39 protein-coding genes (1 of these 39 running past the window's edge) are annotated in these 57,671 nt (G+C 59.0%); 26 read left to right on the plus strand and 13 right to left on the minus strand.

Annotation, left to right across the window (positions count from 1 at the left end):
- Nucleotides 1-154: 154 nt before the first annotated feature.
- Both PW792_01665 and PW792_01670 read left to right on the plus strand, forming a co-directional pair.
- The gene (locus PW792_01665) at nucleotides 155-1,633 is read left to right on the plus strand and encodes a site-specific integrase (protein ID MDE1160632.1); all 1,479 of its coding nucleotides are present in this window, start codon (nucleotides 155-157) and stop codon (nucleotides 1,631-1,633) included.
- 980 nt (nucleotides 1,634-2,613) lie between these two features.
- Nucleotides 2,614-7,959, plus strand: a complete 5,346-nt coding sequence (locus PW792_01670) for a chitobiase/beta-hexosaminidase C-terminal domain-containing protein (GenBank protein ID MDE1160633.1) — start codon at nucleotides 2,614-2,616, stop codon at nucleotides 7,957-7,959.
- A 345-nt stretch (nucleotides 7,960-8,304) separates the two neighbouring features.
- On the opposite strand, the gene PW792_01675 is transcribed toward PW792_01670, so the two are convergent.
- The gene (locus PW792_01675) at nucleotides 8,305-9,867 is read right to left on the minus strand and encodes a hypothetical protein (protein ID MDE1160634.1); all 1,563 of its coding nucleotides are present in this window, start codon (nucleotides 9,865-9,867) and stop codon (nucleotides 8,305-8,307) included.
- A gap of 41 nt (nucleotides 9,868-9,908) precedes the next feature.
- Nucleotides 9,909-11,738, minus strand: a complete 1,830-nt coding sequence (locus tag PW792_01680; protein MDE1160635.1) for a hypothetical protein — start codon at nucleotides 11,736-11,738, stop codon at nucleotides 9,909-9,911.
- Between the two features lie 714 nt (nucleotides 11,739-12,452).
- Here PW792_01680 and PW792_01685 point away from each other — a divergent pair.
- Nucleotides 12,453-15,437 carry a serine/threonine-protein kinase gene (locus PW792_01685; protein ID MDE1160636.1) on the plus strand — a complete coding sequence of 995 codons (2,985 nt, stop codon included), beginning with the start codon at nucleotides 12,453-12,455 and terminating at the stop codon, nucleotides 15,435-15,437.
- Nucleotides 15,438-15,532: 95 nt separating this feature from the next.
- Entirely contained in the window at nucleotides 15,533-16,405 is an 873-nt protein-coding gene (locus PW792_01690) for a hypothetical protein (GenBank protein MDE1160637.1), read from the plus strand.
- 9 nt (nucleotides 16,406-16,414) lie between these two features.
- On the opposite strand, the gene PW792_01695 is transcribed toward PW792_01690, so the two are convergent.
- Entirely contained in the window at nucleotides 16,415-16,972 is a 558-nt protein-coding gene (locus PW792_01695; protein ID MDE1160638.1) for an ECF-type sigma factor, read from the minus strand.
- Nucleotides 16,973-17,675: 703 nt separating this feature from the next.
- On the opposite strand from PW792_01695, the gene PW792_01700 reads away from it, so the two are divergent.
- The 8 genes from PW792_01700 (at nucleotide 17,676) to PW792_01735 (ending at nucleotide 28,603) form a co-directional block, all read left to right on the plus strand.
- Nucleotides 17,676-18,101, plus strand: coding sequence for a hypothetical protein (locus PW792_01700; protein MDE1160639.1), 426 nt, complete (start codon nucleotides 17,676-17,678; stop codon nucleotides 18,099-18,101).
- Nucleotides 18,098-20,062: a type IV secretion system DNA-binding domain-containing protein gene (locus PW792_01705; GenBank protein MDE1160640.1), complete on the plus strand. Its 1,965-nt coding sequence runs from the start codon at nucleotides 18,098-18,100 to the stop codon at nucleotides 20,060-20,062. Before PW792_01700 ends, PW792_01705 begins: the two co-directional genes overlap by 4 nt.
- 6 nt (nucleotides 20,063-20,068) lie before the next feature.
- Nucleotides 20,069-22,846, plus strand: a complete 2,778-nt coding sequence (mobF, locus tag PW792_01710) for a MobF family relaxase (GenBank protein MDE1160641.1) — start codon at nucleotides 20,069-20,071, stop codon at nucleotides 22,844-22,846.
- 382 nt (nucleotides 22,847-23,228) lie between these two features.
- Nucleotides 23,229-24,122 carry an ArdC family protein gene (locus PW792_01715; GenBank protein MDE1160642.1) on the plus strand — a complete coding sequence of 298 codons (894 nt, stop codon included), beginning with the start codon at nucleotides 23,229-23,231 and terminating at the stop codon, nucleotides 24,120-24,122.
- A 110-nt stretch (nucleotides 24,123-24,232) separates the two neighbouring features.
- Entirely contained in the window at nucleotides 24,233-25,828 is a 1,596-nt protein-coding gene (locus tag PW792_01720) for a ParB/RepB/Spo0J family partition protein (GenBank protein ID MDE1160643.1), read from the plus strand.
- A 205-nt stretch (nucleotides 25,829-26,033) separates the two neighbouring features.
- Entirely contained in the window at nucleotides 26,034-27,161 is a 1,128-nt protein-coding gene (locus tag PW792_01725; GenBank protein ID MDE1160644.1) for an alginate lyase family protein, read from the plus strand.
- A 232-nt stretch (nucleotides 27,162-27,393) separates the two neighbouring features.
- Nucleotides 27,394-27,975, plus strand: a complete 582-nt coding sequence (locus PW792_01730) for a TetR/AcrR family transcriptional regulator (GenBank protein MDE1160645.1) — start codon at nucleotides 27,394-27,396, stop codon at nucleotides 27,973-27,975.
- Nucleotides 27,976-28,042: 67 nt separating this feature from the next.
- On the plus strand, nucleotides 28,043-28,603 hold the full coding sequence (locus PW792_01735) for a hypothetical protein (GenBank protein MDE1160646.1): 561 nt from the start codon (nucleotides 28,043-28,045) through the stop codon (nucleotides 28,601-28,603).
- 57 nt (nucleotides 28,604-28,660) lie between these two features.
- Here the strand turns inward: PW792_01735 and PW792_01740 are convergent, their stop codons facing one another.
- From PW792_01740 to PW792_01760, 5 genes are read right to left on the minus strand one after another with little or no spacing between them, the layout of a single operon-like run.
- Nucleotides 28,661-29,407 carry an ABC transporter permease subunit gene (locus tag PW792_01740; GenBank protein ID MDE1160647.1) on the minus strand — a complete coding sequence of 249 codons (747 nt, stop codon included), beginning with the start codon at nucleotides 29,405-29,407 and terminating at the stop codon, nucleotides 28,661-28,663.
- A complete protein-coding gene (locus PW792_01745) occupies nucleotides 29,404-30,195 on the minus strand; it encodes an ABC transporter permease subunit (protein ID MDE1160648.1) in 792 nt (263 codons plus the stop codon). The genes PW792_01740 and PW792_01745 overlap by 4 nt, the downstream gene beginning before the upstream one ends.
- Nucleotides 30,192-30,950: an ABC transporter ATP-binding protein gene (locus tag PW792_01750; GenBank protein ID MDE1160649.1), complete on the minus strand. Its 759-nt coding sequence runs from the start codon at nucleotides 30,948-30,950 to the stop codon at nucleotides 30,192-30,194. Before PW792_01750 ends, PW792_01745 begins: the two co-directional genes overlap by 4 nt.
- A 27-nt stretch (nucleotides 30,951-30,977) precedes the next feature.
- Complete coding sequence (locus tag PW792_01755; GenBank protein ID MDE1160650.1) at nucleotides 30,978-32,372, minus strand: amidohydrolase family protein; 1,395 nt, start codon at nucleotides 32,370-32,372, stop codon at nucleotides 30,978-30,980.
- Nucleotides 32,356-33,387 (minus strand): ABC transporter substrate-binding protein, encoded by a 1,032-nt coding sequence (locus tag PW792_01760; GenBank protein ID MDE1160651.1) that lies wholly within the window; start codon nucleotides 33,385-33,387, stop codon nucleotides 32,356-32,358. The genes PW792_01755 and PW792_01760 overlap by 17 nt, the downstream gene beginning before the upstream one ends.
- Nucleotides 33,388-33,785: 398 nt before the next feature.
- Here PW792_01760 and PW792_01765 point away from each other — a divergent pair, with 398 nt between their 5' ends.
- The 7 genes from PW792_01765 (at nucleotide 33,786) to PW792_01795 (ending at nucleotide 41,912) form a co-directional block, all read left to right on the plus strand.
- Nucleotides 33,786-36,533, plus strand: a complete 2,748-nt coding sequence (locus PW792_01765) for a PSD1 and planctomycete cytochrome C domain-containing protein (GenBank protein MDE1160652.1) — start codon at nucleotides 33,786-33,788, stop codon at nucleotides 36,531-36,533.
- A 24-nt stretch (nucleotides 36,534-36,557) separates the two neighbouring features.
- Nucleotides 36,558-37,952, plus strand: coding sequence for a DUF1501 domain-containing protein (locus tag PW792_01770; protein ID MDE1160653.1), 1,395 nt, complete (start codon nucleotides 36,558-36,560; stop codon nucleotides 37,950-37,952).
- Between the two features lie 28 nt (nucleotides 37,953-37,980).
- A complete protein-coding gene (locus PW792_01775) occupies nucleotides 37,981-38,886 on the plus strand; it encodes an alpha/beta hydrolase (GenBank protein MDE1160654.1) in 906 nt (301 codons plus the stop codon).
- Nucleotides 38,887-38,976: 90 nt separating this feature from the next.
- The gene (locus PW792_01780) at nucleotides 38,977-39,456 is read left to right on the plus strand and encodes a GNAT family N-acetyltransferase (protein ID MDE1160655.1); all 480 of its coding nucleotides are present in this window, start codon (nucleotides 38,977-38,979) and stop codon (nucleotides 39,454-39,456) included.
- Between the two features lie 104 nt (nucleotides 39,457-39,560).
- Nucleotides 39,561-40,106 carry a tail fiber protein gene (locus tag PW792_01785; protein MDE1160656.1) on the plus strand — a complete coding sequence of 182 codons (546 nt, stop codon included), beginning with the start codon at nucleotides 39,561-39,563 and terminating at the stop codon, nucleotides 40,104-40,106.
- 373 nt (nucleotides 40,107-40,479) lie between these two features.
- Nucleotides 40,480-40,956, plus strand: coding sequence for an aspartyl/asparaginyl beta-hydroxylase domain-containing protein (locus tag PW792_01790; GenBank protein ID MDE1160657.1), 477 nt, complete (start codon nucleotides 40,480-40,482; stop codon nucleotides 40,954-40,956).
- A 50-nt stretch (nucleotides 40,957-41,006) separates the two neighbouring features.
- Complete coding sequence (locus tag PW792_01795; protein MDE1160658.1) at nucleotides 41,007-41,912, plus strand: sulfotransferase; 906 nt, start codon at nucleotides 41,007-41,009, stop codon at nucleotides 41,910-41,912.
- Here PW792_01795 and cysC read toward each other — a convergent pair.
- The gene (cysC, locus tag PW792_01800) at nucleotides 41,909-42,460 is read right to left on the minus strand and encodes an adenylyl-sulfate kinase (protein MDE1160659.1); all 552 of its coding nucleotides are present in this window, start codon (nucleotides 42,458-42,460) and stop codon (nucleotides 41,909-41,911) included. The two genes, PW792_01795 and cysC, sit on opposite strands and share 4 nt — an antisense overlap.
- Before the next feature lie 52 nt (nucleotides 42,461-42,512).
- Between cysC and PW792_01805 the strand changes: the two genes are divergently transcribed.
- Nucleotides 42,513-43,043, plus strand: coding sequence for a hypothetical protein (locus PW792_01805; protein MDE1160660.1), 531 nt, complete (start codon nucleotides 42,513-42,515; stop codon nucleotides 43,041-43,043).
- 10 nt (nucleotides 43,044-43,053) lie between these two features.
- Here PW792_01805 and PW792_01810 read toward each other — a convergent pair whose 3' ends face one another.
- Both PW792_01810 and PW792_01815 read right to left on the minus strand, forming a co-directional pair.
- The gene (locus PW792_01810) at nucleotides 43,054-43,881 is read right to left on the minus strand and encodes a GNAT family N-acetyltransferase (protein MDE1160661.1); all 828 of its coding nucleotides are present in this window, start codon (nucleotides 43,879-43,881) and stop codon (nucleotides 43,054-43,056) included.
- Between the two features lie 16 nt (nucleotides 43,882-43,897).
- Nucleotides 43,898-46,204, minus strand: coding sequence for a tetratricopeptide repeat protein (locus PW792_01815; protein ID MDE1160662.1), 2,307 nt, complete (start codon nucleotides 46,202-46,204; stop codon nucleotides 43,898-43,900).
- A gap of 255 nt (nucleotides 46,205-46,459) precedes the next feature.
- On the opposite strand from PW792_01815, the gene PW792_01820 reads away from it, so the two are divergent.
- From PW792_01820 to PW792_01840, 5 genes are read left to right on the plus strand one after another with little or no spacing between them, the layout of a single operon-like run.
- Nucleotides 46,460-49,249, plus strand: a complete 2,790-nt coding sequence (locus PW792_01820) for a DNRLRE domain-containing protein (GenBank protein ID MDE1160663.1) — start codon at nucleotides 46,460-46,462, stop codon at nucleotides 49,247-49,249.
- A 32-nt stretch (nucleotides 49,250-49,281) separates the two neighbouring features.
- A complete protein-coding gene (locus PW792_01825) occupies nucleotides 49,282-49,818 on the plus strand; it encodes a hypothetical protein (GenBank protein MDE1160664.1) in 537 nt (178 codons plus the stop codon).
- A gap of 37 nt (nucleotides 49,819-49,855) precedes the next feature.
- Nucleotides 49,856-52,108, plus strand: coding sequence for an Ig-like domain repeat protein (locus PW792_01830; GenBank protein MDE1160665.1), 2,253 nt, complete (start codon nucleotides 49,856-49,858; stop codon nucleotides 52,106-52,108).
- 34 nt (nucleotides 52,109-52,142) lie between these two features.
- Nucleotides 52,143-52,712: an outer membrane beta-barrel protein gene (locus PW792_01835; protein MDE1160666.1), complete on the plus strand. Its 570-nt coding sequence runs from the start codon at nucleotides 52,143-52,145 to the stop codon at nucleotides 52,710-52,712.
- A 21-nt stretch (nucleotides 52,713-52,733) separates the two neighbouring features.
- On the plus strand, nucleotides 52,734-53,774 hold the full coding sequence (locus PW792_01840; GenBank protein ID MDE1160667.1) for a bifunctional glycosyltransferase family 2/GtrA family protein: 1,041 nt from the start codon (nucleotides 52,734-52,736) through the stop codon (nucleotides 53,772-53,774).
- 9 nt (nucleotides 53,775-53,783) lie between these two features.
- Here PW792_01840 and PW792_01845 read toward each other — a convergent pair whose 3' ends face one another.
- Nucleotides 53,784-54,818 carry a UDP-glucose--hexose-1-phosphate uridylyltransferase gene (locus PW792_01845; GenBank protein MDE1160668.1) on the minus strand — a complete coding sequence of 345 codons (1,035 nt, stop codon included), beginning with the start codon at nucleotides 54,816-54,818 and terminating at the stop codon, nucleotides 53,784-53,786.
- Nucleotides 54,815-55,966: a galactokinase gene (galK, locus tag PW792_01850; protein ID MDE1160669.1), complete on the minus strand. Its 1,152-nt coding sequence runs from the start codon at nucleotides 55,964-55,966 to the stop codon at nucleotides 54,815-54,817. Before galK ends, PW792_01845 begins: the two co-directional genes overlap by 4 nt.
- Before the next feature lie 229 nt (nucleotides 55,967-56,195).
- Between galK and PW792_01855 the strand changes: the two genes are divergently transcribed.
- On the plus strand, nucleotides 56,196-57,671 hold the 5' portion of the coding sequence (locus PW792_01855; protein ID MDE1160670.1) for a carboxylesterase family protein. It continues 42 nt past the right edge of the window; 1,476 of the gene's 1,518 nt are visible here — the first part of the coding sequence; the start codon lies at nucleotides 56,196-56,198; the stop codon falls past the right edge of the window.

Consider the following 57,671-nt stretch of genomic DNA (forward strand, 5'->3'; position numbering starts at 1 on the left):
AGGATGACAAATATATCTTAAATAATTCTTATAGTTGTAGTTATTACTCTCATATATCCTGTACGAGTCCTGCACAAAAACGAGGATTCAACGACTTGCAGTGAAAACCTGCACAGAATCTGCACAGAACGCGTCTGAATCAGTGGAGGCGATTATGGCATTCGTCACCGACAAAGCGGAACTCAAGCCGGGATTGGTGATCTTCCGGCGTGGCGACGTAGAGCATCGCATGTGGTACTGCCGCATGAAGATTCCGAAGGCAGACCGCTACAAGACCATTTCTCTCAAGACAACCGACGTTGAAGTGGCGCGGGAACGCGCCTTCGACCAGGATGCGGACATCCGGTTCCGCCTGAAGCATGATGTCCCGGTATTTAACCATCCCTTCCGCGAGGTTGGCCGAGAGTATCTGTTGACGCAAGAGGCGCGTGCGCAACGCGGGGAGATCAGTGCGGCGCGTCCAAAAAAGATTCGCGCCATCATCGAAGGAGCCTTGGACAGGTATGTGGGTTCCACCCAGGTTCATTTGATTGGGGATGAGCTATGGGGTGGTTATCCGGCGTGGCGAAGAGTCAACGGAGCGGGACGTCTGAAGCGGAACGGTGTCCGCGAAGTCAGCGATGAGATGGCGCAGGAATTTGCGGATAAGGAAGCGGAGCGCCGCACAAAGACTCAGAACTCTCTTGGTATTCGTGTTTTGAAGCCTATCAAGGTGGAACCGTCCGAGGATCGGACGGTTCCTTTCATCAGTGATTCTACAATCCGCTTCGAGATGTCGATCTTCGGCGCGGTGATGAACTTCGCGATCAAGAAACGGTACGTTCCTGCCAGCCAGCGATACGACGAGCGCCCGAAGCTCAAGACCATGCGGCGGGATGAGTTCACATTGGAGGAGTACCGCAAGCTCCATACGGTCGGCAGGAAATGGATCGCGGAAGCGGACAAGCCTGCGAGTACCTGGTACCGCACCGTCACGTACAACATGATCCTGATTGCCTGCAATACAGGGATGCGGCCAGCAGAGATGAAGAATCTCCGCTGGCGGGACATTATGCCCGCAAACGACCACGAGGGACGCGAGATTGTTGTGCTGTTCGTGCAGGGTAAAGGAAAATCAAGAAAGCTGGTGGCTCCGAAGAGTGTCGGCGATTATCTGGAACGCATCCGCTCGATCTCCAAAGCTACTGGGCTGGAAGATGGGGTATTTACCACTGTGAACGGCAAGCCTGCAAAGAGTCTTTATGTCTCTTTGATTGCCGACCTTTTGGACAAAGCAAACCTGCGCGAAGGCACGCAGGGCGTGCCGAGATCGACCTACTGCTTCCGACATACCTATGCCACGCTGCGATTGCAGGAAGGCGTTGACGTGTACTTCTTGGCTGAGCAGATGGGAACGTCCGTGCAGATGATCGAGCAGCACTATGGCCATGTGAACACGATCAAGCATGCGGACCGCGTGCTACAGGGGATGACAGGATGGGAGCTTCCGCATTCGGACGACACCAAAGCTAAAGCGTCGAAGGCAGCGGAGACCCACGATAAATCAAAGAAAAGAGAGGTCAGCGCCACAGGCCGCGCTGACCGTTCACTCCGTAGCCGTCTTTCGCCGGAGCCGTGGCGGAGGCGGGCGTAGGGAGGGTTCGATGCCAATGACTTTTTCGGATATGGGTTTGGATTTGCCGCTGCCCCGCCGGGGCGCTCTTTAGCGGCAAACCCCCGCGCACATGCCGCCGCTGGCGGCTGTCTTCGTGCAGTTCCTATCTCCTACTTGCCGCGAAGGATTGGTCGAGGCCCCGGAAACAATAATCTGCCGCTTGCAGACTAATCATGTTACAGCGAATCCCAGTGCATTTATCCTCTGCTACACCAGAAATTTAGGCGTTCCTGCAAGTCAGGTCTTTACGAGCGATTCTGACGAGATTGGTGACTGCCTTGTGAACGCGGGCGGGGACCGTTTTGCCGATTCGCAGGTTTCACAGGTCATTCGAAATGTGGATGAAGACACTAGAGAATTCTGCAACGAATGTCAGAATTCTCTGTCAGCTACGCATTAAGCGATAACACCTCATCTGTATCGCTCCTTGCGGAAGGAAAACCTCCATGAAGACTTGCGCGTATACGTTCCGTTGCCCTGCTTGGGCAGAGGCTGGTTATCGGCACAGTGGAGCAATCCATGGCACCGAGACCCTCTTTCCCGGCCCCCTCAACGCGCAATGCAGACGGTTGATTTGGTCTGCCTGTCTGTTCGTTGTCCTTTGTGGGATTGCTACAGTGCAAGCGCAGTCTTTCCAAAAGCCAGATATAACTTCAGCCGATCAGGAACTCACTGGCTATTCACTTGTTACGAAAGCCTACGGTCTCTTGCCGCTGAGCTTTGAGGCGAATAAAGGGCAGGAGGAGACTGCGGTAAAGTTCGTTTCTCATGGTGACGGGTATGGACTATACATGACCGACCATGGAGCCGTATTGACCCTACACAAGGGGGCACCTTGCATTGCGAATGGGGCACAAAAAAACGACAGTCCATCACGCACGGCTGCAAATGCATCTGAAGCATCCGTAATGATGGCGCGTTGTGGCGGGCAGAATGAGAAGACAACCGAAGTTATCCGGATGAATCTGGTCGGAGATCGCTCCGGTGTGCGACCGAGGGGAATCGAGCCACTGCCGGGAACCGCAAACTATCTGTTGGGCAACGACCCCACAGAGTGGCATACGAATGTGCCGACTTTCGCCAAAGTAGAGTATCCGGGGGTCTACCCGGGAGTCGACCTTCTGTACTACGGCAATCAGCGGCAGCTGGAGTACGACTTCGTTGTAGCTCCTGGCGCGAGTGCGCGACCTGTCCGCCTACATTTCACTGGAGCGGAAGACTTGCATATTGGCAACCAGGGTCAACTGAATATTCGCGTATACGCGGGTACGATCACCTTTCGCAAGCCTTCAATTTACCAGACGGTCAAAGGCCAGCGGCGCATTGTGGAAGGCGGTTTTCGGTTGCTTGCAGGCAACGCCGTGGGCTTTTTGCTTGGCAAATACGACCACACGCAGCCGCTTGTCATCGACCCGGTCCTCGCATACTCCACCTATCTGGGGGGGACTTCGTCGGACTATATCGAGGGGTTAGCTGTGGATGCTGCTGGTGCTGCGTATGTCACGGGCTACACAACATCTTCGAACTACCCGGTCACGAGCGGTGCGTTTGAGACCTCAGACAAGACGTCTGCGACGGCGTTTGTGAGCAAACTGAATGCTGCAGGGAGCGCACTTGTCTACTCCACCTATCTTGGAGGGGGCAGTGCGGGAGATTTGGACTATGGTATCAGCGTGGCTACTGATTCAAGCGGAGCTGCATATGTCACCGGGCATACTCGGTCGAAGGACTTTCCGATAACCGCCGGGGCGCTACAGCAGACAAATAATGCCTCTATTGACAACCAACAGGATACAGGCTTCGTAACCAAACTGAACGCCACCGGTACGGCGTTGGAGTATTCCACATTCCTGGGTGGCCGCGCACTGACGGAACCGAGCCAGATCGTCGTTGACTCAAATAACAACGCCTATCTGTGTGGTATTACGTTTGCGCCAGATTTCCCTGTGACATCCGGGGCCTTCCAAAGCGTCAATAAATCCGCAAGCCATGCCAGTTGGAATGGTTTTGTCTCCAAGCTCAATGCCAATGGTACGGCGCTGCTCTATTCAACCTATCTTGGCGGCAGCGGCGAAACAGATTCAGTGGGTTCTGGCACACCGGTAGACTTCGACTTTGGCATCGCAATCGATGCAAGCGGGAGTGCGTATGTAGAGGGATACTCTCATTCGACGGATTTTCCGATAACCACGGGGGCTTATCAAACGGTCAACAAGGGCTTTGTGTCCACCGGTGCGCCCTACAATCCAAGTATCACTCTTTCCAAACTGAACCCTGCGGGAACGTCACTGTTGTACTCCACCTATCTGGGGGGAGTGAACGCGTCTTACAGCGGCGGCATCGCAGTTGACAGCACGGGGGATGCCTATGTGACCGGTTACACCTATGCGACTGATTTTCCGGTGTCCTCTGGAGCGTTTCAGACAACAAATAAGGGTGAGACCTCTGGGAATGCCAGTCCCAACCTCTTTGTGACCAAGGTGAATTCGAGTGGGACGTCGTTGGTGTATTCGACATACTTGGGTGGCAGCGGTAGCTATGCCCATCTTGGTGATTTCGGTGCAGGCATCACGGTGGATGCATTCGGTAATGCTTACGTTACGGGATATAGCGTTTCGAGCGATTATCCGACTACGAGCAATGCTTATCAAAGTACAAATGCGGGAGCATCGGCTTTGAACGCCAATGCCATGCTCAGTGAACTGAATACAAGTGGATCGGCTTTAGTATATTCGACGCTTCTGGGAGGCAGCGGACAGAACAGCAATGCGGGGGACCGAGCACGTGGGGTCGCACTGGATTCCGCAGGCAACGCCTATATCGCGGGCTATACGAACTCGCTGAATTTTCCCGTCACCACGGGAGCGTATGAGACAGCCCTAAGCTCGAATTCGAGTGTGACTGGTTTTGTGACGAAATTTCCGTTGGCTCCAACGGTTGCAACCGCGACACCAACATTTTCTCCGTCCGCTGGTAGCTACGCCACGGCACAGTCGGTAACGATTTCCGATACAACGAGTGGCGCTACGATCTATTACACGATCGATGGGACGACACCTACGACATCCTCGACGCTCTACACTGGTTCCTTCTCCGTTTCGTCCACGGAGACCATCGAGGCCATCGCCGTGGCTAGCGGTTACTTGAACTCAGCGGTGGCAACGGCAAAGTACACCATAGAAACACTCGCAGCGACGCCGATATTCTCGCCTGTTCCTGGGACCTACACTACAGTGCAGACGGTGACGATCTCCGATGCGACGAGTGGCGCTACGATTTACTACACAACGAACGGTACAATGCCGACAACCTCGTCTGCGACGTATACCGGCACCCTCACAGTCTCCTCCACGGAGACCCTTGAGGCGATCGCTGTCGCAAGTGGTTATGCCAACTCTAAAGTGGCGATGGGGGCGTACACGATCAACCCTGGCACAACAGCAACGCCAGTATTTTCCCTCGCTCCCGGGACCTATACCTCAACGCAGAGTGTGACGATTTCCGACACGACTCCCGGTGCAACAATCTACTACACAACGAATGGCACAACGCCGACAACTTCTTCGACGCTGTATACGGGCGCCATCGCGGTTTCTTCCACGGAGACGCTTAAGGCAATCGCTGTTGCAAGCGGCTACGCCGACTCCGGAGTGGCAACTGCTGCCTACACGATCAATTTGGCTGCAGCAGCGATGCCGACATTTTCACCTGCCCCAGGAACTTATACGACAACGCAAAGTGTGACGATTTCCGACACGACTCCCGGCGCAACAATCTACTACACAACGAATGGCATAACGCCGACGACCACGTCCACAAAGTACACCGGAGCCTTCTCTGTTTCTTCGACCGAGACCATTGAAGCTATCGCCATGGCTTCCGGGTATACGGACTCCGCAGTGGCAACGGCGTTCTACACCATCGCTTCCGTGCCCGTGCCGGCGGCTACGCCAACGTTCTCTCCCGCAGGGGGAAACTATACGACGACTCAAACGGTGACGATCTCCGATTCGACGCCGGGGGCGACGATTTACTACACCCTCAATGGATTGACTCCAAGTACGGCATCGACTCTGTATACCGTACCTATCACCGTGTCTGCGACGGAAACCATCGAGGCCGTTGCTGTAACGAACGGATACCTCCAATCCGCTGTGGGGATGGCGGTATACACCATTACGCCCGTGACCACGGTGAAGCAGTCGACATCGACTAGCCTTGTCGCAACCGGAGGTGTCGGCAACTACACGCTAACGGCGACTGTAACGGCCAGCGGCAAGGCGCCGCCGACAGGGACCGTGAGCTTCAACGACACCAGCAACAGTGGCGTGGCGATTACCACCGCGCCTCTGAATCCTGCAACCCTTGCGTTGGGTTTTAGTGCCAGCGGCATTTTCAAAACCGGCAATCAACCGGGAGGAGTGGCCGTGGCCGATCTCAACGGAGACGGCAAGCAGGATATTGTGATCGCCAACAATGGTGATGAAACTATCAGCGTACTGCTCGGCAACGGCGACGGGACCTTCCAACCGGGTGTCACGTATTCCACCAACGATTTCTTTCCCGATGGCGTCGCCATCGCCGACCTGAACGGTGATGGCAGGCTCGACTTGGTGATCTCAAACTATGGTGGCACCGTCGCCGTGTTGCTTGGCAACGGCGATGGGACCTTCCAGGCAGCGAAGAACTACGCGGCCGGTGGGGGGCTCGACAATCCAGTGTTGGCAGACTTTAACCACGACGGCAAACTGGATATTGTCGTCTCGGTACCGGCTGGAAATGCAGTCAGCGTGCTGTTGGGTAACGGCGATGGCTCGTTCCAGAACGGTGTACTTTATCCGATGGGCAATTACGTCCGGCAGGTAGAAGTGGGTGATTTCAACGGCGATGGCAATGTGGACCTTGTTGCCACAAACAACAATGACAATACTGTTGGAATTCGGTTAGGCAACGGCGATGGAACCTTCGGGCCACAAACCACTTTTGCCGTAGGCAGTGGGCCACAGTATGCGCTAGTAGCGGACTTCAATGGCGATGGCAAACTCGATCTCGCGATCTCCAACGGCAATATCAATACCATAAGCATCCTTTTGGGGAATGGTGACGGCACGTTCAACCCGCAGGTGACCTATCCCGCCGCCAGCACGCCGGATCAGATCGCGCTGGCGGATATAAACGGTGATGGCAAAACAGATCTTGTGGTTGGCCAAGGATCCGGTTCCATCAGTGTGCTTCTGGGCAATGGAGACGGTACTTTTCAGCCGCCGATAACGATCACAACCACGCTGCCTGATCCGGAGGAGATCGCCGTGGCAGACTTTAATGGCGACGGACGACCCGATATTGTTGGGCTAGGGAACCTAGCATCAAGCGCTATTGTTGAGTTGAATGGACAAACGGAGACTGCGACCGCAACTGGTGTCTCAGTAACGGGCATAGGGACGCACTTGGTCGATGCCGTATACCCTGGCGACACCAATTATCTGGGCAGTACTTCCAATACTGTGCCTCTGGTTGGCGTTGTCTCCCCACAGACCGCCGCGCCAGTGTTTTCTCCGGCGGCTGGCGCCTATACGACCACGCAAAGCGTGACGATCTCCGATGCCACGCCGGGGTCAACAATCTACTACACCACCAATGGTGATACGCCGACCACTTCATCCACGCTTTATAGGGGCCCGATCACGGTGGCATCTACGGAAACCATCGAGGCCATCGCGGTCGCAACTGGCTACACGCAGTCTCCGATTGCCAGCGCGCTTTATACCTTCACCGTCGCTGGGGCCTCGGATTTCAGTTTCACGGACAATCTGAACGCGCTTAATCTGAGTCAAGGCCAATCAGGCACCACGAACCTTACGGTGATTCCAATCAATGGCTTCAACCAAACGGTTACATTCTCATGCTCCGGACTTCCCTCAGAATCGACATGCAGCTTCGCTCCTGTGAGCGTAATGCCGAACGGTTCAGCGACAAACTCCGTACTAACTATCACGACCACCGCTCCTAAATTTGCAATGTTGGATAGGCCGTCTTCGCGACAGGATAGGACAAGCATTGTGACTCTCGCCCTTCTTCTCGGTATGTTCGCAGGATGGCGATGCAGGCGGAAGGCTCCAGCGCTTTGCGCGCTTGTGCTCGGCGGCGCTCTTTTGTTCCTGCCCATGGGTTGTGGTTTGGGTAAGGTCCCTGTCACTGATCCAGGAACACCTGCGGGGACAAGCCAGATTACCGTAAAGGCCATCAGCGGAGGTACCACAGTGATCCAGCACACCGCTACTCTGACGCTCGTCGTCCATTCCTGATGGATGTGGAGTGGAGGAAATCATCTCGTGGCTCTACTTCAGGTAGCGCTCCCTGAAGTTCGAAGTAGAAGCCTCGATGTTGATGGGAGCGAGTTGAGTTGTCCGGTTTAGCTTCCGGAGTATTTGTTCAGCACACGGGTTCTTGGATGAGCGTTTGTGGGCGTGTAGAGGCGCACCAGCGCCTCGAAGCTCCTACGTCGGCCACACGCCCCGCAGTTCTGCCTAGTCGTTACAGAATTGCATTCATAATGACACAGTTCAAGCGCATGCCCACTCGTGAACAAACGTTTCTGTCAGATACACGCACTGAGCTCAGCAAGGACATTGTCTTGAGCGAATACACACTCAGAACGGCGCATCGGAGGACCTCGTGTCCTTGGCGGGTGCAGACTCCCGCAACTGCTTGGCCCATTCCAGTGCTTTCGCTTTAGCCTGAGCGTGCGCGGCGACTACGGTATTCACTAAGCCGAAGTCCGGGTCTCCGGTGGGGCCGGGATTAGGTGCGATCGCCTCCGTAGAGCCGCCATATGGCCGGTAGAAAAGCATGAGAGTATCGTCCACACTTTGCCACATTTCGAGGGATGGATATTTCGCATTCTTCAGCGGGGGATCATGCCTGCCGTACTTAGTCAGAATCTGATCGTGGAACTTTGCGCGGTCCTCTTCCGACTTAATATGCATGACGAACAGCACGCCTTGCGCCACGATGGCAGGCGACTCTGCATCCGGATTTTCGGCAAAGTCCACCATGGCTGTCCATTGCGAGCTTTCTATCTTGAGCCTTGAGGTGTGTTCGCCTGCATGCAGCTTGGACGGTTCCTTCGTCTCTGTGAAGGGCAGCTTCTGTTGCCGGAGAAGTGTGACAGTTTGATCGTAGGACAAGCCCGGTTTAATAGAGAGAATCGTGAAAGAGTGGGTATTGCCGGGTTCTACTTGGGCCGGAACAAACGTCGATCCATCTTCGCTGACGCCTCCGCCCACACGTGTTTTTACGTGATCGAAACGAAGATAGGTGCCCTGCGGCACGGAGAGATTCGCGCCACGCGTAATGACAAACCGGCCTGCATCGCCGGAGAGCTCTATTCCATTCTGTGTGACCACATGAATCTCGGTGGGGTCCGTTTCAATGATTCGCCCACCGGCAGTGATAGAACTCATGGTGATCTGCACGACCGGGTCACCGGTCATGATGTCCTGCGAACTTCCTTCGACCAGTGAGACCGGAGAGCCGGGAGGAACGGTTACGCCACCCATGGGAGTGGACTGGACAACGCTGCCGGCAAAGACATGGTTATAGGCGCGATGATTATCGACCGTTTCGTCCACGCGCACGATGAGGCTCTGTTCGCCGTCGCCCGGTGAGTAAATGATCTCAGGAGTATCTACAGGATGCACCCAAGCATAGACCCCTGTGTCCACTTTGACATCGTTGAAGCGTATCAGGGCACCTGTTGGTGCGGCTGCCTGCGACCCCACAATGATAAGCCCTGAGTGCGGGGCGTTTTCCGGAAGAGTAGCTCCCGAAGCGTCCACAGCGCTTACTTGCCCCGCATCACGGATGCCGGTGGACTTTCCGTTTCCCTGAATGGCGCACAGGCTGATGCGTTGCCGTGTGGCCGAAAGCTGTCGAACCACGATCTCCGCCAGCGAGCCGGCTGGATAGAGATTGCCGTCCAGAGTGACCGACTGGGTCAGTGCGCCGTAGTAGATGTGTGGGGCTTTCCGAGGCCCGCTCGGCCCTCCTGTGTTGGCGAGGGCCTTCATCGCTTCGCCAAAAGTAAGCTTCTTCGGCGGCGGAGGAATGATCGGCTCCAGCATCTTGACGGTGACCTGCTGCGCGGACGCAGCCGTGCTCAAAGGCAAAAGGGTAATGAAGAGAAAGGCCGCTCGGCGGAAAAAAGACTGCATGTCACGATACCTCAGTAGATTGTGGTGAATGTTGATGTAGTTCAAGGATGTTGGCCCAGCATGTGGGTTTGGAGCGCCTTGATATGCGGCGTTACAACAGGAGCTGCGACGCCGATAAATTGCCATAGGACGCCGTTGGTTCTTGTGGCCCACGCATTTCCTGAGCCGTCGAGTTGCAAGTCGCTTGTCCCGTAGCTGGTGCTCGGCCCAAAGCCGTTTCCTCCACTGAGGGCAGTACCGTCCGTCCCAAGAAGCAACACACCGTTTCCGCCGCCGAACCAGAGTCGTTTGGCTCCGTCAATCCCGGCTCCTGAAGCAGGTCCGTAGCGGGCAGGCCACGGGTACGATGTGTACTGCCCCGAGGTGGAAGCATGAACGACAGATGCCTGGTCGTAACAACTGAGCCACGCTCCGCTGTTTCCGTCCGGCACAAGCACGCCGAAGCCTGTGGTGTTGCACGTATAGGGAAGCTGGGAATAAACGGCTGCTGACGAAGGGTTCAGGACACCGAAATATGCGTTCGCTATGCCTGTGTAGAAGTTCGACGTGCTGTAGGCTGCTCCCCAAAGGGTCCCCGTATCGTCCACCATGATGAGTGCCGGTGCATGAGCACTCAACTGGTACGGAAGAAGCGCATTGCCGCTCGTATCGAACGCAAGCGCTCCGATACCATACGCACTTTGCGAATAAGAGGGGACCCAAATTTTATTGTCGGGTCCAATGGTAATGGAACCCATGGCACCTGGCACATACGTTGTAGCGGACACGCCGGTGCTGCCGTAAACGCCCGAGGCCGGGGAAGCCGTGCCCGTCGGCGAAAAGCTCACAAGGCCGTTGACGGCGTTTGCATACTGCGAATAAGCGCCGACCCAGATATTGCCAGTTTGGTCGAGAACAATGCCTTCGCAAAAGCGAAGGTTGCCGGTGTACCCCGGAGACGAGAACTGTGCCGTGAGCGGTGCACCCAGGGGGCTGAGTTGTTGTACATAGACGGAGCCAAACTGGCCAGCGCCGGTGCAGTACCAGACATTGCCTCCTCCATCGATGGTTGCATATGACACGGTAGCGCTATTCGTAGACGGCACTGGCGCGTAGGAAACCATAAGGGTCCAGTCATTTGGCGTGGAGGAATTGACCGTCGTCGGTTGAAACGGTGCGGTGGACGATACGAGCGTGTTGAGCGCGGAGACGTTGTTGCCTGGGTTCAGCGCGATGTCGAGGGCTGCACCCAGAGTGTCTGTCGGAGCGGATCCGCCCGGCGGTGTTGCATTCGCATATAGCGTTGAGCAGGCATTGCTTCCATTGGACGAGTTGATGCAGGTGGCGAGGATGTCTGCCAGCGAGTTGATGGTGGCCTGCGGAAGTGTGCCGACCCCGTTGACCGTGGTTCTACCTGCGATTCCGGTGGAGGGGGAAACGATGTTCATCGCTGTGGCGAAAGCGTTTTGCAAGCCGACGAGGTTGGTGCTGCTGGTGCCGATCGAGTCCGATTCCGGAGCCATGAACTGGGCTAAGGAATATACGCCGGCAATGGTTGTCTCTTCGTTCAGGATTACGAACGAATTTGGGTCAAGCGTGTAGCTGCTGCCGGTGAAGTAGCTGCAGCTGCCGAGAGCAACCATCATGGCGATGCTGTTGTTGTCTGTCCCGTCACTCAGCCCGGGGTTGCCGCCGCGAGCGATCAGATAGAGAAGGCTGTCAGCACTTGGGCAGGTGTACTGACCGCTGATGCTAAAGCGTCCGGCAGAGTCTGTGGTGACATAGCCGGGTGATGGAAGCAGGGATGTGGAGCCGGTGCCATAGCCGGATGTCCCCGCAGCGTAGAGGTAGAGCTTTGTGCCACTGACGGGCTGTTGTCCCCCATGAACCATGCCTGTGAATGATGAGCCTGGCACAGATTGGGGGCCTGGAGCAGGAGTGAAGCCGCAGCCCGTGAGGATTAGGAGGCTCAGGAAGAGCGTGAACAATGTAAAAGAAGAGGAATAGGAACGCACTTTGCACTGCGCGGTTTGTAAGCGAAATGGGGCAACCATACGAAAGCAGCAGATGCGCATCACTGAACTCCAGAGAAAGATCGTTATCTTCTCAATGCGGAAAGCAGACTGCTTTTTGACATAGCGGCATCAGGAAAATTTCGAGACGTTCGGAACCGCGCGATAACCGTGAAGGCGCTAGCTCCTTTCATTGGTTCTTATGTTGGAAAAACGCATATTCCACGCATAGAGAGGTAGTTCCCACTTTCAGCGGTGGCAGGATTGTAATGTCGTGGTTGGGGGCAAGGATCATCGGACGTGGGCTGCTGAGGTGCGAATCTGTTGTCGGAGCGGAGTGAGGGCGCAATGGGCAGGGCAGGTAAATGGGGACGTCGATTTCTGTGTCTCTGGATTGTTTGCGTTGTCACGTGGCCGCTCCTGACGTTAGCGCAGCATTACCCTGTTCTGCCTATCCCGGACGCGCCACATGGGATCAAAGTTTTCTTTCAGGACAGTCACTCACGGCTATGGGTCGGTACTGAAGAAGATCTTTTCCTTTTCGATGGTGCGCATTTCTACTCCATGCACGGTGCGGGCTTTCCGAGGGAGTCTGTGACCGCTATCGCTGAAGACAGTGAACAAGGATTATGGGTTGTTACCAGCACACTGACGTCAACGGTTGAGGGCAATAGCGTGAAGGCCTCTGGTGGAATTTATCGGGTCTTCAACGGACGAGTCGAAAAAATAATGAATGGGGGATTCGAGAGCGTAGTCCTTGCTGGCAAGGATGTGATGCTGGCTACCAGAACCTCTGATCATCGTTTGGAGTACAACGACCTCTTTCGATTCCACAAGCAAGGAACGCAATGGAATGCAGAGTTGCTGTTGCAACATCAAGCGGGTACTTTGACGGTCGATCATCAAGGCTCGATCCTTTTTCCCTGCCCTACAGGATGGTGTGAACTGTCGCGCGAACAGGTGGCCGGTTGGCTGACGTTCGGTACGAGTCCGCTGAAGCATCGGGTTGCTAGCGGCGGAGACGCTTTACATATCGTTCTCCGTGATCGCTTCGGCTGCGTTTGGGCTAGAAGCTTTTCTCGGGGCTTTGTCGGCTGTAATAAGGGTGATGTGGTCTCTTTGTGGGCTTCGGAGTTACTGGGGCCAGCAAGCACCTACCTCTTGCAGGAGGGGCCGGATGGTCGTGTGCTTGCTTTTACTTCTGGAGGCCTGTTTTATGGACGTCCGGATGCGTACCACGTGTTGCGCTCGGAGAACGGTTTGCCTGACGCCATCAGACTCGCCTTCGCGGCGCAGGATGGTACCCTCTGGATGGCTGGATGGGTAAACGGGTTTTACCGTGTTCCTTATCCATTTCAGATGGAGTATTGGACGCAGCGTGACGGAGTAAACGGCGGATCAGCGATCGAACGTGTAGGCGGCAAGATGTTCTATGCCAACGATGGAATATTCTCGCTGGATGCTTCACGCAAAAGTTGGCAGCGACTGCCTGGGACCCAGTCTCTTGGTACGGTTACGGCTTTGCATTCCATGCCCGATGGCACGATGTATGCTGCGGCATTCGGACATCCCATCAGCCGCATCAGCGCATCAGGAGTGATGGTTGCAACCTCTGTACGGGGGGAAATCGGGAGATCCCTCGAGGGGGATGATCACGGTCAAATCTGGATGGGCGGTCAAGGGCTCTTCAAAATACGACAGGCAGGCTCGTCGCTTAACCTGGTTAGCCAAAATGTCGGCCATGATCAAGTGAATGCAGTGGGGTTCGATCCGTCGCACAAGACACTCTGGGCCTATAACGATGAGAGGATTCTCAGCATTAGAGATGGCCGAAGGTCACAAATTAGTGCTGATGACGGTCTCCCTGGCGGATTTGGGGTAGGCATGGCTGTCATGTCGAATGGTGACCTCTGGCTGGCGCAGGCTGGCGCCCACTTTACATGGCTGGAAAACCCGAACCGTGATCCAGGTAAGCCTTTCAGAGTTCATCTTTTCAAAGAGACAGAGGATATTGGCCACGCTTACTTGAACTTTATCGGAATCGATCACCGGGGCTGGCTGTGGCGCGGAACAAATATCGAAGATACGTATGTTGCCGATGCTGCGCACGCTAAAGCGGGTCTCTGGATTCGTCTGGGTATTCAGGATGGGATTCCTGTACAGGGAACAGGACGAGGGTCCTTTTTCGCAGACAAAGATGACTCTGTCTGGTACTCCGCGGGAAACAACATAGTGCACTTCCATCCGAGGGATGGCTTTGCCACGGATTTCTCGTCGCCAAAGGTGTTCCTCGCTGGTATGAGTATCGGCAGTCGAGGGCCTATCCTTGCGGAGGCAAATCAACATATACCGCATGGTGAGAATCTTGTCGCACATATTGGTTCTCTGCAGTTCGACCGCCGCAGCGCGTTGCATCTCCGCTATCGCTTATTACCTGAACAGAAAGCATGGCAAAATACGCGGGGCCTCGATTTGCCTCTAGGCAAACCGAGCACGGGAAATCATACGCTGCAGGTACAAGCACAGTTCGCTACCAGCAGTTGGTCTGAAACGATAGAAGATAGCTTCGCCGTTGCGTCTCCAGTCTGGCTTTCCTGGCCTGTCCTCGCAGGCTTCTGTGCGACATTGAGCATCGCAGCTATACCGTTCGTGCATTGGCGCAGGAAACAGCGAGAACGTGCAGCTAAAATGCTGCCTGACCTGGCAGAGCTTCGCCTCGAAGCACTTTCACCTGAGGTACATCGGCTCAAAGGCCGTTTGCTCAACAGCCGGTATGAGGTTGGGCGAATCCTTGCGCGCGGAGGTTTTGCGGCAGTCGTTGAAGGCCGCGATTTGAATCAAAGCGGTTCGCCTTGCGCTATTAAAATCTTTCGCCAGGAACTGATAGAGAAAGAGTGGATGTTGCGGCGTTTTGAGCAGGAGGTCGCAGCGCTGCGACGCATCCATCATCCGAACGTCGTAGCAGTGCTCGACAGTGGTATTGCAGACGGAGGACTGTTCTATCTGGTGATGGAGCTCATTGACGGAGCAACGTTGCGCGAACGGCTCGACGCAGGAAGTGTCGCCCAGGGCGAAATCGCTTCGCTGCTCCGTCAGATCGGGAATGCTCTCGCGGTCATTCATGCGAATCACATTTGCCATCGCGATCTCAAGCCGGAAAACTTCATGCTGCGACGCGGGGTGGAACCAGGCCATGAACTCGTTCTGATAGATTTTTCGATTGCCATTGTTAAGGATCCCGATGAAACGATGTTCGGTCTCTCACGGGCCGCCGGAACTCTCAGCTACATGGCCCCCGAGCAGGCAATTGGCTATGCTGATACATCCACCGACATTTACAGTTTGGCGAAGATATTGATTGAGATGCTCACCGGCCAACGGCTCGCAACTCTTTTACCTGACGCTTCCATGGATCTCCCCGATTGCGTTCGCGAGCTGCTGCGAGGGTTGGGCATGAGGCTTTCACCAGCATCGATCGAGCGCATCGCTCAAGCTTTGGAATTCGATCCGGGGCGACGCCCCAAGGACGCAAACGTGTTCACGGCGAGCATTGCCGACGATCTGCAGGACAGCGTGTGAAAACTACCTTAGATGTCAAAATTCCCCCTCAATTACGCATAGAGAGATAGCTCCGTTTGGGCATTTTCACCACCAGCTAGCCGAAAGGATTTTCCATGCGCCCTTTGAGGTCTATTTACCTGTTCATCTTGTCTCTGACAATTGCCGTTGGGCCAACCACTTCAACACTCTACGCCCAGATGCCTCAGAAGAAGGCCGACACGGCGACTGCCATTCTCTCGAACAATGATGTCATCAGCCTCGTTAGCTCGGGACTCTCGGATGACGTGATTATTGCGAAGATACAGAAAGCTTCGGCGACCTCTTTTGATACCTCCATCGCCGGCCTGAGGGGCCTGAAGGCGGCGGGAGTCTCCAATGCTGTCATCAAAATGATGATTGATCCCAACGCACCACTTGCTCCATCGCCAACTCCGGGCATGGCGACCGCGCTTGTCCCACCCGATCCGGATGATCCCCACTCGCCACACACAGGTATTTATATCCAAGTGAAAGGAGATGATGGCAAATTGCACATGACCAAACTCCTAACGACCATGATGTCAGACATGAAAGGTCCCGGTTTTGGAAGCATGTTGGCTACCACGTATAGCTTCGGGATGCACAAATCCAAGTCGAAAACCGTCGTGGCAGGGGCGAAGTCCCAAACGGAAACGGTCGATCCCAACCCGGTGTTTTATGACTATACGGGAGATATGAGCATAAACAATCTATCGCTGGTCCATTTTGAGGTGAAAGGTGGCAGCCGAATGGTGACGAATATGTCTATGGGCAGCATATTTACGGGCCTGATGACAAAGGGACCGGGCGCAGACGAAAAGCAAGCATTTACAGCGGAGCTTATCCGGCCTGGGGTATACCGCTTGTCATTCACCAAGCCATTGGAGCCGGGTGCATATGCTTTTGGAGACATGATGAGTGGACAAATGATGGGGTTCCACGACTTCGATATTCTCCCTCCTCAGTGATTACAGAGATCACAACCTGTCCTTGAGCCAATTCTGTCCCTTCCTCCAGCGGCTGCGTACTTGCCGATCAGTCCAACCTGTGATCTCGACGACTTCCTGAATAGAGAAGCCCGTGAAGTAATGCATGTCTACGACCCGCGCTACTTCGGGATTGAACTTCTCCAAATTCTCCATGAGAGAACCGATCAAGAGCAGACTTTCTGCGGTGGGCTCTGTCGCGGGGATTGCGAGACCATGCGCGTCAAGGGAAAGTGCAGACACTCCAGACCCGTGACTGGCTGCGAGCCGACTCCGCGCCATATCAATCAGAACTCTTCGCATGGCCAACGCAGCAATCGCATAAAAATGGTTGCGATTGTTAACCTTCCAGTTGCCCTTGTGAAGATTCCGTATCCAGACTTCGTTGATGAGCTCGGTGGGTGAGAGCGGGACGATGAGATGCTCCCGGCGGAGAGCAGCGGTCGCGACCTGATGGAGCTTTGGCAGGACTTCCCGCAGCACCGCCTCCGCAATGTCTCTCTCTTGGCCGGTATAGCGGCGGAGTTGCTCCGTGAGATTAATCTCCATTCCATTCTTTCCTGCATTGCTCAATTGGGTGTTCAGCACATATTGTGTCGTTATATCCGATAGAGTGACACGGTCGAACTGGGATTCTATGGCTTCGTATTGAGCGGAGTTGAGAAGGCCGCCGCGATGTCAACAATCAATCGGACAATACGAATTCTAGAGTAGCGCTTCTCCGGATGCTGTTTCCCGCGTCGCGTCAACGCGTCGGCGTCCTGGATTTTTTGAGTATTTCGCGGCTCAATTCCTGGCACGCAGTTCTTCCTGTCAACGCTTCGTATCCAGCCTTGCGACCGTGCCCGCATGACTCGGAGTCGGTGTGGCTCGCTGAGCCTTCACCGTACGGCTCTTGCATCCGCTGCATCTTGCCGGCATGATGCTCTACATCGTGGCCTCCAATCTGGTTGCTACTGCGTTTGAAGAGCACGATGCTTGCGCATCGGGTTGGCGCTACGACACATCACCCCCATCAGGGAACTGTAGAGCGCTCTGGCGTTAGCGCCGGTGAACGTGTGTAAATTGAATGATTTAGCGATATGGCGTTTACGACGGTAAACGCCATATCACTTCTGTAGACCTGAGGCTTCGCTCCCGCATGATTTCCGTAAACACATTGGTGGAGCGAGAGTTACGGTTTGGTGGCGTGAAACAGCCGCTTGACCTGAAATCACCGTCAGGCGCATGTTGGTAGACAGGCGGGCTTTCGATGGAGACTCCGCACGGCCCCATTCCGGCGATGCCAGGCGCTCCGGAGAGTGCGCAGGAGAAGCCCGGCTTCCGCACCAAAACCATCGCTACGCGTATCACTCCAGAGGAGCTGCGGGAGGTCGAAGCCGCTGCCGATCGGAGTGGCAAGACGCTCGCGGTATGGCTGCGCGAGCTTGCCCTGAAGGCGGCGAGAGAGCGCCCCGCCGACCCCACGGAGTTGTTGCTGACGGAGATTTCGGCACTCCGTTTTATGCTTCTCAATTTCTTCCACGCGGCGGCCTCGGCGCAATCCGAAGGCACATATCTGCGCCCGGAATCGGTCATCAAAATCCGCGATACGGCGGAGGGGAGGAAGCTGGCCGACGCCCGCAAATTACTCGCCGCTTTTCTCGCCGGGGAGGATCAAACGGGAGGGGAAAAATGAGCGCCGGGGCGATGCGTTTCCCCAGCCGGGGCCGATGGCTTCTGTGGCTAATTTTGCTCTTCGTGCTGGGACCGTTTGTGGTGATCCTTCCGGCATCTCTGTGGCTTGGCTGGACGATGAATACCGTCCAGAACTTCTACCTCGGGACCTACGCCGCCTGTTCCATAGCCGCCGGAACACCCGACAGACTGATGGAGGTGAAGTGGGCCGAAAAGACGGCACCGAATCGGAAGCCGGAAGCGCTGTTGCCGGAGGATGCGGTAAGGGGTTCCGACCCCAGGCAGCCACTCGCGTTGAGTCCAAAAGCTCTGTCCGAGGGCTGGAGTGGGGTGACGATTGTGCCTGCGCAGGAGGTTCGTGCGAAGGAGTTGCAAGCGTACCTGCGGGACACGATCTACGACGGCGACAGCGCATGGCTGATCTTTCTTCGACCTATGCTCTACCTCGCGGCGATAGTCCTGTCCCTTTACCTTCTGTGGCTTTTCTTCGGCCATAAACTTCGCCTTGACCGGAAACATGAGCAGCGTCATGGACGCCGTACCAAGGGGCCTGAATTGATCGCCGCGTTGCGCAGTTCCAGCGATGGCGGTGTCCGTTTCCAGATGGAGCGTGAAGGCACTTTGGGTCGATTCTTTCCCCATAGCAGCTTCCAGATTCCACGGCGTCTGGAAGCCAGCCACATCCTGCTGATGGGCGACACAGGTTCCGGCAAATCCTCGGCCATCCGGCAGCTTCTGCGGCAGGTCGCAGACCGGGGTGAATCCGCCATCGTCTATGACCCGGCTATGGACTTCGTTGGCGAGTTCTATAACCCGGAGCGCGGCGACCTGCATCTAAATCCTCTGGACCGCCGCTGTCCGTGGTGGAACCTTTCGGATGAGGTCGATGAGCTAGAGACGGCTACAACCATCGCCGCTGCGATGCTGCCGGAGAAGGAGTACGAAAAGGACTTTTTCACGGCTGCGCCGCGTCGAGTTCTGACCCATCTTCTGCGGTATCGTCCGCACGTCCACCAGCTATTAAAGTCGATGAGCGATCCGGCGGAGATCATGCGCCGACTGGAAGGAACACCGCACGCCGCGCTGCTCGATCCCGGCGCACCGGCGCAGAGGGCAGGTGTTCTCTCCAGCCTGAATCTCATCGCCGACAGCTTGGAGTTAGTACCGCGCACGCACCAAGCCGCGCCCGGTTTTTCGACGGCTTCCTGGCGGTTCCAACGCACGCGCTGGGTCTTCCTGACTTCCTCTGCGGCCTACCGGGAGAAGGTGCTGCCGCTTCACGCTGCATGGCTCGACCTGTTCATCCTGCGCATGATGCAGCCATGCGCGAACCCCGCGAAGCCGGTATGGTTCGTGCTGGATGAATTGGCGAGTCTGAACAAACTGCCGCAGCTTCATACCGCCGTGACCGAGAACCGCAAGTACGGTAATCCCGTCGTGCTTAGCTTGCAGGGACGCAGCCAAATGGAGAAGCGCTACGGCAAGGACGCTGAGGCCATGCTTTCGCAGCCCGCGACGAAAATCTTCTTGAAAACATCTGAGCCTCGTGCAGCGAAGTGGATCTCCGACAGCATCGGGGAGATCGAGGTCGAGCGGCTGAAGGAGTCACGCAGCATGGGACTGTTGCGGGCGAAGAAGAGTTTTGCGATGGAGATTGCGACCAAGCCGCTCGTCATGGCTTCCGAAATCGCCGGGCTTGCGCCACTCACCGGGTTCATCAAACTGGAGAACCATGTCGTCCCTGCAAAATTCCGGCTGGCAAAAAAGGAGAGCAAGCAGCCGGAGTTTCTGGAGCGGACACTTGCGTCGTCCCAACCGCGCAAGGTGGATGCCGTAAAGACTTCCGCTCCTGCCAAAGCTCCCGAAACGAAGAAGCCTGTTCAGGCAGCTTTGCCGTTGGAGGAAAAGCCCGCTGTGAAGCGAGCAGGGTTTATCTGGGATGAGTCCAAGGGTATTGAGTGATTCTTTATGATGACGCTTTCCAAGCCGTTATCAGCGGGTCAGGTACGGACGTACCATGAGCGGGAGTTTGCGTCGGAGCGGCAGAACTATTGGAGCCGCGATCAGCAGGGGCATAGCGAGTGGCAGGGCCAGCTTGCAAAAGAGTGGGGACTGTCCGGTGCCGTGGGTGACGAACAGTTTGCTCGGCTGACCGAAGGCCAGCATCCTTTTACCGAACAGCAGATGGTGAAGCATCAGGTCTCGCGCACCTACGAAGGCAAGGGTGGCAAAGAAGTCACGAGCATGGAGCATCGTGCGGGATGGGATGCGACATTCTCCGCGCCGAAGTCTGTTTCGCTGACGGCACTCGTTGGTGGCGATGAGCGTGTACGGCTGGCGCACCGCGAGAGCGTGCGCGTGGCGCTCAGCGAGTTGGAGCACTATACGCAAGCGCGCATCGGCAATGTCCATGCACCAGAAACCACGGGCAAGTTTGCGGTCGCAACCTTCGAGCATGATACGGCGCGACCAGTGGAGGGCTACGCCGCTCCGCAGTTGCATACCCATTCTGTAATCTTCAATGTCACCGAACGCGATAACGGCCAGACACGTTCTCTCCAGCCGCGCGAACTGTATGCTTCGCAGCACTTCGTCACGGCCATCTACCGGTCGGAGTTGGCCGCGCGCTTGCAACAGTTGGGCTATGAGATCGAGCGTGGCAAGTACAGCCAGCCGGAGATCAAAGGCTACTCCCGCGAGTATCTGGAAGCATCCAGCCCACGCCGGGAACAGATCAAAGACCATCTTCGGGAGCAAGGTTTGGACGGCGCGGGAGCCGCGCAGGTCGCGGCTCACTCTACGCGCGACCGGAAGGAGTTGTTGTCTCCCGAAGAAGTCCAGCGGCAGCATCGTGAACTCGCCGCTTTGTTCGGCCATCAGGCAGACCATGTTGTGGCCGCAGCGCGTGAACGCAGCCAGCAACAGCATCAGGAGCGAGGGCCAGAGTTGATTGCGCAGCAGTCCGTTACATACGCGCGTGACCATCTTTTTGAGAAGTCCGCCGTGCAGGATCGACGCGCCCTTTATGAAACCGCGTTGCAGCGCGGCATGGGTGAAGTGACGTACAGCCAGGTGCGGCAGGAAGTGGACAGGCGCTTTGAATCTGGCGAATTTCGGCAAGCGTCCGCATCCGTGCGTGGACCGCAGATTACGACCGCTGCGATGCTGCGCACGGAGCGGGAGATCATCGATATCCTCCACAAGACCAACGAACAACCTCGCCCGATGTTGCTCAACAGTCAGAATCGCGTTGATACCTTGAGTCGCCATCCAGAGCTAACTCCTTCCCAGCATCGTGCTGTTGAGGAAGTTTCTGCTTCGTTCGAGAAGATCGTCGGCATGGACGGCGTAGCCGGTGCGGGCAAAACGACGACGTTAGCTGTGATCCGTGCAGGAGCCGAAAACGAGGGCTATGCCGTGGAGGGTTTTGCGCCGACATCCCGCGCAGCGCAAAAGCTGGGTGAGGCCGGGATTGAAACATCCACGCTCCAGATGCACCTTGCGCGGGGAGAAAAAACGGACACCGGCGAAAAGCGACTGTACGTTCTGGATGAGTCTTCTCTCGCCTCTACCAAACAGATGCACGAGTTCCTGACGCGCCTGCACCCGAATGACCGTGTGTTGCTGGTAGGTGACAAGCGCCAGCATGAGGCTGTGGAAGCGGGCAGACCATTTGCTCAGTTGCAGCAAGCGGGTATGAAGACTGTTTCTCTGGATCAGATCGTCCGTCAGAAAGACTCGGAGTTGCGGAACGTAGTCGAGCAGCTTGCGCGTGGCGAGGTAGGCGCAGCAGTAAAGAGCTTGGACGAGCAAGGGCGCGTGCATCAGTTTCCAGGCCGCGAGGAGCGTATCGACGCGATTGCGAAGGAGTATGCGAATGCTCCTCAGAGTACGTTGGTTGTGTCACCCGACAACCTCTCGCGTATGGAGATCAATAGCCGTATCCACGCTGAATTGCAGCAGCGTGGAGTCGTCGGCAAGGAGGAATATCCTGTGCAGACATTGGTACAGCGTCAGGAACTTACCGGCGCAGCACGTACATGGGCAGAAAAGTACGAAGTCGGGGATGTATTGCGCTATAGCCGAGGTTCAAAAGAGACCGGCATTCAGAAGGGTGAGTACGCCCGAGTAGTTGGAGTCGATGCTGCAGATAATCGGATCACAGTTGCGTTGTTGGATGGACGGCAGCAGAGTTACGATCCCCGCCGACAGCAGGGCGTGTCGGTCTACCGTGAAGAGCAGCGTGCGTTCTCTGTGGGCGACCGCGTTCAGTTCACCGCGCCCGACAATGAAATAAAAATCGCCAACCGTGAACTCGCGACCGTGGAACGAATCAGCGACGGCAAATTCAATCTGCGGATGGATGGTGGCCGTTCGGTTGAGATCGACCCGCTGCGGAATCCGCATCTCGATCACGGCTATGCCGTGACCAGCCATTCCAGTCAGGGACAGACCGCCGAGCGGGTCTTAGTTAATGTCGATACGGAGTTGGGAGCCAAAGACCTGCTCAACAATCGCATGGCGTATGTGTCCATCTCGCGGGGTGCACAAGATGCACAAATCTTTACTAACGACCGCGAGAAGTTGCCGATTGCTCTTGGGCACGAAGTTTCGCAGCAGAGTGCTCATACACCGAAGATGGATGTAGGAAAAGCCGTCTCTCCGCAACAAGACGTAAGCCAGAAGATAGGGCCGCAGTCTGTACCGCAACAGGAAATCTCGCAAGGCTTCTCCATCGGTCGATAGATCATCACGGTTCTCATTTCAATCCCATATCAAAAAGCGGTTTTTTGCGGAGGAAGTTTTCCTCCGCGCTTCAACCGCTTCGCGTTTTCCGCTACCACCTCTGCGGGAGGCTTCCTCCCGCAACGCCCTCCTTATAGTTCTTGTGCGCTGATGCGCACTGGATAAGGAAACCAAGCCTTTCTTGGGGGCGCTGCCCCCGCGCTCTCCAAGGCCATTCGCCCTTCGGGTTTTGGCTCCCCCACGCTTACGCGCGGTCCCCCCAAAAAGCTCCGCTCGAAGACCTTTCCGTTTGCTACCCCCGCCTTCGCCAGGAGGCGTTCGGCATGTACATGCCGCGTTTCAACGCGGACGTGCAAAAGCCAAACCAAAAGGAGCAAACACCATGAACACCGTCGCCAACAGCAAAAAACCCCTTACCAAGCAGGAAGTCATCGCCGCCAACGTAAAGCTCTTGATTGAGCAGTTGGAGGACGGACACTCCGAAGCCCTCACAAGCTACTTAACCGCCATGAGCCGTTTCCATAACTATTCCTTCGGGAACGTGTTGGAGATTGCGCGGCAGATGCCCACGGCAACCAGAGTGGCCGGATTCTATGCATGGAAGCAGTTAGGCCGTTTCGTCAAAGCGGGCTCGAAAGGCATCCGCATCCTTGCCCCCATCGTTGGCGTTCGCCGCAAGACGGACACAGAGGCCGCTAAGACCGACCCTGCTTATCCGAACAAGCCTGTATTGGTTGGCTTTCGTTCGGCCTATGTCTTCGATGTGTCGCAGACCGAAGGCGTAGACCTTCCGGAGATGCGCGAGGTATCGGGCGACCCCGGCGAAAACTTGGAGCGGCTGGCTGCATTCTTGCAGAGCAGAGGTATTCAGGTTGTTTACACGGAGAAGATTGCGCCAGCCCTCGGCATGAGTTACGGCGGACGCATCGCCATCCTGCCGGGTCAGTCGAAGGCCGAAACCTTTGCCACGCTTGTCCATGAAACCGCGCACGAGCTTTTGCATAAAGCAGAACGTCGCACGACCACCACGAAGACCGTACGCGAGATAGAGGCCGAAGCCGTTGCTTTCGTTGTCGGGAAGGCCGTTGGTTTGGTAACGGGCTCCGCGAGTGCCGACTACATCCACCTGTATCACGGCAACGCATCCTTGCTGGCCGAATCGCTCGAAGTCATTCAGCAGACCGCCAGCGTCATCCTTGCCGCGCTGGAGTCGCCTATCGCGGAAGAAGACAGTGCAGCCACCGAAGCCCCGGAGTTGGCGGAGATGGCAGCATGAACCTCTTCATCCGTTGCACTCTCCCTTAGTTCGCACCGTTGGAGCGATATGCCCAACGTGTGCCGCTCCGTGACTTTCATTCGCTAACCGCTCGAAAGGAGCACACCATCATGCAAACCCAAGTCAACAACGCCACCGAATACCGTAACGTCTCGCTGTCCCTTCTCAGTGAGTCGAAGACCAATCCCCGCCGCATCTTCGAGGACGCGACCTTGAAAGAACTCGCTGCTTCCATCCGCACGCAGGGCGTTCTCTCTCCGCTGCTTGTGCGGTCTATTACGGAGAACGGCTTTGAGATCGTCGCGGGAGCGCGGCGGTATCGTGCTGCGCAACTAGCAGAGCAGCCCACCGTTCCCGTCCGAATCGTCAACCTCTCCGACGCAGCAGCGTTGGAGGCTCAATTAGTGGAGAACCTGATTCGCGCCGAGATTCACCCGATGGAAGAGGCGCAGGGATTCCGCGCCTTGCTGGACTTGGAAGAACCCAAGTACAGCATTGAGCAGATTGCCGCAAAGGTGGGCAAGTCGCCCGTCTTCGTGACTTCGAGGTTGAAACTGGCCGACCTTGTACCTGCTGCCGTGGAAGCGTTCTATGCCGATGCCATCGGCGTAGGTCATGCGCTGCTGTTGGCGAAGCTGCCCGCCGACCAACAGGAACCCGCGCTCAAAGCGTGTTTCAAGGAGATTTACAACGGTGGCGAAAAGCCCACGCGCGTCCTGCTGCCTGTCCGCAACCTGCAACTCTGGATTGATACGAACATCGTTCTCGCGTTGAAGGATGCCCCGTTCGATAAGAAAGACGCGCAGCTTGTGCCAGCGGCGGGAAGCTGCATTGATTGCCCGAAACGGACAGGACACAACAGGCTCCTGTTCTCGGACATTGGCGGCAAGCTCGACTCTTGCACCGACCCGACCTGCTACCAAGCGAAGGTTGCCGCGCACGTTGCCAAGACCATCGCTGCGAAACCTAGCCTCGTGCAAATCAGCACGGCCTACGGCCAGCAGAAGGAAGGCAGCACCACGCTTCCACGCAACAAGTATACGGAGATTCGAGACGAGAAGCCGAGCAGCAAGGAGGCAGCCAAACGGCCTGAGTTCAAGTCGTGCAAGTTCACCACCGAAGCCATTGTGACCGATGGAAGCGAAGTCGGTACGTTGCGTAAGGTCTGCACGAATGGCGCTTGCCCCGTCCATCATCCGAAGCCGCAGCGCAACGACCGCGACGAGGAGCGTTGGAAGGCCGAACAAGAGAAGCGACGCCGCGACGAGGCCATCGCCAACACCACCGGGTTGCGCGTCCTCGCTGCTATCAGTGCCGCCGTTCCCGTGCGCCTGATGAAGCGTGACTTGCTCTTCATCAATACCCAACTCGCGGAGCTTGTCGGAGAAGGCCGTCTCGAAACTCTCGCGAAACAACACGGCATCAAGCGGTCGAAGGAGGCCGAGAACATCGGCAAACTCTTCGCCGCCTACTTGCGTCGCGCCGACGAAAGCACGTTGTCTCGCGTCACGGTGGAACTGACCATCGTTCTCGCGGCATCCCGCTCTAATGCACCAAGCATCCTGCGCGAGGCGGCCACGGTCTACAGAGTCGATACCGAGGCCATCGCGCAGAAGGTCAAAGCGGAGTTCGCTGCGAAGGCCAAGGCAAAGAAGGAAACAAAGCCAGCACCGCGACCCACTCCAAAGGCTCAGAAAGCCGCGTAGACACAATCCATATCCAAGAGGCCGCGAACCTGCGGCCTCTCTTTTTTGCGCACTCATCGCGCGGCAGGGAGAAACCCGCGCGGTTTCTCCCTGCACCTGTTTCCGGCAGTTCCGGCCTCCGCTCGCCGGCTGCGCGGCAGGACTCAAGTTCCTACTCCTGCACCTGCCCCCGGAGATTTATATTGGCCGAATGAGAGTCTCTCTCTTGATTGCCTTCGCGCTGGCACTACATTCTTGCGTCCCTGCTTCTCTCGCTGAGGAGCCCAAGCTAGCGCATGTCAATGACCATAAGGCTTCGTTCCTTGATGTGGAACAGAGGCGTGAAGAACTTCACGTAGCTTCGACACCGCGAGTGCGCGAAGCGCTGAATGCTACCCGGTCATGCTTGTCCACGTCGCCCGTCGAGCCGCCGAGCGGAAAGATTTATATACCGCGTCGTCACGTGAATGGCGGTCACGGAAAAACAAATCCACGCGAAAGCGAGCTGTCACAACCCTACTATCACATTCAGGCGCTGGCTGCGAACGGCGCGAATAGCTTTCTAATCACTGGCGATCACAAGGAATCGGAATGCGTCCTTGATGCGCTCGATCGCTGGGCTGCCGCAGACACCTTAATGAATTACGACGCCGCTGCCGATTCCGAAGCCTGGAATCAGGTGGGATGGACGATCGCATCCCTGTCGCTGTCCGTTTCCGTGATTGAGTCCGACGCGGAACTGGACGTCGGGAAGAGAAAGGATGTAGTTCACTGGTTGCACCGTGCGTGCGTACGGTTGATTTCTCAGAAGAAGATACACGGTGAACAGCTCGTCAATGAGAATAACCTCTCCTATTGGCGTGGGCTCGCAGCCACGGCAACCGGAATCATCACCTCGGACGACCAGCTATTCACCTATGGACTCGCCCAGTACGAGAGGGCCATCGGACAGATCGACAAGGACGGTTCTTGGCCGCTGGAAATGGAACGCAAGGAACTTGCGCTTCACTATCAGAGCTTTGCTCTGGAAGCACTTGTGATGATTGCCGAGCTTGCCAAGAGGCAGGGCATTGATCTTTATTCCTATTCAGTGCATGGCAGAACATTATCTTCAGCCGTCGCATTTCTCTCTTCAGCGATGACCAAACCAGAGATCGCGGCGAAGCGTGCGGGAACCGAACAGAAGATCGATATCGACGCGTCAGACTTTTTCTCGTGGCTTGAGTATTGGAATCGGCGCTTCGGCCCCAGCGGCCTGGAGCCATACCTGAATCATCCTTGGTTTGCCGCGCGACTCGCAGGGAGCGCCACCTTATACGCCGCTCCCGCTCAACCTAAAGGAGGGCTGGAGTGAAGGACAAAACTGTCATTCAAAGCGAAATCTGCACATTTGGCCTGCACGATTCCTACACAGCCAAAATTGACCGTTTTAGGTCACGTAGAATCAGAAGTTTCTAAAAGTTTTCTCACCCGCCCAGGATGACAGTTGTTGAGGGTGTGGATGTGTGGAGAGGCTGGGCCCGAGCCCGCGAGCATGTAGAGTTATTTTTTGCGACTTTGCCTACTAGTAGGTAGTCATATCCCCTATGCACGGTGAGACGGCGGGACGGATTCTGACGACGGCGAAGGAACTAATGATGGAACGCGGCTACTCCGCGTTCAGCTATGCCGATATTGCTGAGGCTGTTGAGATTCGGAAGGCAAGCATTCATCATCACTTTCCGACGAAAGCGGAGCTTGTGGTGGCGGTGCTGAAAGCCCACCGCGAGGGCCTTGTGGAAGCGACAGAGATGCTGGACCAGAAGGTCCGGGATCCTTTGGCTCGGATCCGTTCGTATGTGCAGCATTGGGAGGGTTGCATTCGCGACCAGACGGCTCCGTTCTGCATTGCGGCGCTGCTGGGGGCGGAGGTTCCTGCGTTGCCGGAAGAGGTGCAGGCGGAGGTACAGTTACACTTCACGACGCTGGCGGCGTGGTTGGAGAAGACGTTAAAGCAGGGAGTGAAGCTGCAGGCGCTCAAGCTACAGAGCTCAGCGGCAAGCGAAGCGCAAGTACTGATGGCGGTGGTGCATGGAGCGATGCTTTCTGCACGAGCGACGCAGAGTGGAGAAATCTTCAAGATAGTTACGGATGCAGCATTAAAGCGGATCAGTCTGCCCAAGCAGTAGGGCAGCAAAGCGAAGCGTAAGATTTTTGTTCTATAAACCTACCTACTAGTAGAAAGAGATATTGATAATGAGTACTTTTTTGAAGCAGTCTGGCCGTTCCCTGCGCAACCTTTACTTTGTTCGTACTGTTTTCCAGTTGGTGTGGGCTGCCGGGGTTCTTTTGACCGCGTTGACGCACCCGGTAGTCGCCGCGGTTTTGTTGATCGCGTATCCGCTGTGGGATGTTGCCTGCACGGTCTATGACCTGCAAACGGCAGGGCAGAGCGGGAGCGCGAAAAACTCGCAGGTGCTCAACGCGGTTCTGGGTGTGGCGACGTCGGTGGCCATTGCGCTGACGGTGTTCCGCCACCCGGCGTATGCCATTGCGGCGTTTGGAGCGTGGGCGATGGTGGCTGGGCTGTTGCAGCTAGTTGCCGGGATTGTGCGGCGGAAGCAACTGGGCGGGCAGTGGGCGATGATCCTCAGCGGAGCGCAGTCGACCGTGGCGGGCATTACGTTTGTGCTGGGCGGACTTGGCGGGAAGCTGCACGCGAAGGATATGGGCGGCTATGCGATCTTTGGTGCGGTGTACTTCTTGATTGGTGGGATTTTGCTGGCGCGGAAGGGGTCTGTTGAGGGGCAGGGTTAAAGCCCTGCCCTACCGTTCTTGCCGCGTCGAGGCGGGTTGCCAGGTGTGAGAGCGGGCTTAGCTGAAGCGGGTGCGGATCCAGCGTTCGAATATGCCGGCAAGTTCGTAGAGGATTGACGAGAGAACCATGGCGATGATGCTGGCGCCGAGGGCGCGGCGGAGGTTGAACTCCTGCATGGTGACGGCGAAGAGGTTGCCGAGGCCGCCGGTCTGCATCAGGTACTCGGCCGTGACCGTGACGAGGACGCTGTAGGCTGTGCCGACGCGTAGTGCGACGGCCATGCTGGGCATGGCGGCGGGCAGCGCGAGCAGGGTGAGGCGGGCGCGCGAGGAGGCGTGCAGTGTGGCGAAGAACTCGGCCGAGCGACGCGGAAGGCGGTTCATTCCTGCGGCTCCGTAGACGAAGGCGGGGAAGAACGTCATGAGCGCGACGGTGAGGATTTCTGTGCGGCTGGTGTAGCCGAAGATGCGCGCGAGGATGGGGATGAGGCAGACTACTGGAGTTGCGAGCAGGACGAGCGAACCTGCCTGCAGCGCACCGCCGAGGAGGCTAGAGCCCCAGCAGAGAATGGCGAGGCCGAGACCCGCGAGCATACCCAGAGCGAGTCCGCCAAGCGAGAAGCCGAGCGTCCAGGCAGTGGGAAGAAGGTAGAGGCGCGGGTTGCTGAGGAGGTCGTGCGCAACCTGCAGGGGCGAGACGACGACGATGCTGTTGAGTCCGCTGGACATGACCCAGACCTGCCAGAGGGCGAGCAGGAGAAGGACGGCCCAGCTTTGTTGCAGGATGCGGAGAAGGAGCTTCATGCGAACCTCCGCGCGAGCAGGCCTTCGAGTGCAGAGACGACCATGTAAGCCGTGAGCGAAAGCGCCGCAGTGACGAGGACAGCGGCCCACAGCAGAGGGATCTGGTAGTTCTGCATCGTGTTGAGGATGACGATGCCGAGGCCACGCGCTGCGCCAAACCACTCGCCGACGATGGCGCCGAGCATGGCGGTGGTGACGCAGACTTTGAGGCCGCTGAGCAGAGTTGGGATGGCGGAGGGAAGCTCGAGCATCGTCATCTGCTGCCAGCGGGAGGCTCCGGTGGCGCGGAGGTAGCTGCCGGTGGTGTGGTCGGCAGAGCGCAGGCCTGCGGTGCCTGCGACGTAGATCTGGAAGAAGACGGGAATGGCTGCGAGCAGAGCAGGTGTGGCTTCGCGGCCCGCAGTGATGATGAGTACCGGGCCAAGCGCGATGACGGGCATCGCGTTCACGACGACGGAGACGCGGTCGAGACCGGCTTCAAGCTTGGGCAGCAGGCGCGTGAGCATCGCCGTGGCCAGTCCAAGGAGGCTGCCGGCGAAAAGGCCGATGAGTGCGGAGAGTCCGGTACTGGCGGCAGAGCGGATGAGCAGGTCGCGACGCCAGGAGATGGTGAAGACGCTCAGGACGTCGGTGAGTGCGGGAAGGGTTTTTCCTGCGAGGGCGTGCTTGCCTGCGATCTGCCAGGCGACGAGCAGGACGGCGAGTCCGATGACCTGCGCGAGGGCGCGGCGTGGGGTTTCGCTGAGGCTGGGGCGCGTGAGAGCACGTAGTTGGGAGCGAGCGTTCATGCCGGCTCCAGCAGATGGGTGAGTTCGTCGGCGAGTGCGTGGAAGCTGGGGTCGCGCATGGTGTCGGCGGAGCGGGGGCGGTCGAAGGGGACGCGCACGTTGCGGAGAACGCGGCCGGGGCGACCGCTCATGACGAGGATGCGGTCGGCGAGGAAGATGGCTTCTTCGACGGTGTGGGTGACGAGGACGGTGGTGATTTGCTGCTCGCTCCAGATGCGTTGCAGCTCGAGGTTCATGCTGCGGCGAGTGACGGGATCGAGTGCGCCGAAGGGTTCGTCGAGCAAGAGGACGCGGGGTTGCAGAGCGAGCGCACGGGCGATGGAGACGCGCTGCTTCATGCCGCCGGAGAGTTGCGAGGGGCGTGCGGATTCGAAGCCGCTGAGGCCGACGAGCTTGATGAGCGAGGCGATGCGGTCGGGGTCGGGCTTTTGTCCGGCGATCTGAAAGGGCAGCGCGAGGTTGGCTTCGACGCTGCGCCAGGGGAGCAGAGCGTGCTCCTGGAAGGCGATGCCGAGTTCGTGCTTCTTCTGCAGCTCAGAGGGTGGTTCGTTGCCGACGAGGACGTTGCCGGAGCTGGGAGCGTCGAGCCCGGCGATCATGTGCAGCAGCGTGCTTTTGCCGCAGCCGGAGGGGCCGAGTAACGCGATGAACTCGCCGTCGGCGATGGTGAGGTCGACGGTTTCGATGGCGCGGACCTGCTTGCCGCGTGCGAGGCGGAACTCTTTGGTGACGTTCTGGAGTTCGATGGAGGCCATGGGGGCGTTCTCGATGTTCTCTGTTGGTTAGGCGATGGCGCTGTCAAAGCGCGACATGATGGTGGAGTACTGTTTGGCGACGCGTTCGCGCATGGGTCCGAGGTCCACGGTGAGCAGCTCGCGGTTCTTCATGACGACGCGACCATCGACGACGACGGTGTGGACGTCGCGGCCAACGGTGCTTTCGGCGAGCGTGATGACGGGATCGAGCAGCGGGAACTGGTCGTAGTCGTCGGTGGAGACGAGGACGATGTCGGCTTTTTTGCCGACTTCGAGCGAGCCGATCTGATCGCCGAGGCGTGCGGCGCGTGCGCCGCCGCGGAAGGCCTGCTTGAGCATCTGCTCGCAGGTGACGGGCGGGTCGACGTGGTAGGGCGTGCCGTTGACGGCCTGCTGGCCGAGGACGGCACCGTGCACGACCTGGAACATGTCGAGCGAGGAACGTGTGGCTGCTCCGTCCGTGCCGAGACCGAGGGCGATGCCACGACGCATCATCTCCAGCACGCGCGGGCGGCCCATGGTGTAGTTGTTCAGCGAGCAGTGGCAGGCGGAGACGTTGCGCTTGGCGTAGAGGTCGAGCTCGTTGAGGCTGAGCAGCACGGAGTGCGCGGCGTGGACGTAGTGGTCGAGGCAACCGGTCTGTTCGAGATACTCGGCGGAACGCATGTTCCAGGTGCGGATGGCGTAGTCGACTTCGTAGGTGCCTTCGGCGAGGTGCGTGTGGATGGGCGTGTCGAGGGCGTGAGAAAGGTCGCGCATGCCGAAGCGGAGGGCTTCGGAGTTGACGAGAAGCTGGCGGAGAGAGAGCCAGGCGTTGACGCGGGAGTGCGGCTTCCAGCGGTTGACGAGCTCTTCGCTGCGGCGGAGAGCGACGTCGGTGTCCATGCGGCACTGCGGAGGAATGTCGTCGGTCGCGTCGACGGTGGCCATGGCGATGCGTCCGCGGATACCGATGTCATCTGCGGCGCGACCCATCTCGTCGGGGAAGGGGCCACCGGCTTCGAGGAAGCAGGTGGTTCCGCTGGCGATCATGGAGGAGTACGCGGTGAGGCCGCTGGCGTAGACGTCTTCGGGTTCGAGGCCGGCTTCGAAGGGGATGAGGTAGCGCTGCCACATGGGGGCACGCAGCTCGCCTTTGCGGCGGATGCTGGTCAGCTTGCTGTGCAGGAACTGCTGCGCGGTGTGGACGTGGCAGTCGATGAAGCCGGGCATGGCGATCATGCCTTTGGCGTCGATGGTTTCGGCAGCGGTGTAACGGGCTTCGGCGTCTTCAAGCGAACCGAGGAAGAGGATGTCTGTGCCGTCTACGGCGATGGCACCTGAGCGCACGACGGTGTCGGCGTCGTCGAAGGTGACGATGTCGGCGTTGCGGATGAGAAGGCTGATCGACTGCTTTTCCTGAGAATTAGGCGCGGCGGACATCGGGCGTGGCGTTTCCTTTCATGCGTTGGAAGGCTTCGTGCAGAAGCGAAAGATCGAAGAGGCGTTCGGGCGGCGGCAGACCGATGCGACCGGTGGCTTCGGCGGCGGCGTAGAGCGGGCCGAAGGCGGCAGGGCTGAAGGAGAAAGGGACCTGCTGGCCCGGCTCGACCTCGAGTTCAAGCTGTCCGATGTTGAGGTCGAGCTGTTGCGCGTAGTCGAGGCCAAGGTCGCCGCCGTAGCGTTCGGCGGCGAGGCGAGGCGCGAGGGTCTTATCGGCGAGGTTGGTTTCGCGCGCGTGAAGAAGTCCCTGGAGGAAGCCGATGAGCTGCTCGCGATGGTCGCGGACCATGCGGCGAGGAACGAAGAGCAGCGAAGACGGAACGCGGTAGCCAAGCTCGTAGATCTTGGTGACGAAGAAGTCTTTGCCACGCTTGAGGCCCATCTTTTCCAGCGTGCGTGGCTGGTTGGTGATGTAGCAGAAGTACGCGTCGCCCTGGCCTTCGAGCAGCGCTTCCGGCGAGAAGCCGACGGGGACGAGCTTGTAGTCGAGCGGAAGCTTGTTGAGCTTGAAGGTGGCGAGAAGTTCGGAGCGCTCGCTGGGGCCTTGCACGAGAAAGCGCGCGCCGATCATGTCCTTCGGCTTATGGATGGGGCGCGACGGCAGCGTGATGAGGCCGGTGGGCAGCACGGGAAACTGTGCGGCGATGATGACGAAGTCATTGCCCTGCAGGACGGCGTCCGTGAAGGGAAGCCACTCGGCATCGCCGAGCGTTGCTTCCTCGGCTGCAACCATCACGACAGGCTGCGGAGCGTTGGGGCCGCCGGGGATATAGCTGACATGCGCGCCGGTTTTGGCAAAGTATTTTTGATCGAGCGCGGTCCAGAGATTGCCGTACTCGACGTCAGGAATCCAGCCCAGCGCCCAGATGACGCTGTTGGATTGCGCATGACGACAGCCCGCCAGCGAGGCGGCTGAGGACAACGCGGCCAGGTGTAGAAAAGTCCGCCGATTCAACGAAGTACGTTCCTCATTCAGGTGTGAAAAGAGAAAAGGGCACCTGCCGATGAACGCAGAGTTCGCGTTCTGTGCGGGCTTGAACGTGTACAGCGCAGAGAGCTCTGCGGAGATGATAGCGCGGTTGGGCGGCGAGACAGAATCATTCCTTCGAATCATGAATTCCGAACAAGTGATTGGACACGGCGTAAATTTTCGGTAATTCTATGCGTGGGGCTGAAGAAGCTCTTTCCTTTTCGCAACTGAATCCAGGCCTGGAACACCGCAGCAGAGAACTAGCGCGGCGTACTGGCACAACTGCAAGCAGCTTCTGCTTACCTAGGGAGACCCCTACCTTGGCAAGGCGCAGTAGTCGTGTATTTCAAGCCGTATGTTGTAGCCGAGTGCTTCGCGCACTGTTGGCTGTAGCGATTTTTGTGCCCGTTGCCGGGCACGCCCAGACCGATGCGCAATATACGCAGACGGTGAAACCGATCTTTGACCGTTCGTGCTCGGGCTGCCATATGAATGGCGGCCATGCTGGCGGTTTGAAGATGGACTCGATGGGTTCGTTGCTGGCTGGTGGCGACAGCGGGGCGCCGGTGAAGTTTGGCAAGCCGGAAGCGTCGATGCTTTCGCAGGCGATTCACTGGAAGGACGAATCGCTGCAGATGCCGCCGAAGGGCAAGCTGAGCGATGACGATATCGCTGCGGTGGACAAGTGGATTGCGGCAAGCTCCGCGCCGATCGCGCCTGCGGATGCTCCTGCTGAGACTGCGGCAGCAACTTCTGAGACGAAGAGCCTTCCTGCGGTGGAGGCTTCAAAGCAGCCACTGAACCCTGCGTTGACGGCGACGAATGTGGCTGAGGTTAAGCCCGCGAGTTCGCCCGCGCTGGCCGCGGAGCAGGAAGCGTACTTCGAGACATATGTTCGCCCGGTGCTGGTGAACAAGTGCTATTCGTGCCATGCGGGCGCGGCGAAGGGCGGCTTGCGGATGGATTCGCGCAAGGCGTTGCTGCAGGGTGGCAAGGACGGCGCGGTGGTTGTGCCGGGGCATCCTGAGCTGAGCATGTTGGCGACGGCGGTGCACTATGGCGATGGCCGTTTGCAGATGCCTCCGCGTGGCCCGTTGAAGCCGGAAGAAGTGACGGCGATCGATCAGTGGATCAAGGACGGCCTGCCGTGGCCAGGTGGCGATGTGTCCCCGGTGACGAAGGTGACGGCGGACGCGCGCAAGTTCTGGTCGTTCCAGCCGGTGGTTCGGCCTGAGGTTCCGAAGGTTGAGTCCACGTGGGTGGACAACGACATCGACCGCTTCATCCTGACGAAGCTGGAAGAGAAGAAGCTGAAGGTCGGCGAGGATGCGGACAAGCGCACGCTGTTGCGTCGCGTGACGTATGACCTCACTGGTCTGCCGCCGACGACGGCGGAGATGCAGGCGTTCCTCGCAGATAAATCGCCGAAGGCGTATGAGCGTGTTGTCGATCGCTTGCTGGCGTCGACCGCGTACGGCGAGCGTTGGGGCCGCATCTGGCTTGACGTGGTTCGCTATGCGGATACGACGGGCGCACTGGGCGACTTCCCGATTCCACAGGCGTTCAAGTATCGCGACTGGGTGATCGAGTCGTTCAACGAAGACAAGCCGTACGATCGATTCCTTAAGGAGCAGATTGCAGGTGATCTGCTGCCTGCGGCGAACGCCGACGAGCATTGGAAGCAGACAATTGCGACAGGCTATCTTGCCGAAGCGAACGTGGCGGACAACGCGCAGATCTATGACGCGGTCGATAATCTTGGCTCAGCGATGCTGGGCGTGACGGTGAGCTGCGCTCGCTGCCATGACCACAAGTTCGATCCGATTCCTACATCGGACTACTACGCGCTGGCGGGCATCTTCAAGAGCACGCACTTTCCGCGTGCGGGCAGCGATGGAATGCGCTACCAGAGCGAACTGGTGTATCGCGATCCAAAGGCTGCAGCAACGCCGGAGATGGTGGCGTTCCAGGCGCAGTTGAAGCCGATTGCGGATGCGATTGCAGCGGTGAACCGGTTGCCGGGAACGTACGACGACCTGATGCCTCAGCTTCAGCGCCGGCGCATGAACCTGTTTGAGCGCGCCCCTGCGATGCCGGAGTCCGCGTATGCGGTGACGGAGCAGAAGGTGCCGATGTCGGCGCAGATCATGCTGCACGGCGATCCGCTGAACCTGGGGGATGAGGTGCCGCGTGGCACGCTGCAGGTGCTGGGTGGCGGAGCGTTGCCCGCTGGCACGAAGGGCAGCGGACGGCTGGAGCTGGCGAACTGGGTTGCCAATGCGAACAATCCAACGACGACGCGGGTGATCGTAAACCGGTTGTGGCAGGGGCACTTCGGCCGTGGCATTGTGGCAACGCCGAACAACTTTGGTACGCGTGGTATGCCGCCGAGCAACCAGGCACTGCTGGACTTTCTAGCCAGCGAACTGGTGCGCAATGGATGGTCGATCAAGAGTATGCAGCGCATGATGGTGATGTCGCACGCGTATCGCTTGTCGGATAAGGACATCCCCGCTGACAGCGAGATCGATCCGGACAACGCGTACCTCTGGCGGCATTCGGTCCTGCGGCTGGATGCGGAGGAGATCCGCGACACGATGTTGGCGGACTCCGGTCAGCTTGACCGCACGCCGGGGGGGCAGCATCCGTTCCCGCCGATGGCGACGTGGAACTGGGAAGAACAGAACCCGTTCAAACCTGTGCTCTCGCGCTATGAAGACCACAAGCGCACCGTGTACATGATGATTCAGCGCACGGTGAAGCATCCGTATATGACGCTCTTCGACGGCGCAGATCCTGCGGTGAGCACGGATATTCGTACGTCGAGTCTGACGCCGTTGCAGGCGCTTTACTTCATGAACTCACCGTTCCCGCGTCAGTGCGCTGATGCGATGGCGGCTGAGTTGGAGAAGAAGGACGCAAAGCCTTCTGTGCGGATGGACGAGGCGTTCGAGGTGATCTTTAGTCGTCCGCCAGCGGCGGAGGAACGGAAGCGCAGCGAAGAGTTTATGGAGAAGGTGAGTACGAAGATGGTGGCTGAGGGAATGGCTCCCGAGGCTGCGCACGAAAAAGCGTTCTCGCATTTGATTCAGGCGATGTATTCCAGCAACGAGTTCATGTTTGTGCCGTAGCTGCAAGTAAGAGGAGAGTCGTGTATGTCGATCCGCAAGCCGCTTAATCGCCGCGTATTTCTACAGTCTCTGGCGGGTACTTCGTTTCTATTGCCTGGCATGTTGCACGAGATGATGGCCGAGACGTTGTCGCCTGCTGCAGCCGCAGCCGCGGCCGCGGCCAATCCGCTGGCTCCGCGTGCGCCAATGTTTCCGGCGAAGGCCAAGCGCGTGATCTTTCTTTACATGAGCGGTGGTGTTTCGCATGTGGACACGTTCGATCCCAAGCCGAAGCTCGCTGCGGATACGAGCAAGCAGTACAAGGGCGACTTTCTGCATGCGTCGCCGTGGAAGTTCAACCGCTATGCGAGCTGCGGAACGGAGGTCAGCGAACTCTTCCCGCACGTCGGCTCGATGATGGACGATATCTGCGTCATCCGGTCGATGAACAACGACATCCCGAACCACTCGCAGGCGGTGTTGCAGATTCACGGCGGCTCGACGGTGGAGCCGCGGCCGAGTATCGGCTCGTGGTCGAGCTACGCGCTGGGCACGGTGAACCAGGAGCTGCCGTCGTACATGGTGCTCGCGCCGGAGATTCCTTACGGCGGAGCGCAGTGTTGGGATTCGAGCTTCCTGCCGGCGTGCCATCAGGGCGTGCGCGTGATCCCGGGCCAGGAGGCGATTCCGAATATCAGCCGCGCGTCAAAGGTTGAGATTCAGGACATGGACCTTGGCCTGATCAACTTCTTCAACCAGCGCAACCTGGCTGAGCATGAAGGCGATAAGAACCTGGCGGCGCGCATCAAGACTTTTGAGACGGCAGCCGGTATGCAGATGGAAGCGCCGGAGGCGTTCGACATCACGAAGGAAAGCGATGCGACGCTGAAGATGTATGGCATCACGCGCGATACGAAGAAGGGCTTTGGCTGGCAGTGTCTTGTGGCCCGGCGTCTTGCGGAGCGCGGCGTACGCTTTGTCGAGCTGATCGATACGGGATCGGACAAGTACAACAACTGGGATTCGCACCTCGACATCAAGATGCATGCGACGCAGGCGCGCAAGGTGGATCAGCCGATCGCTGGTTTGCTGAAGGATTTGAAGTCGCGCGGGATGCTGGAAGACACGCTGGTGGTTTGGACGACGGAGTTCGGCCGCAAGCCGGGTGACTCTTCACCGGATGAGCAGGGGCGCACGCACTGGTCGAAGTCGTACTCCTCGTGGCTGGCGGGTGGTGGCATCAAGGGCGGCATCACGCATGGTCAGACGGATGACTACGGCTATGAAGTGGTCGATAAATCGGTGGACATTCACGACTTTCATGCGACGATTTTGAACCAGATGGGGCTCGACCATAAGAAGCTTACGTTCCGCCACGCGGGCCGCGATTATCGTCTGACGGACGTGGCCGGACATGTGGTGCGGGACATTATTGCGTAGGTTGCAGCAGATAGTTGAAGGGAAAAGAATGCGTCGGTTGATTCGTGTGATGGCTGGGGTTACAGCCCTGGCGTGTAGTTTTGCCGCAACCGCCCGGGCGCAGTCGCTGATGACGGAGCCGAGCGAGTTGCCGGTGCCAAAGTATGCGAAGGTCTTCGGGCAGAAAATCCGCTACTACGAGGTTGGCACGGGGCCGACGCTGGTGCTGGTGCATGGTTTCGCGAGTCAGGCGCGGTTCGACTGGGGCAAGGTGATTGTGCCGCTGTCGAAGACGCACCATGTGATTGCGCTCGACCAGATCGGCTTTGGCGGCAGTGATAAGCCCGCGGTTGATTACAGCATTCAGACGTTCGTGGACTTTCTGGGCGAGTTTCTGCGCGTGAAGCACGTCGATCACTTTGATCTGGCGGGCGAGTCGCTGGGCGGATGGGTCGTCGCGGATTACACGCTGCAGGCCCTGGAGCCGACGAATACGGGCATGTATGCGCTGCCGAAGCCGAGCAAGCTGATTATGGAAGATGCCGCCGGGCACAACGCGATTCATTCGCCGAGTGGGCTGACGAAGGTGACGGGTACGCTTGCCGAGTCGGCTGGCGTGGCGGTGATCTTCTTTCATAAAGACTGGGTGACGCCGGAGTTTGTTCGCGAGAACTTCACGATGAAGATGGAAGCCAACGATGGGCAGACCCAACGTCTGCTGCGAGCGAATCCGGCTCTGGATACGGAGACGGTTGGCGATAAGGTTCACGCCATTACGATTCCGACGCTGATTGTGTGGGGAGCGGAAGACCACGTGGTGCCGTTGGCTGATGGCAAAGATTACGCGGCGAAGATTCCTAACAGCAAACTGGTGATTATTCCTGAGTCAGGGCATGTACCTTCGACGGAGCAGCCGAAGGCGTTTTTGAAGGCTGTGAACGAATTTCTGAAGTAAGGGTGAATCTCTTCGGGTACTAGAGATGGGCCAGCAAAAAGCTGGCCCATTCCCATTGATGATTCGTTCGTGGCAGCATTATAGGGAATCATGCGCATACGCAACACCCAGGACGCCGACTTCTACCGCTGCGTGGAGATCTCACGTGAGGCGTGGCCATTCTTCAAGGAACGCGAGTCGATCTACCACTTGTTCTGCAAGTTCTTCGCGAACACTTCGTTTGTCTGTGAGAACAATGACGGACGTGTGGTGGGGTTCCTGTTTGGCTTTATGAGCCAGGTGAATCCGGCTGAGGCGTATATCCACCTGGTGGTTGTGGAGACGGCGGCGCAGGGGCAGGGGATTGCGGCTTCGCTCTATGAAGAGTTTATGGAGCGCGTGGAGTGGCTGGGTGCGGACCGTGTGCGGCTGATTGTGAATCCTGACAACAAGTCGTCGCAGAAGTTTCACCAGAAGCTTGGCTTTGTGGTGGATTTACATGGTCCGACGGTGCTTGTGGAGAGTGTGCTGGCGCATGAGAACTACAACGGGCCGGGGCTGCACATGGTGACGTACCTGCGCGAACTGTAGCGGCGCTGGAAACTGTTGACTTAGAGGGTTTTGCCTGCGATGCTTGGCTACCGCGTTCCTGTCGCCTTTTGGCGAGCGGCAACTCGTACCCTGGGGAGTTCTACGTGTCTACACCACTATTGGGATCCATCGCGATGTTTGCGGGCAACTTTGCACCGCGTAACTGGGCTTTTTGCAACGGACAGCTTATTGCGATTTCGCAGAATGCTGCTCTGTTCTCGATCCTTGGAACCACCTATGGCGGCAATGGAACCACCACATTTGCTTTGCCGGACCTGCGGGGGCGTTCCCCTATTGGATGGGGGACGGGGCCTGGTTTGAGCACGGTTGTGATCGGAGAAGTATCGGGCGTAGAGAGTCTGTATGTTTTGATCTCAAACCTGCCGCAACATGCGCATACAACCATGGTATCGACGGCGGCTGCGACGCTGACTTCCCCTGGCGCGAGTGCTTATCCTGCCATGATCAACAACGCAAATACGATTGGCCGTGGTGAGTCCCCGACTACCTACAACGGCTACGGTGCGGCCGGTGCGGCAGGCCCTCTTACGTCCTTGACCGGAGGCAATGTCCCGCTGGCGATACGCAATCCCTATCTGGGGGTGTCGTACATCATCGCACTTCAAGGCATTTTCCCTTCCCGCAACTAAGAACGCCAAGCGATCAGCGTAAGGTACGCGCTGATCGCTTTTCTCCTCATGACGCTTCATTGGACCAAGCTGCCGATGAGTTTCGACTCCGCCCCCTTGCGTGCGGAGGTTTTGTCATTGAGCGAAGAGGCATGGGTCTCACATTTCAACACCAACGACTACGACGGCGTGTGGAGCAGCGCCTCGCTGCGTTCGCCAACGGGGCGAGCAAACGATATTTTGCCTTTTAGTGCGGCGGGCGTTTTTCGCGATACGCCTTTGATGGACCAGTTCCCGGCGCTGCGTGCCGTGGTGGAGACGTTTCGGTTCCCGCTGAAAGCGGTGCGGCTGCTGAGGCTCCATGCTGGATCGCGGGTGAAGGAACACTGCGATCTTGATCTTGGGCTGGCCGATNGGCGAGTTGCGGATTCATGTGCCGGTTCTGACGAGCGAGTTGGTGGAGTTTGTTGTCGCGAACCGGCAGTTGCCGCTGCGTGCGGGCGAGGCGTGGTTTGTGGACTTTTCGCAGCCACACAGGATTTACAACGGCGGGGCTGAGCCTCGGGTGCATCTGGTGATCGACGGCACGGTGAATGCGTGGGCAGAGGAGCTTCTGCAGCGAGCTGTGCGCAACGTCCGAACGGAGACGACGCAGCCGCGAGGCATCGCCGAGTTTGAGCGTTTTCGCGCTGTGCTGGATGAGGACGAGGCTTTGCGTAGAGAGCTGGCGGGGTATTTTGCTCCGCATGAACTGGTGCAGGCCGTGGTGAGAGCTGGCCGAGAGCGCGGGTTTGCGCTCGAAAGCGAGGACGTGAACTCGGTGCTCATGGCTAATCGCAAAGAGTGGAACGGCAGGGTCGCATCGCTTTGAATTTTTCGGGATGGATACCTTTACGTTTCTTCTGGCGGGATGGTGCACCAGTGGTGCACTGGACGGAGCTTGGTGGCAAGCGCCTGCTGCAACCGTTCTTTGAGCAGGACCTGCAGGGCCACATGCAGCAGCCGTTTCATCAGCTCTTTCGCCGGGAGACCGGAATAGAAGAGCTATTGGAGTGGGGTGAGCAAAGCGCTTCGCTGCCTCTGCGCGGAGTAATTCTGCATATGTCGCGGTGTGGGTCGACGCTGATTTCGCAGATGCTGGCGGCGGTGCCACATTATGTCGTTGCTTCGGAGCCGTCGCCGCTTGATCAGGTACTGCGCTCGCAGGTGCACGCCCCCGGGCTTTCGCGCGAGATGCTGGTGCGGTGGACACGGGCGATGGTGGTGGCGCTGGCGCAGCCGCGAGCAGGTGGCGAAGATGGTTTCTTTGTGAAGCTGGATTGCTGGCATCTGCACCAGGTGGATCTGTTGCGCGAGGCGTTTCCTGATGTGCCGTTTGTCTTTCTGTATCGTGAACCTCTTGAGGTGATGGCCTCGCATGCTCGGATACCTGCGGCGTGGACGGTGCCGGGCCTGCTGCATCCGCTGATACTCGGCCTGCAGCAGGAGGACTGGCAGCCGCAGGCGCTTGAGGTGTACTGCGCTCGGGCGTTGCAGAATATTTGCGAAGCCGGGGTCGTAGCCGCGGAGCGTTATGGAGCACTGCTGCTGAACTTCACAGAACTTCCTGCTGCGATGTTTGGACGCGTGGCCAGGCACTTTGATCTGCGGCTGGAGGACTTTCCTGCGATGCTGGAACAGTCGCGGCGGAATGCCAAGGAGCCGATGATGCCGTTCGTTTCTGACAGTTCAGAGAAGCGTGCGTCGGCTTCTCTGCAGGTAAAGGCCGCGACGGAGACGTATCTGCGCGATGTGTATGAGCGGCTTGAGGCGGCGCGACTTGCTTAGCTCTGATGGAGCGCAGCGAGGACGAGAGAGCAGCTTTCTTCGACGGATTCGATGCCGGTGCGGCAATGAACGTCAGGCTGGGTCGGCACTTCGTAGGGCGCGTCGATACCGGTGAAGGCTGAGAGTTCGCCGGAGCGCGCGCGGCGGTAGAGACCCTTGGGGTCGCGGGCTTCACAGAGTGGAAGAGGAGCGTCGACGAAGATTTCCAGGAAGCGAACGGGGCTGCTGCGGCGAAACTCTTCGCGCAGGGCGCGGAAGGGGCTGATCGCGGCGACGAGTACGGTGGTGCCTGCGAGGGCGTGCTCGGAGGCCAGTGTGGCGAGTCGGCGCATGTTGGTCTGGCGGTCGGTGGAGGAGAAGCCGAGGTCGGCGGAGAGCGTACGCCGCACTTCGTCGCCGTCGAGCAACAGCAAGGTGCGACCACTGTTGCTAAGGGCACCCGCGACGGCACGGCTGAGCGTGGTTTTCCCGGAGGCGCTGAGCCCTGTAAACCAGAGGATGATGCCACGGGAGCTATCCGCGTGTGTCCGGAAAGATTCTGCTTGCATGTTGTTGAGTTACTGCGAGTAAGATAGCAGCATTCTTTCCTCAGGTGCCTCCATGTCTACCCGTCGCCGCTTCCTCTCTCTTTCGGCCGCATCCGTTTCTGTGCTGGCTTTGCCGAAGCGTCTTTTCGCGCTGACTTCGCAGAATACCTTTGCCAATGCCAGCCTTGGGGCGTACACGCAGGGGTTGATGACCAAGCAACACCTGGAAGCGCTGGTGGGTTCGACGTTCACGGTGTTTCTGAGTGATGGTGGGTACTCGCAGATCCGCCTGCGCGAGATCAGTACGCCGACGGAGAAGACCGATACCGAGCGGACGGAAGAACGCAAGAAGTACACGGTTGCACCGGCAGGGGCAGATTTGTCAGCGGTACGGGCCGCGTTGCAGCCGTCTCCGTTCACACTGCGCTTCGATGTCTTAGGGAAAGATTTTCCGCAGGACAGCTATCTGCTGGATAACGGAACTCTTGGCCGCGTGACGATGTTCCTGGTGCCGGGCGGCCCTGGCAAGTGTACGGCGACGTTCTGCAACTTTGTCATCGCAACGGCTGCACCCGTGCACAAAAGTGGGTTGATGACGTTCTAGGTTTTCCGAGTTACCCCATGCGGTTGAAGATGGCGTTGTACTCCGTGGCTTCCTGGTCCTGCCCGATGGGGGAGAGGAAGAGGGGGAAACGCTCGCCTGCTTCTGTCTCAAGGTCGAGTGTGTCGTTGGGCAGAATGGGCGACAGGGGGCCGTGGAAGCGAAGGACAAAGCTGCTGCCTTGCCTGACGCCTGCGTTGTGCAGCAGGTGTGCTGCTGCCAGAGGCTCTATGGCAAACAGCTTGAGGGGGACAGGAGTGTCTTGGCCGGGAGTGTGGGCGAGAAGTGTTTGCCCGAGAAGCGTCTTGAAGTAGCTGGCACTTTCGCCTACGAGCTCCGGCTCTGCTTCCGGCTCGTCGCTGCGAGTGCTCGCAGAAGCGTTGTATTCCATCTGCAGATGCAGGCCATCACCTTCGTTCGTCAGTACGAAGCCTTCGCGCTCGTAGAGGCGACGCGCGGGGTTATCAAAGCGCACCGTCAGGCGGAGAGGAAGGCTGCGTGTCCTGGCTTGCTCGGCGAGGCTTTGCAGGATGCGTGCGCCTGCTCCCTGTGAGCGGAAGCGCGATAGCAGCGCGATGTCGATGAGGCGAATCTCCCGGTCGTTGCGATCGACGAGGATGCGGCCGATGCGCTCGTCACCTGCCCAGAGGATGGTGTGCGTGGCCTGCGGGAACTGTGAGGCAAAGCCCATGGTCTGCGCACGAAACTGCATGTCGAGAAGCTGGGTGAGCGCTTCGGCGGGGAGCTGAAGCGGAGCGAACTCCGGCGCGTACACCTCGGTGTAGAGCTCGCGCAGAAAGCTTTGGTCGGCGTCGGTGAGTGGGACGAGTTGAAACTCCATGAGTCCTTTGGCTGCGCTAGTGTGCGCCTGCGGCTTTTTGTGACTGTGCCCAGGCGAGGTTGTTCTTCGCGAGCTGCATGCCGGGGTTGAGCGCAACGGCGTGTTGTGCGGCGACGATGGCAGCGTCCCAGTGATGCAGCGCGGCGTTGCCTGCGGCGATGTTATTCCATGCCTCGGCGGAGCGGGGATCGAGTGCGACGGCGTGCTTCGCTGCGGTGATGGAAGCGGCGAAATCATTGGTGCGATAGAAGCCGAGTGACTGATCGATGAGGCTGGCGACGGTGGGGGAAGCTGGCGCTGCGTTCTTCTGGCGCGTGTACGCGTCGAGGTTGTTCTTTGCGATCTCGAGCGAAGGCTTGAGGGTCAGCGCCTGCTTTTCTGCGGCGATGGCGAGTTCCCACTGCTGCATGGCGCCATAGGCCGCACCGATGTTGTTCCAGGCTTCGGCAGAGTGAGGGTTGCGTAGCAACGCTTGCTGTGCGGAGGCGAGCGAGTCTTTGTACTGGCCTGCGCGGTACTGCGCGAGCGAACGGTTGAGCCAGAAGGCGTCGTTCTGCTGCACGGGATGCGCTAGTTCGTTGGCCGCAACCTGGTCGCCGGGGAAGGCCGCTGCGGTTGTGACGGCAGCAGCGTGGGCGGCAGCCTCATCTCCGTCGGCGATGTAGGTCTCGATCAGGAGGTCGTGTTGAAAGCCGCGGGAGGGGTTGAGCTCGATGGCTTGCTGCAGCGCGTGCCTGGCTTCGTCGAGACGGCCCTGCTGCAGCAGCCAGCGACCGTAGAAGGCGTAGGTGGAGTCGTCGTGCGGAGCGAGCGCGATGGCGCGCTGGAAGTGACGTTCGGCTTCGGCAGTGCGGGGCTTGTCGCCGGATTCGGCCATGGCTCCGTTCAAAACGCCGAGGTTGATTTCTAGCACAGAATAGTTGGGTGTGTAGAGAAGGGCGCGGGTGAAGAGGTCGAGCGCTTCCGGGTAGTTGCCCGCGGACATCTTGGTCAGGCCGTAGGTCATCAGACCGCGACCGTTGTGCGGGCTTTTGGCGACGTCGTCGCGCCACAGAGAGGCTTCGTCGTGCCAGACGGCGTTGCGCAGATGCGCTCCGTAACCGTAGGCGGCGAGCAGAAGGAAGAGCACGGCGAGCGAGGCGTTACGCACGAGAGACGTGAGCGCGAAGCGTTGCCAGAGCAGCCAGCCGCACCACACGACCGCGAGCATAAGGCCCGGGAACGAGAAGAACATGCGGTGGTCGTTCTCTACTTCGCTGAGCGGATAGAGCGACGTTGGAAGCTGCGTGATGAAGAACCAGAGCAGGCCAAAGGTGACAGGCCACCACTGCCTGCGTCTCCAGGTGAGGACGATGATTGCGATGAGTACGGCGGTGACGAGGAGGCCGAGGAGGACGGTGCTGTCGAAGCCCGCAACAACGTGCAGATCGCTGTCGACGTTGAGGTGAATGGGCAGGAAGAGCGAGCCGAGGTAGCGTGCCCAGACGAAGGGCTGCGTCAGGCGGTAGAGGTTCGGATCAAGCTCGGAGGGCTGGAAGGTCTTCGGCGTCATGGCGCTTTGCAGGCGCAGCAGTGCGATGGTGACGACGACGGAGGGAATGATGGCGAGGGTGGAACGCTTCCAGCGAGCGGCTTCGGTTTCTGTGGGCGCGGGACGCTCGAAGAAGTACGTCCAGAAGAGCAGCAGAACAGGGAAGACGGCTGAGGGCGGCTTGGAGAGCAGCGCCGCGGCGAAGGGCAACAGGTAAAGTCCGAAGCGGCGAAGGCGAGGGAGGCGCGTCCAGATCACCAGGGCGGCAAGGCAGCCGAGCGTGCAGTAAAGGTCGCCTCGCTGGATGACGTAGTTGACCGTTTCAGCCATCGCGGGATGCAGCCCGAACCAGGCCGCGCCGAGGAGTGCGGGCAGGAAGTGGTTGCAGGAAGGCTGAGTGTGGTCCATGGCGGCTTCGAAAAAGCGACCGGTAAGAAGGATGAGCAAAAGAAAAAATACAAACGTTCCGAAATGAAACCAGAACGGTTTCAGACCGTGGCCGAGCGCGTAGTCGATGGCGAGCGTGGTGGAAACCAGCGGGCGATACGTGCGGTTGGTGGGGTAGACGCTGAAGGTGGAGGTGTCGGTGAAGAACCGCGGAATGTTGGAAAGCGAGCGAATGGCGGGGTTATCGACGACAGTGTGGCTGTCGTCGAAGTGAAAGCCATTGCCGAAGGAGTTGCTGTACGCAACCGTAACGGCCACGAAGAGCAGCGCGATCCAAAGAAAGCGTGTGCGCGCGGAAAGGCCTTGTCGCTTTGCGACGGAGGACGGGCCTTGTTGAACAGCCATGTAAAAATCTCCGGGTTCTTCAAAAAGCATTTTGACAGACAGCGAGGCAGGCTGTACGTTTGTCGAGAACCAAAAAGCTGTGAGGAGTTTCAGTGCCACATTATTGTGGTCAGGCCCTTTGTTTGGCATGGGATAGGTGTTTCCATGCTTTGCTGTCTGTTTCGGGGCTCCTTGCGGTTTGGATGGTCCTTTGCTGAGTCCGACCCGTCCACGAAGTAGCAGACCGGCGTACGCTCGCAAAGACGCAGGAGCCCTGTGCGTTTTTCTTTTCGCGGTCGCAAGCTGAACGTTCTTCGCCAAGTTGTTGGCGTGTCTGCCTTTTTGGGTTCGTGGATGTGCTTGTCCACGGCGGCGCACGCGACACAGTTGCCCGTGTCTCAGGATGCGCACGTCAGCTCCGCGCGAACTGCGGTGAACTTCGGCTACTTGTCGAACCTGTACGTCGGCAGCGGCAATACGGCTTATGTGCAGTTTGATCTTTCTGGGCTGCCAGCGGGTATTACGTCTGCGCAGGTCTCTCGCGCTTCGGTGACGCTGTTTGTGAACCGCATCATGTCGCCGGGTGCAATCACGGTGGCTCCCGTGACGGGCACCTGGACGGAGAGCGGCGTGACGTATGCCTCCGCTCCGGCTGTTGGGACGGCGCTGACTACGGTGACGCCGACGGTCTCCGGGACGTTTGTCACGATCGACATTACCTCGCTGGTGCAGAGCTGGATTACGACGCCGGCGTCGAACCACGGTATTGCGTTGACCTCCTCTGGCAGCTATCTGCTGGACTCCAAGGAAAATGACCAGACAGGCCATGCTGCCGGGCTGGATGTCACGGTCGTCAGCATGGGCGCGACGGGTGCAACCGGTGCTCAGGGGCTCCAGGGCATTCAGGGTATCCAAGGTATTCAAGGTGTTCAGGGCCCGGTGGGGCCGACTGGCGCGGCAGGCGCAACGGGTATTGCTGGTATTCAGGGCGCAACGGGTGCAACCGGCGCTCAGGGTATTCAAGGCGTTGTCGGCGCAACGGGTGCTACTGGCGCAGTCGGTGCGACAGGCGCTACTGGCGTCGTCGGTGCGACCGGTGCTGTCGGAGCAACAGGTTCTACTGGTGTCACCGGTGCAACCGGTGTTACGGGACCGACTGGAACAACTGGCGCAGCAGGGGCTACGGGTGCAACAGGTTCTACTGGTGCCACCGGGGTCACCGGTGCTACGGGATCGACTGGAACAACGGGTGCAACCGGCACAACAGGGGCAACGGGTGCAACAGGTTCTACCGGCGCGACGGGGCAAACCGGCGCAGCCGCTGGTGGTGTTTATTCGACTGCCGTGGACTATGTTCCTGGCTCGGTCGTGCAATATAACGGGGCGTCCTATTTGGCGCTTACAAGCAGCGGGCCAACGACCATCGTCGTTACCCCTGGAACTAACCCAACGTACTGGGTGGCGACGTCTGCTGGTGCTGTTGGTGCGACCGGAGCAACCGGCGATACTGGCCCGCAAGGTGTTCAGGGCGTCCAGGGTGTGGCAGGTGCGACAGGTCCTCAGGGTATTCAGGGCGTCACGGGCTCTACTGGTGCCACAGGCGCTACTGGTTTCACGGGACCTACTGGTGCAACAGGGTCTACCGGAGCAACTGGTCCTACTGGTTCCACCGGTATTACCGGAGCAACCGGCAACACGGGATCTACTGGTTTAACGGGGGCAACCGGACCCACCGGGCCTACTGGAGCAACCGGTCCGACAGGTACGGGCCTTACTGGTTCCACTGGTCCGACCGGCGCAACCGGCAGCACAGGTGCCGCTGTGGGTGGAACGTATGCCGCGGGGACCGCGTATGTCGCGGGTTCAGTGGTCACCTACTCTGGCAGCACGTACCTGTGTGTCAGCACGGCCAGCTGCTCGTCCACGACTCCTGGATCAAGCCCCACCGTCTGGTCGCCGGTCAGTTCGGGTTCTTCGACAGGCAGCGGAACCATCTTGATGGGCGGCACGCCGTCTTACGGGACAAGCAGTGGTAACTCCGTAACCGTGACCACGATTTTAGGGGGGCTCGCCGGAAACGCTGCAGCAATTCCACTTGCTGGCGTGGGCACCGGAACGGTGACCTATAACGCCGGCGCAATTGCTACGTATCCTGGCTTTAGCCAGAGCTTCCCGACGGCGACTGTGCTGACGAGCATGAGCGCGAACGCCGTTCTTACGACGGGACTCTCGCTGATTGGTTCAACGATTACGCTTACGGCGCAGCTCTACAAAGTTCCCTATGGAAGCCAGTCGGCCACGCCCGTAGCGGGAGCTTCGTGCACACTCGCTCCGGCTCTTACTGGAATTGCTTCAGCGGGAACCCAGCTGTCTTGCACGAACTCCGCTTTCACCGCTTCATTCGCCGCGGGAGACTCTGGTTTTGTGGTGGTCTATGCGACTGCTTCAGGGCTCACTCTTGTCAACTCTGTGCCACTTCAGATTTCGACCAGTGTCGGCGGTTCGACGGGCACGGTTGGTGCGACCGGTGCTACGGGTGCGACAGGCTCGATTGGTCCTATGGGGCTTACGGGTGCAGTTGGCCCCATAGGCCCGACTGGTGCCACGGGTGCGGCAGGTGCGGGTGTATCCGCTACCGGCCTGCTGCAGTTCTACTCAAGCACTGTCAATCCTGGATACTCGCCTTCCTACTTGGCGGCTTCTGGAGGAGTTGCTATCGCTACCAGCCTTACACGCGCTGCGGTCTATACCGTTCCCTATGGCTGCTCTTTGAAGGGGCTGAACCTTGCGGGAGCAACGACTGTTGCAGGCGCTGCCGACAGTATGACCGTGACGCTGTATAAATCGGCAAGTGTGACGGGCACTGGCAGCTCAGTGGCTGCTGGGACTGCGACTTCGCTGAGTTGCACTCTGGCTGTTCCGACAACGGTGGGCACTGTGGCCAGTTGTTCGAGTACCAACACGCAGGCGCTTACGGCGGGCGACAACTACTACGTCCAGATCACGGAGACAAACGCGGCAGCGGGGCCGTACTTCAACTTCGCGGTAACGACGTCATGCCAGTAACTCTGAGGGGCAACTTCGTGAGGATGGGCGGCGTGAACTTCTGGGCGATCCCACTTGTTGCGGCCATGCTGGTTGGGGGCGTTAGCGCTCGCGGCCAGCGTGGGCGAAGCCATCATGCCGTGACGCTGACTCCTGGAGTTTGTACGACGGTGTCAGACGGTGATGTTCTTACGCTGGACTGGAATCCGCAGTTCGAACACTCGGGTGCGGTTACGGGCATTCGACGTTTTGAGCTCGGCTTTGCACGCCCGGAGGATGCCGAGCAGGTTCGGCGTCTGGGTGCGCCGATCGAGTTGATTGCGGAGCCCCGCGCGCATGGTGAGTTACCCGAGCAGGCGGGCAAAGAGGTAGAGTCGGGCGAAAACGGCAGCTATCATTTGCACTTCCATGTGGCATTGCACGGGGCTGCTGCTGGTGAGTATCAGTTGATTGCCGCCAAGGCCTACCCGATCGTGCCGGGCGAAGCGGATGCTGAAAAAGCTTCGCAAGCCTATGCCATGAGCCATTCCCCTACGGCGTTGCCGTTTTGTTTGAACGTGGTCGATAGCGAAGCTGGAAGCGGTCGCTGAGTTGGTTGCGTTGTTGGACCTCATGAGGAGTTTCGTTTTGAGCCAGGCTTGGAAGATCAGGAAAGATCGGTCGTCGCGCGTACCTTTTGTGGGTAGCCTGAGCGTGCTCGTGGGGCTGGGGTTGTTGGCTGGCGCGATGTCGGCGCATGCCCAGGGACTTTTGACGGTGACTCCGGCGCGGTCGGCCTCGACGGTTGCGGGGACGGGGACGGTAGGTTTTTCAGGTGATGGCGCCTCCGCGACGGGTGCGACGCTGGCTTCGCCGAGTGCGGTGGCGTATGACGCTGCGGGCAACCTGTACATCGCGGATGCCAACAACCACGTCATCCGCGAAGTTGTGAAAGCCTCGGGCGCGATCTCGACGATTGCGGGTACGGGTGTTGAAGGCTATGACGGCGATGGCGGTGCGGCAACCTCCGCGCTGCTGGATACGCCGACTGGCATTGCCGTGGATGCGAGCGGCAACGTCTACATCGCGGACTCGCACAACCAGCGCATTCGCAAGGTAAGCGCGGGTGTGATCACGACGATTGCGGGTACAGGTGTTGCAGGGTTTTCGGGCGATGGTGCGGCTGCAACGGCTGCGACGCTCAATCTGCCGAGTGCTGTTGCGGTGAGTTCTGCAGGCGTGGTCTACATCGCCGATACGGACAACCAGCGCGTGCGGCAGGTTAGTTCGACGGGTGTGATCACGACGATTGCGGGTACGGGCGATCAGGGATACACGGGCGACGGCGCGGCTGCAACGGCTGCTGCGCTGGATAGCCCGACCGGCGTGGCGATTGGCTCGACGGGTATCGTCTATGTTGCGGACTCGCACAACCAGCGTGTGCGTGCGATCAGCGCGGCTGGCACGATGTCGACTCTGGCAGGTTCGGGCACGCCGACTTTTTCGGGTGACTTTGGCGGCGATGGTGCGTCTTCGACGGCGGCATTGCTGGCGAAGCCGACGGGCGTCAGCGTAGACGCAAACGGCAATGTATACGTCGCCGACACGAACAATCAGCGCGTGCGCCAGCTTGGCGGCGGCGTGATTCAGACGGTAGAAGGTTCGGGCGGTCAGGGTTTTGGCGGCGATGGTGGAGTGGCAACGGCTGCGGTTCTGAACGCGCCGAAGGCAGTAGGTGTGAACGCTGCGGGCGACGTCGCTGTGGTCGATACGCTTGACCAGCGCGTGCGCGGCGGGCTGCTGCCGACGATCACCTTTGGTGCGCAGGGTGTGGGTGTGGCGAGCGCAGGGCAAGCTGTGACGGTGGCAAATACCGGAACGGCGGCGATCACGGTCAGCTCCATTACGTTTACCGGAACGTTCCAGACGACGACGGGCGGGACGTGCTCGGTTGAGCCGATTTCGCTGGCTGCTGGTGCGAGCTGCACGCAGAATGTTGCGTTCCTGCCGACGGCGGTGGGTGCGATGAGCGGCTCGGTCATCTTTGGCGGAACGGGCGTTATCAACCAGACGATTCTTCTTGCGGGCACGGCCGTGCCGGCGTCCACGACGACGACGGTGACGACGAGCCTGGCGCAGGTGCTGGCGCAGCAGTCCACGACCTTCACGGCGCAGGTGCTTCCGGCTGGCCTGGGAACGCCTACGGGAACCGTGCAGTTCTACGCGAACGGCACGGCGATTGGAGGTCCGGTGACGCTTCCGGCTTCCGGCCTCGCCGCGCTGACGACTTCGTTTGCAACCTCAGGCAGTTATGCGATCACGGCTATCTACTCCGGCGACGCAAACTTCCTGACGAGTACCTCGACGGCGGTGACAGAGACGGTGGCGGACTACACGCTGGCGGCTACAGGGACGACCGCGTACACGGTTCAGCCGAACCAGTCGGCATCGTATACGTTGCAGGTTGCGCCGTTGAACGGCGCGTTCAACTATCCGGTTACGTTCGCGGCCTCGGGCGTTCCTGTGGGGACGACGGTGACGTTCTCTCCGACGACGGTGACGCCGGGTTCGGCGGCAGCCAGTGTGACGATGACGCTGAAGGCTCCGCCGTTGCAGGCTGCGCTGTCGCATCATGGATTGTTTGGCGGTGGAACGATCGCTCTGGCGCTTCTGCTGCTGCCGTTCGGTCGCCGCTTCCGTCGCAGTGGTCGCAAGATGCGTCCGGTGCTGATGGTGCTCACGATGCTGGGATCGTTCGGTGTCCTGAGTATGGCGGGTTGCAGCTCGGGCTTCTTCGCGCAGTCGGTGAAGACTTATACGGTGACCGTTACGTCAACGGCTTTGGGAACAAACGGCGCCACGCTGCAGCATACGACGCAGGTAACGCTGACGGTGGAGTAAGTGCTTCCGGGCACGCAGGAGAGAACGCTTGAAGATGTCTGGATGCAAGGCCGTGTTGATGTTGGCAGCTGCCCTGGCGGCGGTGCCGATGAAGGCGCAGACGCAGAAGAAGGCTGACCTAGATCTGGGCATAACGTTCGCGGCACAGCGCTCGTTCAACGCGGGTACGGGCCAGCCGTTCTGGATGACGGGTGGGCAGGCTGAGCTGGGTGCTTCGCTTTGGCATGGGCTGGGCGCGGCGCTTTCTGTCTCGGGCACGCATACGAACTCGATTGCGGCGAGCGGTATTCCGTTGTCGTTTGTGGTGTGGACGGCGGGCCCGCGTTATCGCTGGCACGGCGGGCATCGCGTGTCGGCGTATGGCGAAGTGATGGCCGGTGAGGCGAACGGATTTCACAGTCTGTTTCCTGCTCCCGGAGCGGCGCAGTCAAACGCGAACGGCCTGGCGTTTCGCGCAGGGCTCGGTGTGGATCTGGCGGTGAAAAAGCACTTTGCGATTCGCGCGCTGGAGGCGAGCTATCTGCGGACGCAACTGCCGAACGCGGACAACAATGTGCAGAACATTTTGCAACTGGGCGCTGGTGTCGTCTTTCGCTTCCACTAAGCTGGGAGCGAGGCGAGCAGGGTGGAGTTCTTCGATCAGATCGCGGTGCTGATTCCGGCATGGAAGCCGGAGCCGCAGCTTGTGGAGCTCGTGCGAGCGTTGCGGGCCGCTGGCTTTGCGACGGTGTTGCTGGTGGACGATGGCAACGAGGGGGACGCTCGCGAGTTACTGGAGCGCGCTGCTGCGGAAGGCGCAAGCGTTGTGCGCCATGCCGTGAATCTGGGCAAGGGTCGGGCGTTAAAGACGGGCTTCAACGCGCTGCTGAATGGGTTTCCTGAGATCTCTGGCGTAGTGACTGCGGATGCTGATGGCCAGCATCGCGTGGAGGACATCTGCGCGGTAGCTGCTGCGTTTGCAGGCCGAACGGATCGCGTGGTGCTTGGTTGCCGCAGCTTTGCGAAGGACGTTCCAATGCGTAGTCGGTTTGGCAATCGGCTGACGAGGATCGTATTTCGTCTGGCGAACGGCTCGGATGTTTCGGACACGCAGACGGGGCTGCGGGCGATTCCACGGGCTTTGTTGCTGGAGTTGATGGCGCTCGAAGGCGAGCGGTATGAGTATGAAATGCGCGTATTGGCGCATATCTGTCGCGCTTATGAACGGCCGCGTGAGGTTCCGATTGCGACGGTGTATCTCGAAGGCAATCGCTCGTCGCACTTTGATCCGGTACGTGATTCGATGCGTATTTACTTTGTACTGCTGCGGTTTTACTCGTCGTCCCTGCTGGCTGCTGCCGTCGATCTGGTGGGCTTTTCGGTGACGTACTCGCTGAGCAGGAATTTGTTGCTGAGTGTCGTGGTGGGGCGGCTGAGCTCGCTGCTGAACTACGCATTGAATCGAGGCTTTGTGTTTCGTACAAAGGGCTCTTTGATCTCATCGCTCGGTCGTTATTATGCGCTGGCGCTGGGGTTGGGCACGATGAGTTACGTGCTGCTGTCCCTGGCGGTGAAGCGGCTCGGGTGGCCGGTGGTTCCCGCGAAGATTGCGATCGAAGTGTTGCTGAGCCTGCTGAGTTTTGCCGCGCAGCGGACGTTTGTTTTTCGCCGAACGCAGGAAGGTTAGTGCCGCTGTTTACGCGTGGATCGCCTGGCGGAGAGTTTTGGCTGCGCTTTCGGGCGTGATGTCGCGCTGCGGTGAGCCGAGAAGCTCGAAGCCGACCATGAACTTGCGTATGGTGGCGGAGCGCAGCAACGGCGGAAAGAAGTGTGCGTGGAGCTGCCACTCGGCGTGTGGTTCGCCGTCGGCTGGTGCGGGGTGGAAGCCCATCGAATAGGGAAACGGTGTATCGAAGACGCGGTTGTAGCCGGCTGTCAACGTCTTCAGCATGGCGGCAAGTCCGTCACGCTGTTCCGGGGACAACGTATGCAAGTGCGCGCTGTGTGTGCGGGGGAGAACGAGCAGCTCAAAGGGCCAGACGGCCCAGAACGGCACAAGCGCCACCCAGGTTTCGTTCTCTGCCACGATGCGCTCTGCCTGTGCGAGTTCCAGCCGAAGGTACGCGAGCAATAGCGGCTCGTTGTGTGTGGCAAAGTACTGTTGCTGCGTCGCGAGTTCGGTTGCGGGATCGTTGGGGACGTGTTCTGTGGCCCAGATTTGCCCGTGCGGATGTGGGTTGCTGGCGCCCATCATGCTGCCGCGGTTTTCAAAGATCTGGACGTAGCCCACATCGGGGCGCGCCCCGAGTTCGGCTTCCTGCTCGGCCCAGACGTTGACGACGCGACGGATGCCGCTGACGGGCATAGTGGCGAGCGTGAGGTCGTGGCGCGGGTCGAAGCAGAGCACGCGGCAGATGCCTCGCTCGGTGCTGGCGCGCAGCAATCCGGCGTCATCGAGATCGAAGCTGGCTGCGGGTACGTCCGACTTTAGCGCGGCGTAGTCGTTTTCGAAGACGAAGGTTTCGGTGTATTGCGGAGTGGTGTGGGCGCCGGCGCGCGTGTTGCCGGGGCAGAGGTAGCAGGTGGGGTCATAGGCGGGCGGTGCAGGTGGCGCGGTGTCCTCGGTCTGGCCCTGCCAGGGGCGCTGCGTGCGGTGGGGAGAGACGACGACCCATTCGCCACGGAGAGGGTTCCAGCGTCGGTGGGGCTGTTGCAGGAAAACTTCGTTCAACGGGTAACTCCTTCGGTGGCGAGGACTTCGGGGTGCAGGGCGACGGCGCCGTCCGTGGCGTTGCAGACGTAGGTGGCTGCATCAATCTTCCACTGCGCTTTGTAGGCTGCGGTGAGTTGCTTGAGGAAGGCGGGGACGGCGTTTTTGCGGACGAGGTTTACGGTGCAGCCTCCGAAGCCTCCGCCGGTAAGCCGTGCTCCGAAGCAGCCGTCGAGGGTTTCGGCGGTGGCGACGAGGGTGTCGATCTCCGGGCAGCTTGTGCCGAGATCGTCGCGCTGGCTGCGGTGGCTCGCGAGCATGAGTTGGCCCATGCGCACGACGTCGCCGGATAGCATCGCCTCGCGGGCTTCACGGACACGAGCATTTTCGGTAATGACGTGGCGGCAGCGCAGGTAGGATTCGTGCGCCATCTGCTCGCGACAGCTTTCGAGCTGTTCGACGGTCGCCAGGCCGAGGTTTTGTGCGCTGGGAAAGCGTTCGCGGAGGATGCTTTGCCCGGCCTCCATCTGCTGGCGGATGAGGCCGTAGGTTCCTGTGGCGACGGAGTGCTTGACCTCGGAGTTGCAGATGACGATGGAGGCGTGGCGAAGCTCGCCACGGTCGAGCGGGAGGAGCTCGAAGCTGAGGTCGGCGGTGTGCAGCAGCAGTGCGTGGTCGCGGGTGGCGGCGGTGATGACGGCCTGGTCCATGATGCCGCAGGGGGAACCGACGAAGCGGTTTTCGGCGCGCTGGCAGAGCAGGGCAATTTCGGGCAGAGAAAGCTTGGCGTTGGCCCAGCGCAGCAGGGCAACGCAGGTGGCGACTTCTACCGACGCAGAAGAGCTGAGGCCGGCACCGAAGGGAACGTTCCCAGACAGTGACAAAACAAACGGTGGCGGTGTGATGCCGAGTGCTTGTAGCTCGCGGAGGACGCCGACGGGGTAGTCGCTCCAATCGCCGCGTGGCTCAGGGTGTTCGTCGTGCCGCAGGGTGCGCTCTCCTGCGAAGGTTGCTGAGTGGAAGGTGTAGCCGTCGGTGGCTGCGCTGAGTTCTGCGGTGGTGGCGAAGGGGATCGCCATGGGAAGTACCAGGCCGCCGGTGTAGTCGGTGTGTTCGCCGAGCAGGTTGACGCGGCCGGGGGCGGAGGTTTGCTGCGAGCGAAGATCCATCGGGTGGGCTGTTTTCCTGTTACTGAAGAAAGTGAGAGCGTTTTGCTGCAGCGGCAGCGACGCTTTAGTGATCACAAGCAGCGTACGTGGGGTTCGCGATTGAGGCAATCTGCCTAACGGATACCTCCATTTGCAAGGCCTGTGGGAAGTGTTGGTCGTGGTGGAGTTCGTTAAAGTCGTAGGGAGGGGCTGCGCTGGCGGAGACCATGCCCAGCCGAAAGGATGATGGATGCTTACTCGCCGCCGCTTTCTTGCGAACTCCGCTCTTGCCTGCGTGGCAACGGGCTACGGATTTGCCGCTTCTCCAACCGTGGACGTGAAGACGCCGCTGGGTGTTGTGCGTGGGGAGCGGATGGAGGGTGTGCGGCTGTTTCGTGGCGTCCCGTTTGCGCAGCCTCCGGTGGGTGAGTTGCGGTTTCGTCCTCCGCTGGAGCCGATGCCGTGGAGCGGCGTACGCAATGCCCTGCAGTTTGCGCCTGCCGCAGTGCAACCTAACGGGGATGCGAAGGAGCAAAGCGAAGACTGCCTCTATCTGAATGTCTGGACCCCGGATACGCCTGGACCGCACCCGGTGTTTGTCTGGGTGCATGGTGGTGGCTTTACAGGCGGCAGGTCGTCGGAGGCGATGTTCGATGGGAGCACATTTGCGCGTGAAGGCATCGTGTGCGTGACGGTCGCGTATCGGCTTGGTGTGTTTGGCTTTATGGACTGGTCGCCCATGCTGGGAGAAACCTATGCGGGCTCTGCAAACAACGGTCTGCGTGATCTGATTGCGGCGTTGAACTGGGTGCAGAAGAATATTGCTTCGTTTGGGGGCGATCCCAAAGCGGTGACGCTTGGCGGAGAGTCGGCGGGCGCGAAGCTCACGGATATTCTGATGGGCGTGCCTGCGGCGCGGCCGCTTTTTCACCAGATGATTTCAGAGAGTGGTGGCGCGGAGCGCGTGTGGTCGAAGCAGGATGCTCGCAAGATTGGGGAAGGCTGGCGAGCGGCCTGGATGCAGGCCGCGATGCCTTCGTCCACGGAGGCGGCGCTGACGGCAGACAGTAGCCAGATTGTGAAGCTGCAGAAGCAGTTTGAACATGACTGGCCGGCGCACTTCCCTTTGCGTCCAGAGCTGGACGACACGTTGATGCAGCGGTGGCCGCTGGAGGTTATCCGCGCAGGTGCCACGCGAGGCAAGCGGCTGCTGCTGGGAACGAACCTGGATGAAAGCTCGGCGTTTATCGGCCCGCATCCCGCAAAAGACCCCGGCGCTGGGGACCTGGGCAATCTTCCTGTGGACACCTTTGCAAAGATCGCGGCGAAGTATCAGACGGTCTATCCAGAGATGCCCGTTGAGTTGCGGCGCATCCGCAGCACGACGGCCGAAGAGTACTGGGTTCCGTCGATCCGAGTGGCGGAGGCGAACATCGCAGGCGGTGGGGAATCCTTTGTCTACCGGTTGGATTTTCCGGAGGAAAAGGGACGTCTTGCGGGCTTCGCGTTCCACAGTTATGAGCTGCGCTTTGTGTGGGAGCACTTCGAACACCGGCCCTCTGAAGCCGCGCTGGCGCTGGCAAAAACGATCCATGAGGCGTGGGTGAGCTTTATCAAGGGCGATGTGCCTGCCGCGCCGGGGCTGCCGCAGTGGCCGATATTTACCCCGCACGGGCAGAAGACGATGATCCTGAACAGCCGCAGTCGTGTCGAAGATCGTCCACAT

Source organism: Acidobacteriaceae bacterium (genome assembly GCA_028283655.1).
Classification (GTDB): Bacteria; Acidobacteriota; Terriglobia; order Terriglobales; family Acidobacteriaceae; genus Granulicella.

Coding starts and splice junctions, on each gene's coding strand:
- PW792_01690 (MDE1160637.1), top strand. CDS start 15,533: ATGCGCCCTTTGAGGTCTATTTACCTGTTCATCTTGTCTCTGACAATT.
- PW792_01750 (MDE1160649.1), bottom strand. CDS start 30,950: ATGGCCTCCATCGAACTCCAGAACGTCACCAAAGAGTTCCGCCTCGCA.
- PW792_01735 (MDE1160646.1), top strand. CDS start 28,043: ATGAGTACTTTTTTGAAGCAGTCTGGCCGTTCCCTGCGCAACCTTTAC.
- PW792_01680 (MDE1160635.1), bottom strand. CDS start 11,738: ATGGTTCATGGGGGACAACAGCCCGTCAGTGGCACAAAGCTCTACCTC.
- PW792_01730 (MDE1160645.1), top strand. CDS start 27,394: ATGCACGGTGAGACGGCGGGACGGATTCTGACGACGGCGAAGGAACTA.
- PW792_01740 (MDE1160647.1), bottom strand. CDS start 29,407: ATGAAGCTCCTTCTCCGCATCCTGCAACAAAGCTGGGCCGTCCTTCTC.
- PW792_01695 (MDE1160638.1), bottom strand. CDS start 16,972: ATGGAGATTAATCTCACGGAGCAACTCCGCCGCTATACCGGCCAAGAG.
- galK (MDE1160669.1), bottom strand. CDS start 55,966: ATGGATCTTCGCTCGCAGCAAACCTCCGCCCCCGGCCGCGTCAACCTG.
- PW792_01665 (MDE1160632.1), top strand. CDS start 155: ATGGCATTCGTCACCGACAAAGCGGAACTCAAGCCGGGATTGGTGATC.
- mobF (MDE1160641.1), top strand. CDS start 20,069: ATGATGACGCTTTCCAAGCCGTTATCAGCGGGTCAGGTACGGACGTAC.
- PW792_01810 (MDE1160661.1), bottom strand. CDS start 43,881: ATGGAGTTTCAACTCGTCCCACTCACCGACGCCGACCAAAGCTTTCTG.
- PW792_01700 (MDE1160639.1), top strand. CDS start 17,676: ATGGAGACTCCGCACGGCCCCATTCCGGCGATGCCAGGCGCTCCGGAG.
- PW792_01835 (MDE1160666.1), top strand. CDS start 52,143: ATGTCTGGATGCAAGGCCGTGTTGATGTTGGCAGCTGCCCTGGCGGCG.
- PW792_01770 (MDE1160653.1), top strand. CDS start 36,558: ATGTCGATCCGCAAGCCGCTTAATCGCCGCGTATTTCTACAGTCTCTG.
- PW792_01780 (MDE1160655.1), top strand. CDS start 38,977: ATGCGCATACGCAACACCCAGGACGCCGACTTCTACCGCTGCGTGGAG.
- PW792_01775 (MDE1160654.1), top strand. CDS start 37,981: ATGCGTCGGTTGATTCGTGTGATGGCTGGGGTTACAGCCCTGGCGTGT.
- PW792_01815 (MDE1160662.1), bottom strand. CDS start 46,204: ATGGCTGTTCAACAAGGCCCGTCCTCCGTCGCAAAGCGACAAGGCCTT.
- cysC (MDE1160659.1), bottom strand. CDS start 42,460: ATGCAAGCAGAATCTTTCCGGACACACGCGGATAGCTCCCGTGGCATC.
- PW792_01675 (MDE1160634.1), bottom strand. CDS start 9,867: ATGCAGTCTTTTTTCCGCCGAGCGGCCTTTCTCTTCATTACCCTTTTG.
- PW792_01705 (MDE1160640.1), top strand. CDS start 18,098: ATGAGCGCCGGGGCGATGCGTTTCCCCAGCCGGGGCCGATGGCTTCTG.
- PW792_01670 (MDE1160633.1), top strand. CDS start 2,614: ATGAATCTGGTCGGAGATCGCTCCGGTGTGCGACCGAGGGGAATCGAG.
- PW792_01755 (MDE1160650.1), bottom strand. CDS start 32,372: ATGTCCGCCGCGCCTAATTCTCAGGAAAAGCAGTCGATCAGCCTTCTC.
- PW792_01805 (MDE1160660.1), top strand. CDS start 42,513: ATGTCTACCCGTCGCCGCTTCCTCTCTCTTTCGGCCGCATCCGTTTCT.
- PW792_01745 (MDE1160648.1), bottom strand. CDS start 30,195: ATGAACGCTCGCTCCCAACTACGTGCTCTCACGCGCCCCAGCCTCAGC.
- PW792_01715 (MDE1160642.1), top strand. CDS start 23,229: ATGAACACCGTCGCCAACAGCAAAAAACCCCTTACCAAGCAGGAAGTC.
- PW792_01720 (MDE1160643.1), top strand. CDS start 24,233: ATGCAAACCCAAGTCAACAACGCCACCGAATACCGTAACGTCTCGCTG.